Annotated in this window: 71 protein-coding genes and 1 other annotated feature (1 of these 72 cut by a window edge); of the genes, 6 read left to right on the plus strand and 65 right to left on the minus strand. The window is 47.2% G+C overall.

The genetic code is table 11. The annotated features are described in order from the left end of the window. Positions 1 to 284 precede the first annotated feature (284 nt). Together CHX35_RS11885 and CHX35_RS11890 are read right to left on the minus strand one after the other, a co-directional pair. Entirely contained in the window at positions 285 to 701 is a 417-nt protein-coding gene (locus CHX35_RS11885) for an OsmC family protein (RefSeq protein WP_091837742.1), read from the minus strand. 23 nt (positions 702 to 724) lie between these two features. Then, positions 725 to 1,336: a stage II sporulation protein M gene (locus CHX35_RS11890; protein WP_176392057.1), complete on the minus strand. Its 612-nt coding sequence runs from the start codon at positions 1,334 to 1,336 to the stop codon at positions 725 to 727. 107 nt (positions 1,337 to 1,443) lie between these two features. On the opposite strand from CHX35_RS11890, the gene pdaB reads away from it, so the two are divergent. Then, on the plus strand, positions 1,444 to 2,208 hold the full coding sequence (gene pdaB, locus CHX35_RS11895) for a polysaccharide deacetylase family sporulation protein PdaB (RefSeq protein ID WP_091837745.1): 765 nt from the start codon (positions 1,444 to 1,446) through the stop codon (positions 2,206 to 2,208). An 11-nt stretch (positions 2,209 to 2,219) separates the two neighbouring features. Here the strand turns inward: pdaB and CHX35_RS11900 are convergent, their stop codons facing one another. Further along, entirely contained in the window at positions 2,220 to 2,852 is a 633-nt protein-coding gene (locus CHX35_RS11900) for a KinB-signaling pathway activation protein (protein ID WP_091837747.1), read from the minus strand. A 217-nt stretch (positions 2,853 to 3,069) separates the two neighbouring features. Here CHX35_RS11900 and gerD point away from each other — a divergent pair, with 217 nt between their 5' ends. Next, positions 3,070 to 3,699 (plus strand): spore germination lipoprotein GerD, encoded by a 630-nt coding sequence (gene gerD / locus CHX35_RS11905; protein ID WP_140413613.1) that lies wholly within the window; start codon positions 3,070 to 3,072, stop codon positions 3,697 to 3,699. 66 nt (positions 3,700 to 3,765) lie between these two features. On the opposite strand, the gene CHX35_RS11910 is transcribed toward gerD, so the two are convergent. The 43 genes from CHX35_RS11910 to CHX35_RS12120 form a co-directional block, all read right to left on the minus strand. Continuing rightward, positions 3,766 to 4,527, minus strand: a complete 762-nt coding sequence (locus CHX35_RS11910) for an ABC transporter permease (protein ID WP_091837750.1) — start codon at positions 4,525 to 4,527, stop codon at positions 3,766 to 3,768. Further along, complete coding sequence (locus CHX35_RS11915) at positions 4,524 to 5,363, minus strand: ABC transporter ATP-binding protein (protein WP_176392058.1); 840 nt, start codon at positions 5,361 to 5,363, stop codon at positions 4,524 to 4,526. The genes CHX35_RS11910 and CHX35_RS11915 overlap by 4 nt, the downstream gene beginning before the upstream one ends. Positions 5,364 to 5,435: 72 nt before the next feature. Further along, complete coding sequence (locus CHX35_RS11920) at positions 5,436 to 6,554, minus strand: Mrp/NBP35 family ATP-binding protein (protein WP_091837753.1); 1,119 nt, start codon at positions 6,552 to 6,554, stop codon at positions 5,436 to 5,438. A 52-nt stretch (positions 6,555 to 6,606) separates the two neighbouring features. Beyond that, positions 6,607 to 7,344, minus strand: a complete 738-nt coding sequence (gene cwlD, locus CHX35_RS11925; RefSeq protein WP_091837754.1) for an N-acetylmuramoyl-L-alanine amidase CwlD — start codon at positions 7,342 to 7,344, stop codon at positions 6,607 to 6,609. 65 nt (positions 7,345 to 7,409) lie between these two features. Then, a complete protein-coding gene (locus CHX35_RS11930; RefSeq protein ID WP_091837756.1) occupies positions 7,410 to 7,874 on the minus strand; it encodes a hypothetical protein in 465 nt (154 codons plus the stop codon). 108 nt (positions 7,875 to 7,982) lie between these two features. Then, positions 7,983 to 8,375 (minus strand): 30S ribosomal protein S9, encoded by a 393-nt coding sequence (gene rpsI, locus CHX35_RS11935; protein WP_091837757.1) that lies wholly within the window; start codon positions 8,373 to 8,375, stop codon positions 7,983 to 7,985. 28 nt (positions 8,376 to 8,403) lie between these two features. Next, positions 8,404 to 8,841, minus strand: coding sequence for a 50S ribosomal protein L13 (gene rplM, locus CHX35_RS11940; RefSeq protein ID WP_091837759.1), 438 nt, complete (start codon positions 8,839 to 8,841; stop codon positions 8,404 to 8,406). Positions 8,842 to 8,989: 148 nt separating this feature from the next. After that, positions 8,990 to 9,751, minus strand: a complete 762-nt coding sequence (truA, locus tag CHX35_RS11945) for a tRNA pseudouridine(38-40) synthase TruA (protein WP_091837761.1) — start codon at positions 9,749 to 9,751, stop codon at positions 8,990 to 8,992. A 16-nt stretch (positions 9,752 to 9,767) separates the two neighbouring features. After that, positions 9,768 to 10,574 (minus strand): energy-coupling factor transporter transmembrane component T family protein, encoded by an 807-nt coding sequence (locus CHX35_RS11950; RefSeq protein ID WP_091837762.1) that lies wholly within the window; start codon positions 10,572 to 10,574, stop codon positions 9,768 to 9,770. Further along, positions 10,571 to 11,434, minus strand: a complete 864-nt coding sequence (locus CHX35_RS11955; RefSeq protein ID WP_091837764.1) for an energy-coupling factor transporter ATPase — start codon at positions 11,432 to 11,434, stop codon at positions 10,571 to 10,573. The genes CHX35_RS11950 and CHX35_RS11955 overlap by 4 nt, the downstream gene beginning before the upstream one ends. Next, positions 11,410 to 12,252: an energy-coupling factor transporter ATPase gene (locus tag CHX35_RS11960; RefSeq protein WP_245838786.1), complete on the minus strand. Its 843-nt coding sequence runs from the start codon at positions 12,250 to 12,252 to the stop codon at positions 11,410 to 11,412. The genes CHX35_RS11955 and CHX35_RS11960 overlap by 25 nt, the downstream gene beginning before the upstream one ends. Positions 12,253 to 12,357: 105 nt before the next feature. Next, positions 12,358 to 12,744, minus strand: coding sequence for a 50S ribosomal protein L17 (gene rplQ / locus CHX35_RS11965; protein WP_091837765.1), 387 nt, complete (start codon positions 12,742 to 12,744; stop codon positions 12,358 to 12,360). A gap of 32 nt (positions 12,745 to 12,776) precedes the next feature. Continuing rightward, entirely contained in the window at positions 12,777 to 13,721 is a 945-nt protein-coding gene (locus tag CHX35_RS11970; protein WP_091837767.1) for a DNA-directed RNA polymerase subunit alpha, read from the minus strand. Between the two features lie 192 nt (positions 13,722 to 13,913). Then, the gene (rpsK, locus tag CHX35_RS11975) at positions 13,914 to 14,315 is read right to left on the minus strand and encodes a 30S ribosomal protein S11 (RefSeq protein ID WP_091837768.1); all 402 of its coding nucleotides are present in this window, start codon (positions 14,313 to 14,315) and stop codon (positions 13,914 to 13,916) included. Between the two features lie 19 nt (positions 14,316 to 14,334). Then, positions 14,335 to 14,703 (minus strand): 30S ribosomal protein S13, encoded by a 369-nt coding sequence (gene rpsM / locus CHX35_RS11980; protein ID WP_091837770.1) that lies wholly within the window; start codon positions 14,701 to 14,703, stop codon positions 14,335 to 14,337. Positions 14,704 to 14,721: 18 nt separating this feature from the next. After that, positions 14,722 to 14,835, minus strand: a complete 114-nt coding sequence (gene rpmJ / locus CHX35_RS11985; RefSeq protein WP_003322638.1) for a 50S ribosomal protein L36 — start codon at positions 14,833 to 14,835, stop codon at positions 14,722 to 14,724. A 140-nt stretch (positions 14,836 to 14,975) separates the two neighbouring features. Then, the gene (gene infA / locus CHX35_RS11990; protein WP_091837772.1) at positions 14,976 to 15,194 is read right to left on the minus strand and encodes a translation initiation factor IF-1; all 219 of its coding nucleotides are present in this window, start codon (positions 15,192 to 15,194) and stop codon (positions 14,976 to 14,978) included. A 4-nt stretch (positions 15,195 to 15,198) separates the two neighbouring features. Then, positions 15,199 to 15,507: a KOW domain-containing RNA-binding protein gene (locus CHX35_RS11995; protein WP_091837773.1), complete on the minus strand. Its 309-nt coding sequence runs from the start codon at positions 15,505 to 15,507 to the stop codon at positions 15,199 to 15,201. 11 nt (positions 15,508 to 15,518) lie between these two features. After that, a complete protein-coding gene (gene map, locus CHX35_RS12000) occupies positions 15,519 to 16,265 on the minus strand; it encodes a type I methionyl aminopeptidase (RefSeq protein WP_091837775.1) in 747 nt (248 codons plus the stop codon). After that, positions 16,262 to 16,915: an adenylate kinase gene (locus CHX35_RS12005; protein WP_091837776.1), complete on the minus strand. Its 654-nt coding sequence runs from the start codon at positions 16,913 to 16,915 to the stop codon at positions 16,262 to 16,264. The genes map and CHX35_RS12005 overlap by 4 nt, the downstream gene beginning before the upstream one ends. Positions 16,916 to 17,063: 148 nt before the next feature. Then, positions 17,064 to 18,359, minus strand: coding sequence for a preprotein translocase subunit SecY (gene secY / locus CHX35_RS12010; protein WP_091837778.1), 1,296 nt, complete (start codon positions 18,357 to 18,359; stop codon positions 17,064 to 17,066). Next, positions 18,359 to 18,799: a 50S ribosomal protein L15 gene (gene rplO, locus CHX35_RS12015; protein ID WP_091837780.1), complete on the minus strand. Its 441-nt coding sequence runs from the start codon at positions 18,797 to 18,799 to the stop codon at positions 18,359 to 18,361. The genes secY and rplO overlap by 1 nt, the downstream gene beginning before the upstream one ends. A gap of 42 nt (positions 18,800 to 18,841) precedes the next feature. After that, positions 18,842 to 19,030 (minus strand): 50S ribosomal protein L30, encoded by a 189-nt coding sequence (gene rpmD, locus CHX35_RS12020; RefSeq protein WP_091739371.1) that lies wholly within the window; start codon positions 19,028 to 19,030, stop codon positions 18,842 to 18,844. A gap of 13 nt (positions 19,031 to 19,043) precedes the next feature. Further along, a complete protein-coding gene (gene rpsE, locus CHX35_RS12025; protein ID WP_091837782.1) occupies positions 19,044 to 19,541 on the minus strand; it encodes a 30S ribosomal protein S5 in 498 nt (165 codons plus the stop codon). A gap of 17 nt (positions 19,542 to 19,558) precedes the next feature. Then, complete coding sequence (rplR, locus tag CHX35_RS12030; protein ID WP_091837783.1) at positions 19,559 to 19,927, minus strand: 50S ribosomal protein L18; 369 nt, start codon at positions 19,925 to 19,927, stop codon at positions 19,559 to 19,561. Between the two features lie 27 nt (positions 19,928 to 19,954). Then, positions 19,955 to 20,491, minus strand: a complete 537-nt coding sequence (gene rplF, locus CHX35_RS12035; protein WP_091837785.1) for a 50S ribosomal protein L6 — start codon at positions 20,489 to 20,491, stop codon at positions 19,955 to 19,957. A gap of 30 nt (positions 20,492 to 20,521) precedes the next feature. After that, the gene (rpsH, locus tag CHX35_RS12040) at positions 20,522 to 20,920 is read right to left on the minus strand and encodes a 30S ribosomal protein S8 (protein WP_091837786.1); all 399 of its coding nucleotides are present in this window, start codon (positions 20,918 to 20,920) and stop codon (positions 20,522 to 20,524) included. A 27-nt stretch (positions 20,921 to 20,947) separates the two neighbouring features. Further along, the gene (locus CHX35_RS12045; RefSeq protein WP_091837788.1) at positions 20,948 to 21,133 is read right to left on the minus strand and encodes a type Z 30S ribosomal protein S14; all 186 of its coding nucleotides are present in this window, start codon (positions 21,131 to 21,133) and stop codon (positions 20,948 to 20,950) included. Between the two features lie 76 nt (positions 21,134 to 21,209). After that, positions 21,210 to 21,764, minus strand: coding sequence for a 50S ribosomal protein L5 (gene rplE, locus CHX35_RS12050; protein WP_176392059.1), 555 nt, complete (start codon positions 21,762 to 21,764; stop codon positions 21,210 to 21,212). A 21-nt stretch (positions 21,765 to 21,785) separates the two neighbouring features. Next, positions 21,786 to 22,139, minus strand: coding sequence for a 50S ribosomal protein L24 (gene rplX, locus CHX35_RS12055; protein WP_091838008.1), 354 nt, complete (start codon positions 22,137 to 22,139; stop codon positions 21,786 to 21,788). A gap of 71 nt (positions 22,140 to 22,210) precedes the next feature. Beyond that, a complete protein-coding gene (rplN, locus tag CHX35_RS12060) occupies positions 22,211 to 22,579 on the minus strand; it encodes a 50S ribosomal protein L14 (RefSeq protein ID WP_091837791.1) in 369 nt (122 codons plus the stop codon). 31 nt (positions 22,580 to 22,610) lie between these two features. After that, complete coding sequence (gene rpsQ / locus CHX35_RS12065) at positions 22,611 to 22,874, minus strand: 30S ribosomal protein S17 (protein ID WP_091837793.1); 264 nt, start codon at positions 22,872 to 22,874, stop codon at positions 22,611 to 22,613. After that, entirely contained in the window at positions 22,871 to 23,083 is a 213-nt protein-coding gene (rpmC, locus tag CHX35_RS12070; protein ID WP_091739347.1) for a 50S ribosomal protein L29, read from the minus strand. Before rpmC ends, rpsQ begins: the two co-directional genes overlap by 4 nt. Then, positions 23,073 to 23,507, minus strand: coding sequence for a 50S ribosomal protein L16 (gene rplP / locus CHX35_RS12075; RefSeq protein ID WP_091837794.1), 435 nt, complete (start codon positions 23,505 to 23,507; stop codon positions 23,073 to 23,075). The genes rpmC and rplP overlap by 11 nt, the downstream gene beginning before the upstream one ends. A gap of 2 nt (positions 23,508 to 23,509) precedes the next feature. Then, a complete protein-coding gene (gene rpsC / locus CHX35_RS12080; RefSeq protein WP_091837796.1) occupies positions 23,510 to 24,169 on the minus strand; it encodes a 30S ribosomal protein S3 in 660 nt (219 codons plus the stop codon). A gap of 13 nt (positions 24,170 to 24,182) precedes the next feature. Next, entirely contained in the window at positions 24,183 to 24,527 is a 345-nt protein-coding gene (gene rplV / locus CHX35_RS12085; RefSeq protein ID WP_425435356.1) for a 50S ribosomal protein L22, read from the minus strand. A gap of 30 nt (positions 24,528 to 24,557) precedes the next feature. Next, entirely contained in the window at positions 24,558 to 24,839 is a 282-nt protein-coding gene (gene rpsS, locus CHX35_RS12090) for a 30S ribosomal protein S19 (protein WP_091837799.1), read from the minus strand. A gap of 45 nt (positions 24,840 to 24,884) precedes the next feature. After that, positions 24,885 to 25,715: a 50S ribosomal protein L2 gene (gene rplB, locus CHX35_RS12095; RefSeq protein WP_091837800.1), complete on the minus strand. Its 831-nt coding sequence runs from the start codon at positions 25,713 to 25,715 to the stop codon at positions 24,885 to 24,887. Between the two features lie 26 nt (positions 25,716 to 25,741). Continuing rightward, the gene (rplW, locus tag CHX35_RS12100) at positions 25,742 to 26,032 is read right to left on the minus strand and encodes a 50S ribosomal protein L23 (protein ID WP_091837802.1); all 291 of its coding nucleotides are present in this window, start codon (positions 26,030 to 26,032) and stop codon (positions 25,742 to 25,744) included. After that, positions 26,029 to 26,655, minus strand: coding sequence for a 50S ribosomal protein L4 (gene rplD / locus CHX35_RS12105; protein WP_091837804.1), 627 nt, complete (start codon positions 26,653 to 26,655; stop codon positions 26,029 to 26,031). Before rplD ends, rplW begins: the two co-directional genes overlap by 4 nt. A 25-nt stretch (positions 26,656 to 26,680) precedes the next feature. Continuing rightward, positions 26,681 to 27,304: a 50S ribosomal protein L3 gene (rplC, locus tag CHX35_RS12110; RefSeq protein ID WP_176392060.1), complete on the minus strand. Its 624-nt coding sequence runs from the start codon at positions 27,302 to 27,304 to the stop codon at positions 26,681 to 26,683. Positions 27,305 to 27,340: 36 nt separating this feature from the next. Continuing rightward, positions 27,341 to 27,649, minus strand: coding sequence for a 30S ribosomal protein S10 (rpsJ, locus tag CHX35_RS12115; protein WP_091837807.1), 309 nt, complete (start codon positions 27,647 to 27,649; stop codon positions 27,341 to 27,343). 533 nt (positions 27,650 to 28,182) lie between these two features. Next, the gene (locus CHX35_RS12120) at positions 28,183 to 29,043 is read right to left on the minus strand and encodes a DUF6612 family protein (protein ID WP_091837808.1); all 861 of its coding nucleotides are present in this window, start codon (positions 29,041 to 29,043) and stop codon (positions 28,183 to 28,185) included. 506 nt (positions 29,044 to 29,549) lie between these two features. Between CHX35_RS12120 and CHX35_RS12125 the strand changes: the two genes are divergently transcribed. From CHX35_RS12125 to CHX35_RS12135, 3 genes are all read left to right on the plus strand, one after another. Further along, positions 29,550 to 30,512 carry an alpha/beta hydrolase gene (locus CHX35_RS12125; RefSeq protein WP_091837810.1) on the plus strand — a complete coding sequence of 321 codons (963 nt, stop codon included), beginning with the start codon at positions 29,550 to 29,552 and terminating at the stop codon, positions 30,510 to 30,512. A gap of 176 nt (positions 30,513 to 30,688) precedes the next feature. Continuing rightward, complete coding sequence (locus CHX35_RS12130) at positions 30,689 to 31,198, plus strand: GNAT family N-acetyltransferase (RefSeq protein WP_091837812.1); 510 nt, start codon at positions 30,689 to 30,691, stop codon at positions 31,196 to 31,198. A gap of 323 nt (positions 31,199 to 31,521) precedes the next feature. Next, complete coding sequence (locus CHX35_RS12135) at positions 31,522 to 31,896, plus strand: hypothetical protein (RefSeq protein WP_091837814.1); 375 nt, start codon at positions 31,522 to 31,524, stop codon at positions 31,894 to 31,896. Between the two features lie 76 nt (positions 31,897 to 31,972). Here the strand turns inward: CHX35_RS12135 and CHX35_RS12140 are convergent, their stop codons facing one another. Beyond that, complete coding sequence (locus CHX35_RS12140; protein ID WP_140413615.1) at positions 31,973 to 33,928, minus strand: alkaline phosphatase D family protein; 1,956 nt, start codon at positions 33,926 to 33,928, stop codon at positions 31,973 to 31,975. Positions 33,929 to 34,249: 321 nt separating this feature from the next. Here CHX35_RS12140 and CHX35_RS12145 point away from each other — a divergent pair, with 321 nt between their 5' ends. Continuing rightward, positions 34,250 to 35,155 (plus strand): glycerophosphodiester phosphodiesterase, encoded by a 906-nt coding sequence (locus CHX35_RS12145; RefSeq protein ID WP_091837817.1) that lies wholly within the window; start codon positions 34,250 to 34,252, stop codon positions 35,153 to 35,155. 61 nt (positions 35,156 to 35,216) lie between these two features. Here the strand turns inward: CHX35_RS12145 and CHX35_RS12150 are convergent, their stop codons facing one another. The 18 genes from CHX35_RS12150 to sigH all read right to left on the minus strand — a co-directional run. After that, on the minus strand, positions 35,217 to 36,248 hold the full coding sequence (locus tag CHX35_RS12150) for a beta-propeller fold lactonase family protein (RefSeq protein WP_176392061.1): 1,032 nt from the start codon (positions 36,246 to 36,248) through the stop codon (positions 35,217 to 35,219). Between the two features lie 230 nt (positions 36,249 to 36,478). Next, positions 36,479 to 38,494 carry a glycerophosphodiester phosphodiesterase family protein gene (locus tag CHX35_RS12155; RefSeq protein ID WP_091837820.1) on the minus strand — a complete coding sequence of 672 codons (2,016 nt, stop codon included), beginning with the start codon at positions 38,492 to 38,494 and terminating at the stop codon, positions 36,479 to 36,481. Between the two features lie 436 nt (positions 38,495 to 38,930). After that, positions 38,931 to 40,118, minus strand: coding sequence for an elongation factor Tu (gene tuf, locus CHX35_RS12160; protein WP_091837821.1), 1,188 nt, complete (start codon positions 40,116 to 40,118; stop codon positions 38,931 to 38,933). A gap of 113 nt (positions 40,119 to 40,231) precedes the next feature. Further along, positions 40,232 to 42,307 (minus strand): elongation factor G, encoded by a 2,076-nt coding sequence (gene fusA / locus CHX35_RS12165; RefSeq protein WP_091837822.1) that lies wholly within the window; start codon positions 42,305 to 42,307, stop codon positions 40,232 to 40,234. A 45-nt stretch (positions 42,308 to 42,352) separates the two neighbouring features. After that, a complete protein-coding gene (rpsG, locus tag CHX35_RS12170; protein WP_091837824.1) occupies positions 42,353 to 42,823 on the minus strand; it encodes a 30S ribosomal protein S7 in 471 nt (156 codons plus the stop codon). Between the two features lie 40 nt (positions 42,824 to 42,863). Beyond that, positions 42,864 to 43,277 (minus strand): 30S ribosomal protein S12, encoded by a 414-nt coding sequence (rpsL, locus tag CHX35_RS12175; RefSeq protein WP_091837825.1) that lies wholly within the window; start codon positions 43,275 to 43,277, stop codon positions 42,864 to 42,866. Positions 43,278 to 43,428: 151 nt separating this feature from the next. After that, a complete protein-coding gene (locus CHX35_RS12180; RefSeq protein WP_091837827.1) occupies positions 43,429 to 43,677 on the minus strand; it encodes a 50S ribosomal protein L7ae-like protein in 249 nt (82 codons plus the stop codon). Positions 43,678 to 43,768: 91 nt separating this feature from the next. Next, entirely contained in the window at positions 43,769 to 47,389 is a 3,621-nt protein-coding gene (rpoC, locus tag CHX35_RS12185) for a DNA-directed RNA polymerase subunit beta' (protein WP_091837828.1), read from the minus strand. Between the two features lie 95 nt (positions 47,390 to 47,484). Continuing rightward, positions 47,485 to 51,027 (minus strand): DNA-directed RNA polymerase subunit beta, encoded by a 3,543-nt coding sequence (gene rpoB, locus CHX35_RS12190; RefSeq protein WP_091837830.1) that lies wholly within the window; start codon positions 51,025 to 51,027, stop codon positions 47,485 to 47,487. A 668-nt stretch (positions 51,028 to 51,695) separates the two neighbouring features. After that, the gene (locus tag CHX35_RS12195; RefSeq protein ID WP_091837831.1) at positions 51,696 to 52,307 is read right to left on the minus strand and encodes a class I SAM-dependent methyltransferase; all 612 of its coding nucleotides are present in this window, start codon (positions 52,305 to 52,307) and stop codon (positions 51,696 to 51,698) included. A 77-nt stretch (positions 52,308 to 52,384) separates the two neighbouring features. Further along, on the minus strand, positions 52,385 to 52,747 hold the full coding sequence (gene rplL / locus CHX35_RS12200) for a 50S ribosomal protein L7/L12 (RefSeq protein ID WP_091837833.1): 363 nt from the start codon (positions 52,745 to 52,747) through the stop codon (positions 52,385 to 52,387). Between the two features lie 69 nt (positions 52,748 to 52,816). Next, complete coding sequence (gene rplJ, locus CHX35_RS12205; RefSeq protein WP_091837834.1) at positions 52,817 to 53,329, minus strand: 50S ribosomal protein L10; 513 nt, start codon at positions 53,327 to 53,329, stop codon at positions 52,817 to 52,819. A 32-nt stretch (positions 53,330 to 53,361) separates the two neighbouring features. Then, positions 53,362 to 53,526, minus strand: a sequence feature (ribosomal protein L10 leader region). Positions 53,527 to 53,564: 38 nt separating this feature from the next. Beyond that, positions 53,565 to 54,263 carry a 50S ribosomal protein L1 gene (rplA, locus tag CHX35_RS12210; protein WP_091837836.1) on the minus strand — a complete coding sequence of 233 codons (699 nt, stop codon included), beginning with the start codon at positions 54,261 to 54,263 and terminating at the stop codon, positions 53,565 to 53,567. 86 nt (positions 54,264 to 54,349) lie between these two features. Further along, on the minus strand, positions 54,350 to 54,775 hold the full coding sequence (gene rplK / locus CHX35_RS12215) for a 50S ribosomal protein L11 (RefSeq protein WP_091838010.1): 426 nt from the start codon (positions 54,773 to 54,775) through the stop codon (positions 54,350 to 54,352). A 152-nt stretch (positions 54,776 to 54,927) separates the two neighbouring features. Beyond that, positions 54,928 to 55,461 carry a transcription termination/antitermination protein NusG gene (gene nusG / locus CHX35_RS12220; RefSeq protein WP_091739249.1) on the minus strand — a complete coding sequence of 178 codons (534 nt, stop codon included), beginning with the start codon at positions 55,459 to 55,461 and terminating at the stop codon, positions 54,928 to 54,930. A gap of 56 nt (positions 55,462 to 55,517) precedes the next feature. Next, positions 55,518 to 55,745, minus strand: a complete 228-nt coding sequence (gene secE, locus CHX35_RS12225; RefSeq protein ID WP_091837837.1) for a preprotein translocase subunit SecE — start codon at positions 55,743 to 55,745, stop codon at positions 55,518 to 55,520. A 34-nt stretch (positions 55,746 to 55,779) separates the two neighbouring features. Beyond that, positions 55,780 to 55,929 (minus strand): 50S ribosomal protein L33, encoded by a 150-nt coding sequence (gene rpmG, locus CHX35_RS12230; protein WP_091837839.1) that lies wholly within the window; start codon positions 55,927 to 55,929, stop codon positions 55,780 to 55,782. 349 nt (positions 55,930 to 56,278) lie between these two features. Beyond that, on the minus strand, positions 56,279 to 56,749 hold the 3' portion of the coding sequence (sigH, locus tag CHX35_RS12235; RefSeq protein ID WP_176392062.1) for an RNA polymerase sporulation sigma factor SigH. It continues 186 nt past the right edge of the window; only the last 471 of its 657 coding nucleotides appear in the window; its start codon lies beyond the right edge, outside the window; it ends in the stop codon at positions 56,279 to 56,281.

A 56,749-nucleotide genomic window follows, 5' to 3' on the forward strand; every position in this document is an offset into this window, starting at 1 on the left:
AACTTTTTTCATTCTTTTTTCGAAGCCCTTTCGGCTTCTGTCTCTTGCGTGGCCCGGCTTTCCGCCGCGCCGCCGCAGCGACAAGTAATAATTTAGCATGGATCTTGTCCTAGGTCAATACTTTTTTTCGAGTTTTTTCGTGTTTTTATAAAGCCTTCATCCACTACACCCTATTTTTATCATCGAACCTTTTTTGTCAGTGCGAAATTCCACTTCTGATTCCTTACATCTAAGGCCATTTTCGTCATACGACACTCCTCCATTCTTTATTAGAATGGGAAAGGTCATTCATGCCTTTCCCCATTAATTGAAAAGCTCGTCGTAATTTCAGCATTTAATGACTGGGAAACGGAACAATAGGTATCCCGTGATAAGGTAACTGCACGCCGCACTTTTTCTACGGGTAAGTCCCCTGTCAGGCGATAATGGATATGTACATGGGTGAACCGCCTTGGATGATCTTCTGCCCGGCTCCCTGAAACCTCCATGTCAAAGGACTCCACATGAAGACGCATCTTCTTTAAAATGTCGACGATATCAATACCTGAACAGGCTCCTACTGCTGATAAGAGTACCTCTGTCGGTCGTGGACCTTGATTCTCTCCCCCTACTTCTTCAGCAGCATCCATGGTCATTTGATGACCTGAAGGTGTGGCTGCTTGAAACTGCATGTTCCCATTCCATGTTAGGTTCGTCTGCATACGGATTTCCCCTCCCTTATAGGTTACGATTTGAGATAAACGATCAAACCCGATTCAATGACCGCTGCCACCAATATCAGAACAAATACCCCTCCGACAATATACGGAATTTGACGAAAGAAATGTTGCCAAGCCAGTTGATTTCGTTCCCGAAATACAGGAGAGACCCAGCTAATCATCCATTGTAAAACCAACAAACCTAAGCGAATACCAAAGGCTGATGCAATAATCAATGCGGGTAACTCTAAAATTCCATGGGGAAGGATTTTTGTTACAAACACCCAGAGGGGGTTATTCCCCATCGCACTTACCTGCCCCAGTACTACACCAAGGATTACCCCATTGGTAAGTAAGGCAAACAAGGGAAATACCCCAAAAAACACCCCCATGCCAATCATCGTCGCAGCCGCTTTCATATTATTTAACCAAATGACGGTAAACGCATCGAAAAAACCAGGGTGTTTACCCATCTTGGAGACCGTTTCTTGAAGTTGTTCCCAAACAGCGGATGATTTTAATACACCCGTAATTGAATCGGCAAACAGATAACCAAGAAGCGCACCTCCTACCAAAAGAACCGTGGCCAGACGAATGAGTCGCCGTTCTTCTCGTAGAGCGATAACAAATTGGTTCATCCGATCTCCTCCTTTCAATGAAACAATCATAACCCTCGTCCCATGGAATACATTTAGTATGGGACAGGTGTGAGGCCTTCCATACCGAAGCCATCGGAGGTGGTGGGATGAAATTTATATGGGTCATGTCAGCTAAACGGATCAAACAAGGAATGTTTGGTGTCATCGCGTTCATCTTCGCCCTCGGCATCTATTATGCCGAGAAGGAGAACATCCAGGTATTCATGCCCTTTGATAATGGACCGGATGCCATCTACAGTGTAGACACCAAGAAGAAACAGCTCGCATTAACCTTTGATATTAGTTGGGGCGAGGAACGTGCAGGACCAATTCTTGACATTCTAGAACGAAAAGGAGTCAAAAAAGCAACCTTTTTTCTTTCTTCACCTTGGGTAGAAACCCACCCAGACATCGTGAAAAGGATCTCGGATATGGGTTATGAGATTGGTAGTCATGGTCATCGTCATGTGAATTACAGTACCCTCAGTGAAGAGGAGATCAAAACACAAATTAGTAAAGCCCATCAAATTCTCTCTAAAGCAACAAAGAAAGAACCTAATCTTATCCGATTCCCAAATGGAGACTTTGACAAACGCGTGCTTAAAGTCGCTCGGGATTTGGGGTATACCTCAATCCAGTGGGATACGGATTCGTTAGATTGGCTCAATCCAGGTAAAGACAAAATTATTAGTCGCGTAACTGGCAAAGCCCACCCTGGAGACATTATTCTCATGCATGCCAGCGATTCAAGCAAGCAGTTACACGAGGCACTGCCTGTGATTATTGATGACCTCCATAAGAAAGGATACCGATTTGTTAGCGTATCCGAACTTATCGCAGGATCGAAGGTGGATTTAAATCCAGTCGATTAACAGCTCTAACCTTAGAGCTGTTTTTTTTGTTTATTTTTCTTTTTCACCGACGGTTGATGGGACCGTACCGATGGCTGAGAGGTCGCCTCTTGTGAGCCGACGGGATCCAAAAGACGGTGTAGCTGCATGATTTGCCATGCGTTACAAATGAGCAAGGAGATTACCATCAGTAAAATCAATGGAATCGATTGTTCTAAGGAAGGGATCGCCTCTAAGCTGGTAGCCGCAGTCATAAAGAAAACCGTAGGAATAAAGCTCATCGAATTTGTCGCCTTCACTTTAAATCTTCCCACAATCAATCCAGCCAATAAAATCGTGGCGGGTACAATGAGCCTCTCCAAGAGGCTGTGTTCCTTTTGAATGACAACCAGGCTACTAAGCACCAACACCGTCACCATTAACTGAAGAAATTGATAAACGCGTTGGTCACGGATAAAGCCAACAAACACCATATTAAAAACCATATACGCAAAAAAGCCCATTTGAGCCATGGCTCCAAACATAACTCCTGCCCACAATTGCGACACAATTTGGAGTTCTCCACCGACACCGCTTACCTTGAGAAGGAAACCGATGACAGGTGCTGTCACTGTACCAATCGCACAAGTGGTCCAAAATAGAAAGAACAATTTACGTAGCGTCACAGTTCGTCTCTCCTTCAATACACCTCTGACTTACCTTACCTATTATAACGATCCTTTCAAGGGAATTGAATGCTACAAGGCATAATCCGCCAAAACACCGCTCATATTATAAGCAGGTAATGATTTCAGATCGTTCTCATGTTTCTTCCACGGAGGCCTACAAAAACCCTAACAAGAACTTACCTTACTTTTATATCAGTGAAAGGGCGACGCACCTATGAACAAACGTATGCCACTATCGGCACTGATCTTGTCCATTTTGATCATCACTCCCCTTACCGCATGTGGCTCATCGGATAAATCTCAATCAAAAACAGGAGATTATACCGGCATGAAACAGATGGTAACGGATGTGCTTCACACCCAGGACGGGAAAAAATCGGTTCAAGAGATGATGAAGGATCCTGAATTTCGCAGTCAAGTCATCATTACGGATCAGCAAATTGAAAAAACAATCAGTGACACACTAACCAACCCCAAAATGCAACCCCAATTAGAAAAGTTGTTAGCAAAACCGAAAGTCGCCGCCAATTTTGCGAAGGCAACGCAAGAAGAACACAAAAAATTGATTAAGCAACTTATGAAAGATCCCGACTACCAAAAGATGATGCTGGACATATTGAAAGATCCGGAGTTTACCAAACAACTGTTGCAATTGATGAAGAGCAAAGAATCCCGTCAGCAAATCATGAAGGTCATGGAAGAAGCTTTACAAAACCCTGCTTTCAAAGAAAAATATATGAAGTTGATGAAAGAGGCCGGTACGAAACAAGGAAACCCTTCAGGTGGCTCATCATCCAAAGGGCAGTCCGGTCAATCTCAAAATGGTGGAGGCTCTTCCTCTTAACCCTTGATCCACGACCGCAACATTTTTGAGCTGGAACCAAAACGCTTCCAGCTCTTTTTATTGCGCTTAATTTTTCTTTCCCCAGCCGACAAATTGATGAGCGGCATTAAATAGTGTGGGAATCACCATCGTTCCTAAGAGGATACTTACTAAAGCGGAGGAAGCAGTGAAGGAGAACATCACCAATAATTGATAGCGAACTGCTGCCACAGGATCCGTACCTGCAATAATTAAACCTGTCATCATCCCAGGTAATTGGACAAGCCCAACGGTTTTAGTCGAATCGATGATTGGAATCATTCCCCCTCGTATCGCAGAGGTCAGCATTCGTTTACTCGCCTGTACACGCGTCGCTCCAAGGGAAAGTGCCACCAAGATCTCGTCACGCATCGACTCTGCATTATCTTTTAAGCGGTTTAATAAAAGGGAAGAAACCACCATGGCGTTGCCAACAAGCATCCCACTGATTGGAATAACGGTCTTCGCTTCCGGTTTCACCATATCCAAAAGAAGCATCATACTCAGGGTGAATCCCACCACCGACCCAATCGTGACAAATACCTTTAGGCGAATGCTCGGAATGCCTTCGCCTCGTTTTCCAGCATTTTGAGAAGCGACGAAGATGGAGATCCCAATAATTAAAAGGATAAATTCCCAACGGTCCGCTGTAAAGATATACCGCAAGACAAACCCAATCGCGGTTAGCTGAATGGTTGCGCGAAGGGTAGCAACAACCAGGTCCTTTTCTAACCCGAGCTTTTGCCACAAGGAAATCATCATCGCAATAAAAATAAACCCGACCGTAAAGAGCGTGGCTGTTGTACTCATGAGTTTTCACCATCCACCGTTAACGCACCAGCAGAAAGACGCCAATGAATATCGGCCAGGCGTTGTACTTGTTGTTGAAAATGGCTAATCATCAACACCGTTCCTCCTTGATCTCGAAAACGTCGAATTTCTTCCTCCACCACCTGAATGGAGGCATCATCTAACGAAGAAGTGGGTTCATCCAGTAATAACACCGGGGGGTTTAATGTCAATGAGCGCGCCAAACTAACCCGTTGTCGTTCACCGCCAGAAAGATCCTCCACTTTACGACGAAGCATCGACTTATCTAATCCCACTCTTGCCAGGGTATTTTCCATCTCGGATTGACTCATCTCTTTTCCTTGTAACGATAGGGGGTAGGCCAAGTTCGTATTTACAGTACCCGGAAAAAGAATGGGCTGCTGTACAACATAGTGAACCTCCCGGCGTAACTGAACAGGATTCCATTCTGTGATGTTTCGTCCGCGATATAAGATCCTGCCCTGATCTGGGTCCTCAAGGCGATTTAGGAGGCGAAATAACGTACTCTTGCCAGTTCCAGAGGGCCCTGTCACCACAACACAACTCCCCTTTGGCACCACCGCACTCACCCCATTAAGAGGAGTAATCGGCCCATCATCTCCTACATAACTTTTTCGCACCTGTTCTAATTGAATAATTGATTTCTCCATGATTCCACCCACCTTCTTTCTTAAGTCTTCCCCTCGCGAAAAAAAAGCACCGGATAAACAACCGGTGCTTTTTTCGATATAACCTACCCATTTTATATCCAACCGACCCGACGTGTTGATTAAACCGGTTTTTAGAGTAAAGGAGGCAGTTCCTTGTGCCCCCATGTACCCTCGCTCCATCTTTTCATAACCAACACACCTGACAACCGATTTCGACCTTAAAGGAGCAATCCCCTTTTAAAGGGTACGCTTCATTACTTCGCGCGCTAAATCCCGATACCTTTGTCCTGTCGATGTATCTGCTGCATAGACAGAGGGTGAATATCCTGGATCACCAGGATCTCCATTATCAGGTGCACCTAGAGGAATCTGTGCAAGAAGTTCGGTATCTAACTCCTGCGCAAGCTTTTCCCCGCCGCCACGTCCAAAGATATAATCCTTCTTCTCACAAGAAGAACATTCGTACCAGGACATATTTTCTACAACGCCAAGAATCTCATGATCGGTATGTAGCGCCATCGCTCCTGCCCGCGCCGCAACAAAGGCAGCCGTGGCATGGGGAGTGGTTACAAGTAGTTCCTTCGACTGGGGAAGCATTTGATGAACATCTAATGCGACATCACCGGTTCCAGGTGGAAGATCGAGTACCATATAGTCTAGGGTACCCCACTCGACTTCTTGGAAGAAATTGCGGAGCATCTTGCCTAGCATCGGACCCCGCCAAATTACCGGAGCGTTCTCTTCCACGAAAAATCCCATCGAAATCATCTTCACGCCAAAACGATCCACGGGATAGATGGTCTTATCCACCACGCGGGGTCGTTCTTCTACCCCCATCATATCCGGCACGCTAAATCCATAGATATCGGCATCAATTACACCCACTTTTGCCCCTTCACGCGCAAGAGCAATCGCTAGATTCACCGTGACCGTCGATTTACCAACTCCCCCTTTACCACTGGCAACTGAAATAAAACGGGTGTTGGATTCTTTGGATAAAAGCGGCGGAGCATTTTCTTCTGAGGAGAGTGCCGCACGCCCTTCCGATCGCTTCGTACGAATTTTTTCTTGATGTTCTTTACGAATGCGCTCACTTAACGCGGTTTGCTCCCGTGAACTTAACACATCCGTCTCAATCTCTACTGTAGCGGCCCCAATCCCTTTGAGCGCTGTTTCCACTTCCTTCAACATGCGATCCTGATGGGGAGCGTCCTCGGATAGGAACATTAAAGTGAGGACAATTTTATCATCAAAAATCCGTATGTTTCGGGCCAAATTTAATGTGACGAGGTTGTTTTTTAACTCCGGCTCATTTACTTGCCGAAGGGCTTCCAAGATTTGTTCAACCGTAAGCAAGATTAACACCCCAATTGACGAGTTCGTTTTTCATCTTTAATTATAGCATAGGCTACTTGGAACCTTTAGCGCTCTCTTCTTGGCGAGTATAGTACAAGATAATGCCATTGTATATGGATGCGGCTAGTTTTTGCTGATAGGTAGGATCCGCAAGCTTTTTTGCCTCACCTGGGTTGGACAAAAATCCCACTTCAACAAGCGCCGAAGGAACTGGGGATGTTTTTAATATATAGACATTGCCACTGTGACGCGCTAAACGCTTGGTGTTATCCAAGTGTCGTATGAGTTCCGATTGAATCGCCATCGCTAATTGTTGATTGGCCTCCAAGGTGGGGTAATAAAAGGTTTGTGCCCCACTCCATCGCGTGGAGGGAGTCGAATTAAGATGAATGCTAATAAATGCGTCCGGCGACGTTTCTTTGACCAATTCAGCGCGGCGAATCAAGTCCTGGGATTTGCGACGTTTCGCATCTTCATCCGCAAGATCACGATCCGTCTCCCTTGTCAGGAGAACGAGCGCACCGGCTTCCTGTAAATAATCCCGCACTCTCAAGGTAATATCTAACGCGATTTTCTTTTCGATAACACCTGAAGCACTAACTGCCCCACCATCAATCCCCCCATGTCCAGCATCCAAGACGAAGGTTTTCCCTGCTAAAGGCACACTCCATACAGCACGGCTCCACTGAAAAGGGGAATAACCATATAAAAGGAGAGCGAACAGCAAGCTGACAGTGATCGTCCACCAGAAGGCCTTCTTTTTAACCCATTTCCCTACTGCATCCTTCATCCTCCGACCTCCCCAACAAGTCCCAATCGATGATTCATGTATATGGGACAAGGCGGGACGATATGTTACAGAAGTCGCCTTTTTCGCAGACGAATTCCATAATCGATGCCATGTAAAAACCACCGTAGCGCAACTTCATCGAAAAAAACAAGAACGGATTGGCTTGTCCATTCATCCAAGTGATGAAATAAATCCATCTCACGTGCTACCCGACTAACTAGTTCATCCCCCTCTTGGCCAAAGACATCATTGCACCACCTTCTCCGCTCGTTCTCTGTCCGTTCCGGTGGACATTCTGCTTCTCCTTTACGGCTGGACTCAATTCCACACACATATGCCTCAAAGGCCAAGCGATAAACGGCCTCATCCACACTAAAACGCTTTCGAGGAGAAAGAAACGAGAGACTCGGCTCCAGTACCTCCTCTAAAAAACGCGATAGCTTGCTCCATGGAAAACCATGCAAAGCTTCTTCGCGAAGCTTCTCCATACGATGGCAACGCCATGCCTCTAACCAGACAACCTTTCCCACCGGTATCCCTCCTCAAGTAACCATAGTGTTACCGGTCGGCGCAGTCGTATCCTACCTAATAAACAGAAAAACCCGTTTCCATATTGGAAACGGGTACCATGCCACGCATCAGCGCTTGGAGAACTGAGGAGCACGACGAGCTTTTTTGAGACCATATTTTTTCCGTTCTTTCATCCGTGGGTCCCGAGTCAAGAAGCCTGCTTTCTTCAGGGACGGACGCAGTTCCGGATCGACTTTCAGAAGTGCACGAGCAACACCGTGACGGATCGCACCGGCTTGACCGGTAAAACCACCACCATCGACATTGACGAGCACATCATAACGGTTCAAGGTTTCTGTGAGAACCAGCGGTTGTTTTACAATCGCTTTTAGGGTTTCGAGACCAAAATATTGATCCATGTCACGACCGTTGATGACGATACGACCATCACCAGGAATCAGACGAACGCGAGCCACGGATTCCTTACGGCGACCTGTGCCGTAGAATTGGACTTGTGCCAAGGTTGGTTTCCCTCCTTAGAATGTTGTATTAACCGCGGAATTCCCAGTTAGCAGGTTGTTGTGCCTGATGAGGATGTTCCGTACCGGCGTATACCTTCAGCTTTTTCAACTGAGCACGACCCAGTTTGTTCTTAGGTAGCATCCCGCGAACAGCTAGTTCGATCATCAGTTGAGGTTTTTTCTCACGAAGGTCGCCAGCTGAGATGGATTTGAGTCCACCTGGGTAACCTGTGTGACGGTGATAAATTTTATCTGCTGGTTTTTTACCAGTTAGATGAACTTGAGACGCGTTGATAACGATAACAAAGTCACCGGTATCCACGTGGGGTGTAAATTGGGGCTTGTGTTTCCCGCGTAGCAATGTAGCTACTTCGGTAGCAACACGCCCTAGCGGTTTATCCGCGGCATCGACCACATACCATTTCCGATCGATTTCGTTCGGTTTGGCCATAAAAGTGGTTCGCATCGTGTTCCCTCCTCATGAAAAGACCATTGGATAGATAGTTAGGTATAATCCAAAAGTGGTCAGGATTTTGCTTAGTGCGCCGAACTTGGTTCCACCGGGGCAAGTGGAAAATTACCAACGATCATACTACACCAAATGGCATTCGGTGTCAAGGATGGAGAGATTTTTCCCAAGGTTGATAGGAGACTTCCATTAGAGTAAGCCCTTCAGGAGGAAGCGTTTTACCAATCCTTCCTCGATCCCGAGATGCAATAATTTCCGGTACTTGCTCGGGCAAAAGGCTTCCCTTCCCCACCTGAACAAGTAATCCCGCGATAATTCGTACCATATTGTAGAGAAATCCATTGCCTGCGGTGGTGATAGAAATCCCCGCTGTCATGCTTTCGACGTCACACTGATACAGTGTTCGTACCCGATTTTTGATCGCAGACTTCGCTGAGGAAAGTGCCGTAAAATCATGCGTTCCCAACAAGTGTTGAGCAGCTTCTCTCATGACAAGTTGATTCAATTCCCCTTTGATTCTCGTCCGATATCGACCGGTAAAGACATCGGGGATTGCGTGTGTATCAATCTCATAACGATATCGTTTCCAACAGGCATCATACCGCGCATGAAAACCATCGGATACTTCTTCTGCATGAATGACAGCCAGGTCTCTTGGCAACATATGATTGAACACCCAGACCCATTTTTCAGTAGGAATTCGAGTGTTCGTTGTTAAATGGACCACTTGACCCCTTGCATGGACACCCGCATCGGTTCGACCTGCACCATAAACGATAATGGTTTCTCCAGTCACCTTTTTCAAAGCTTTCTCCAGCTCGCCTTGAATGGTGCGCTGGTTTTGTTGACTCTGGAAGCCTGCGAAATCAGCGCCGTCATAGGCGATGGTCAACTTCAGTCTCCGCATGACATCATCGCCTCCTTCACTGGCTTCGAAGCCCGATAAGACCGATCACGAGCAAGAATAAAAGAATAAAAGCGATGCTATCATTCCCTGTGAAGGTGAGTTTTCGAAGTCGTGTCCGACCTTGGCCGCCTCGATAACCTCGGGCCTCCATTGCTAACGCGAGTTCCTCTGCCCGTCGAAATGCTGAGACAAAGAGGGGAATTAGCACAGGGATAAAACTTTTTAACCGTTTAAAAATACTGCCGCTTTCAAAATCGGCTCCACGTGCCTGTTGCGCCTTCATGATCTTATTGGTCTCTTCCCATAAAGTAGGAATGAACCGCAGGGAGATCGACATCATTAATGCCAGTTCATGGGCAGGCACACCGACTCGACGCAAGGGGGTTAATAACCTCTCCATTCCATCAGTAAGATCGATAGAAGAGGTCGTCAGGGTTAATAGCATCCCGGTCACCACGAGTAACATAAAGCGAAGAGAGATCCATCCTGCTTGCATAACCCCTTTTTCCTCAATGGTGATCGGACCCATGGAAAATAGCACTTCGCCGCCCTTGGTAAAGAAAAGATGAAGACAAGCCGTAAAGGCGATGAGAATAAATACCGGCTTTAACCCCCGTAGGATCATCAAAATCGGCACTCCGGAAAGAAAGACCCCTACACTCGTCGTCACGATTAATAGACCATAGGTGATGCCGTTATTGGCAAGAAAAACAATCAGCATATACACAAAGATAACGACGATCTTGGTTCGAGGGTCTAAGCGATGGAGAATGGAGTCGCCTGGAACGTATTGCCCCAGCACCGGGGCAGAGAGAGGACTCATGGTGATTTCCTCCCCTGCCAGCGATCCGAAAGATATTCTGCCAACGCTTCCACTGTCAAAAGATCCTCTGGAACGGAGGGACCCATACGCTCGCGCAGAGAGTGACACAATGCCGCCGCAGGAGGTGGCTCCAGGCCCCACTGTTCTAGCGCTTCTCGCTGGGAGAACACTTCTCCAGGCGTCCCGGACAATACTCGCCGACCCTTATGCATCACATGGATCTTGTCAGCATAACGGGCCGCCTCTGCCATGCTATGAGAAACCAAGAGAACAGTCATCCCACGTTCATGATGAAGCGCATTTATCTGTTCTAGAAGCTCTCGTTGTCCTCTGGGATCCAGTCCTGCCGTCGGCTCATCCAGAATTAAGACACGCGGCTCCATCGCAAGCACGCCGGCAATGGCTACCCGACGCATCTGTCCCCCAGAAAGCTGAAAGGGAGAACGATCCGCCAATGTCTCTGGAAGCCCTGCCCACTCCATACTTTGACGCACACGTGTTGTGAGTGCCTCACCATCTATCCCCTGGTTACTCGGCCCATAGGCAATATCCTTCGCAACCGTTTCTTCAAACAACTGATGTTCTGGATACTGGAAGGCAACACCCACATGGCGACGCAATGGTGCCAGTTTTTTTGTGGTTCCATCCACTACCGTGTCAAAAACACGCACACTTCCCGTCGTAGGCCGCAAAAGGCCCGCAATATGTTGAATCAGTGTGGATTTACCTGAACCGGTTGCACCGAGTATCGCAACAAAGGATCCCGTTTCCACCTTAAGATCGACATCGCTTAATGCTTTTTTTTCAAAAGGGGTGCCTGCCATATATACATGACTTAACCCTTGGACAACAATCCCCATAATTCCTCCACCAGCTCCTCCGAGTTGGCACTGTCTCGAGAAAGGGCCATCCCTTGCCTTCGCAACCGTTCTCTAAGATCAATAAACATCGGTACTTCAAGGAATAACTCTTCAAGTTCCTCCGGATGGGAAAAGATATGGAGTGGTTTTCCTTCACGCACCACTTGCCCTTTATCCATCACCAATAGGCGTTCGGCTTGTAGCGCTTCATCGGCGGAGTGGGTAATATGAATTACCGTTGTTCCTTCCTGATGAAGGGATTGCATCGCTGCAAGCACTTCCTTACGCCCTAGAGGGTCCAACATTGAAGTTGCTTCATCAAAGATGATCACAGAAGGACGCATCGCTAAGACTCCCGCAATTGCCAACCGTTGCTTTTGTCCACCAGAAAGGTGATGAGGAGCTGCCTTTTCTAAGCTAGTCAATCCAACACGAGCCATGGCATCCTGAATACGTTTTACCATCTCGTCCCGTGGGACACCTCGATTCTCCAACCCAAAGGCGATATCATCGATGACGGTTGTGGCAACGATTTGGTTATCAGGATTCTGAAAAACCATCCCTACCCGGCGCCGGATTTCCCACACGGCTTCAGTATCATGGGGATCTAAACCATCGACGGTTAACACCCCTTCTGTGGGAAGAAGTAACCCATTAAAAAGGCGAGCCATTGTCGATTTCCCTGAGCCATTTGGCCCCATTACGGCAAGGTATTCTCCTCGATGAATGGTTACATCTAGATTGGAAAGTACCCACTCTCCTGCGCCGGACTCTGCTACGGACGGATATCGGAAACCCACTCCTTGAAGATGGATCACCCTTATCACCGCTCTTTCCATAGAAATCCGGATAAAAAGAAAAAAGGGTAGATTCCAGGACCGGATCGATCCTGCCCTCTCCCTTTGATCACACAAAAGCGGTAATTACACCAGTTCCAGAAAGACCATTTCCGTCGCATCTCCGCGGCGAGGTCCGATCTTGATGATGCGGGTGTAGCCACCGTTTCGTTCTTCATAACGGGGGCCAACTTCATCAAACAGCTTCTTGACGGCGTCCACCTGTGAATGGGTAACTTCTTCACCGTCTTTTTCCGTACGAGAACGCTGTTGACGAACGTAGGCGGCCGCCTGACGACGTGCATGAAGATCATTACGTTTCGCCAGGGTGATCATTTTATCAGCGATGGAACGAACTTCCTTTGCTCTGGTAGCAGTCGTTTCGATCCGTTCGTGGATGATCAGGTCGGTCACCAGGTCCCGAAGCAAAGCTTTTCGCGCACCGGAATTACGACCCAGTTTGGAATGTGCCATGTGTTTCCCCTCCCTCGTCTCAGAATGGGTGTTTAGTCGTCGTTGCGCAGGGAGAGTCCTAGCTCAGACAATTTTTCCTGCACTTCTTCGAGCGACTTACGTCCCAAGTTGCGTACTTTCATCATGTCCTCTTCTGACTTTTGGGTCAGCTCTTGGACAGTATTGATGCCAGCGCGCTTTAGGCAGTTATAGGAACGAACGGAGAGATCCAACTCTTCAATGGTCATTTCCATGACCTTCTCTTTCTTGTCCTCTTCCTTTTCGACCATAATCTCAGCATCTTGGGCTTCTTCGGTCAAACCGACAAAAAGCATCAAGTGCTCAGTCAAGATCTTCGCACCTAAACTCACCGACTCGTCTGGTCGTAAGCTTCCATCCGTCCATACTTCCAATGTCAGCTTATCGTAGTTCGTCACTTGACCAACACGAGTATTTTCTACTTTGTAGTTGACGCGCTCAATCGGTGTATAGATGGAGTCAATCGGAATTACTCCGATGGACTGCTCTTCCGTTTTATTGCCGTCAGCAGGTACATAACCCCGGCCACGATTTGCTGTCAGACGAATGTGCAAACGACCATCTGCAGCTAACGTCGCGATATGAAGATCGGTATTAAGGATCTCCACATCCGAATCAGCACGGATGTCACCAGCTTTAACTTCCCCGCCGCCTTCCACATCAATCTCGAGCACTTTCTCCTCATCCGAGTGGACTTTCAAAGAAAGTTGTTTCAGGTTGAGAATGATCTCAGTTACATCCTCAACCACTCCAGGGATCGTGGAAAACTCATGTAACACCCCATCAATTTGAATGGATGTTACTGCCGCACCTGGAAGGGACGACAGTAGGATGCGACGCAAGGAATTACCTAAAGTGGTACCATAACCGCGTTCCAAGGGTTCCACGACAAACTTTCCGTATCGACTGTCGTCGCTGATCTCTACGGTTTCAATCTTTGGTTTCTCGATCTCAATCATACGGTCGAACCCCTCCTTCTAAACGTCGCATTCCGGGTGGATCGGTCTTTTTGCGCATCTCTTAGTGGTGTCATCGACGACTCGTCCCGGCAAACGACCGCTGGGCATACGTATAGCCATGATTTGTCCACTACCAGTATACACAAGCCATTGGTAATGTAAACCAATCAATTTCCCGGAAATCAAATTCCTTTACACTCGGCGACGCTTCGGCGGGCGGCACCCGTTATGAGGAATCGGAGTGACATCTTTGATCAGGTTTACTTCCAGACCAGCAGCCTGGAGTGCACGGATAGCCGCTTCCCGACCAGCTCCGGGGCCTTTCACCGTCACTTCGACCGTTTTCAAACCGTGTTCCATACCCTGCTTGGCAGCGGCTTCTGCAGCCATTTGAGCAGCAAAAGGTGTGCTCTTACGAGACCCTTTGAAGCCCATTGCACCCGAGCTGGACCAGGCGATAACATTTCCCCGTCTGTCAGTGATCGTCACGATCGAGTTGTTAAAGGTTGAACGAATGTGCACAATCCCTGACTCAATATTCTTACGGGCTTTCTTTTTAACGCGCTGGTTGGAAGTACGTTTTTTTACAGCCATGGTTTTCCCTCCTTATCCGTTACTTCTTCTTGTTCGCCATCGTGCGACGTGGACCTTTACGTGTACGAGCATTGTTTTTGCTGTTTTGTCCACGTACCGGTAGGCCGCGGCGATGCCGCAATCCACGGTAAGATCCGATTTCAATCAAACGTTTAATGTTAAGAGCTATATCCCGACGTAGATCCCCTTCAACGATCAAACTCTTATCGATCGCGGTACGAAGTTTACCCACTTCGTCTTCGGTCAGATCGCGAACACGTGTATTCACATCGATACCCGTTTCAGCGAGGATCCGATTCGATTGTGAGCGACCAATGCCATAGATATACGTCAGTGCGATTTCCACGCGCTTCTCGCGGGGAAGGTCAACACTAGCAATACGTGCCAAAATGACCCACCTCCTATCTTATCCTTGTTTTTGCTTATGTTTCGGATTTTCGCAAATAACCATGACAGTCCCTTTGCGACGAATCACCTTACATTTTTCACAAATCGGCTTTACACTCGGCCGTACTTTCATGTGTCTTTCCCTCCTGTCTTCTCCACGGGATTCCTAACAATGGGCCTGGTACCCAGGAGCCCGTGGAGCCTCGGTGTCATATCTTGCTGGCTACACGGCCCGCAGCGACATCCGAGCATGGGGCTAAAGGTACCTTCTCGTTATTTATAACGATAGGTAATCCGGCCCTTAGTCAGGTCATAGGGGGAGAGCTGGACTGTCACTTTGTCCCCAGGCAAGATCCGAATAAAGTGCATACGGATTTTGCCAGACACATGGGCCAAAACCTTGTGACCGTTCTCCAACTCTACCCGGAACATTGCATTGGGTAGAGGCTCGATGACCTTACCTTCCACCTCGATTACATCTTCCTTGGCCATTGACTCACTCTCCTTTTCCTTCTCCGATATGAAGAAGATATTGGTTCAAGGCGTAGCGCAACTTCGCGTTAGTAACCCTGCCGTCAGCATGAATCGATGCCGCAACATCACGGTCAATATGATTGGTGGGTTGGATATGCTTCAGGTTCTTTTTCTTCGCCTGACCAAACTTTCGTTTGTCACCATCCACCAACCAAACAAAGTGGGGTTTTTCAAACCCGATTACCACCGCATATCTCCCTGCCTCACGACCCCGGATTACCCTGACGATCTGTCCTGGCAAGGGCCGATATTCGGCCTCCGTCACATCCATCACCCTTCACCTTACACTGTGGTCAATACTTCGTGGCCGTCTTCTGTAATCGCGATGGTATGCTCGAAATGGGCGCACAGGGAACCATCCTGTGTAACGACGGTCCAGTTGTCAGCCAACGTTCGCACGTATCGCGTTCCCACATTCACCATCGGCTCGACGGCCAACGTCATCCCCGGTTTTAAACGAGGGCCTTTGCCCGGCAGCCCGTAATTAGGAATGCTAGGCTCTTCATGCAGCTCCTGACCAATCCCATGTCCTACATACTCTCGAACAATGGAAAATCCGGCATTTTCAGCGAGAAGCTGAACAGCATGAGAGATATCCCCAATCCGATTACCCGGTTTCGCTTCAGCCAAACCTTTGTAAAGGGACTCCTCCGTCACTTCGAGCAACCGCGACGCCGTTTCTGAAACTTGCCCAACCGGGTACGTCCATGCAGAATCGCCATGATACCCATTTAAGCAAGCTCCGATATCGATGCTGATGATGTCGCCATCATTCAGCCGTCGATCACCAGGGATGCCGTGAACCAGCTCCTCGTTCACCGAGGTACAGACACTCCCTTTAAACCCGTTGTAACCTTTGAAGGAGGGAATTGCTTTGTTCTTCACAATGAAGTTTTCCGCAATTCTATCCAATTCTTTGGTGGTTATACCAGGCCGGATCGCGTCTTTCAAGAGTTCATGCGTTTGAGCGACAATTCGTCCCGCAGCACGCATATGCTCAAGTTCTTGGTTCGATTTTAGTACAATCATCGGGCAGTACTCCCTAGAAGTCCTAAAATGGAATCCGTGACATTACCAATTGGCTGCTCTCCGTCAATGGTCCGAAGATTGCCTTGCTTCTCGTAATACCCAACGAGAGTCCGGGTCTTCTCCAGGTTGACTGCAAGCCGCTTGGCAACAGTCTCTTCCGTGTCGTCTTCTCGCTGATACAATTGACCGCCACACCGATCACAGATCCCATCTTTCTTCGGTGGGTTAAACACGACGTGGTACGTAGCGCCACAGTCTTGGCAAATTCGCCGACCAGTCAATCGTTTCAAGAGTTCTCCCTCAGCCACTTCAATGTAAATGACGTGGTCGAGTTCCTTCCCCATCTCCTTCAGCATCTCATCCAACGCTTCCGCCTGGGGCACCGTTCTTGGAAACCCGTCTAACATGAAGCCCTTGGCACAATCATCCTTGGCCAGACGATCCTGGACAATTCCGATTGTGACTCGATCAGGAACCAATTGACCTTCATCAAGGTACGACTTCGCTTCGCGACCGAGTGGTGTTTCTTCCTTCACTGCTTGGCGGAACATGTCGCCGGTAGAGATGTGAGGGATGTGAACTGCCTCAGTGATTCGATCCGCTTGAGTACCTTTTCCAGCACCCGGCAGTCCCATCAGCACAATATTCAAGCCTCATCCCTCCCGCTGCAGGGCGATTACCCACGATAACACTCGTAAGTGCATCTTCGACAATCCCGATGTCGGAGGCTTTCGTCCTGCCTTCGCAGCTGGTAAGCTCCGATTTATGCATGATCCCCGGAAGGGATCCGGGGTAGCATTATTTGTTGTTGATAAACCCTTTATAGTGACGCTTAATCAGCTGGCTCTCAATGGTTTTCATCGTCTCCAATGCCACACCGATAACGATGAGGATCGACGTCCCACCAATACGAACCGAGTCAGGCAAGCCCGCCAAGGTACTAAAGAACACCGGTAGAACAGCGATTGCCGCCAAAAAGAGTGCTCCGGCAAGGGTAATTCGGTTCATGATCCGAGTCAGGTACACGGTGGTGTTTTTACCAGGGCGAATCCCTGGAATGTAGCCGCCGTTTTTCTTCATCTGATCAGCCAACTGAACCGGGTTAATCTGCACAAACGTGTAGAAATACGTAAACCCGATAATCAGAAACACATACAAGACCGTACCCAGCGGTGCTCCAAGAGTGAAGTTTGCCGAGATCCAATCCGCAAAGGCATTACCCTTCCAGAACTGAGCGATGGTGTACGGAAAAAGCAACAAGGACATCGCAAAGATGACAGGAATTACCCCAGCGGCATTCACTTTCATCGGAATGTGGGTGGACTGTCCACCATACATTTTCCGACCTACCACGCGCTTTGCATACTGCACGGGAATTTTACGAATACCCTGTTGGATAAAGATCACACCGGCAATCAAGGCGACTACGACAACCAAAATTAGAACGGCTTCCACGATCCCTAGAAAAACCTGATCTTCCTTCTTCTCAAATAAGGTCGTGTAGATCTGCCCCATACTCGAAGGAATCCCAGCGATGATCCCGCCGAAAATGATGATGGAAATCCCATTACCAATTCCCTTTTCCGTGATTTGCTCCCCCAACCACATCAGGAATGCTGTCCCCGTGGTTAGTGTGAGGGCAATCAACGCATAGGTAGAAACGTCCGTTGACTTGAGAAGCTGAAATTGGTTCCCAAAACCGATCGTCAATCCAATGGACTGAATTAACCCTAAGACAATGGTTCCATAACGCGTTACTTGCCCTAATTTACGACGGCCGACTTCCCCTTCCTTCGCCCATCTTGCAAAGGCAGGAATCACATCCATCGTTAACAGCTGCACGATAATCGACGCTGTAATATACGGCATGATCCCCATTGCAAAGATCGAGAAGTTAGCGAGCGCGCCCCCTGAGAAGGTGTTGATCAATCCAAATGCACCGGATTGCTCAGACATCTGTTGCAACGCAGTACTGTCTGTGCCCGGTACTGGAATAAAAGCACCGATCCGAAAAACAATCAACATTGCAAGTGTGAAGAGTATCCGACGACGGAGATCCTCCACCCTCCAAATATTACTTACGGTTTGAAGCATCAGAGCACCTCCGACGTACCTCCGGCTTTTGCAATCTGTTCAAGAGCCGCTTGCGAGAACTTGTGCGCTTTAACAGTCAGCTTCACTTTCAGTTCTCCGCTTGCGAGCACTTTCAAACCGTCCTTCATGTTCTTTACAACCCCTTGTTCCTTAAGAAGCTCAGGAGTTACTTCTGTACCTTCCTCGAAACGGTTTAAGTCATCAAGGTTGATCACTGCGTACTCCTTACGGTTCACATTGGTGAAACCGCGCTTCGGCAACCGGCGGTATAGGGGATTCTGACCACCTTCAAAGCCAGGGCGTACACCACCACCGGAACGAGCTTTTTGTCCTTTGTGCCCTTTACCGGAAGTTTTACCTTGGCCAGCGGAGATCCCACGACCCAAACGCTTACGATTTTTACGAGCACCAGTAGCAGGTTTTAGCTCATGGAGATTCATTTCCTTGCACCTCCTCTATCGATCTCTCTTCGCAAAGAAGAATTATTGTTGAACTTCTTTTACTTCGAGCAAGTGAGAGACTTTCTTGATCATCCCGCGGATAGCGGGGCTGTCATTCTGGATCACAGTCTGTTCCCGTTTCGTCAGCCCGAGAGTACGAACGGTTACCCGCTGGGTTTCCGGACGGCCGATCAGGCTGCGTTTGAGGGTGATAGCCAGTTTGTTTGCCACGGTCAATCCCTCCTTATCCCAGCAGTTCCTCGACGGATTTTCCGCGCATTTTGGCTACATCTTCTGGCCGCTTCATGCTTTGGATACCTTGTAGGGTAGCACGAACCATGTTAATTGGGTTGTTCGAACCCAACGACTTGGTCAAGATGTCACCTACACCAGCAACCGTCAGAACGTCGCGGACAGCACCGCCAGCGATAACCCCAGTACCTTTGGAAGCGGGTTTCAACAATACGCGGCCAGCGCCAAAGCGTCCGATCGTATCATGAGGAATCGTTGTTCCTTGAAGAGGAACAGTGATCATGCTGCGTTTTGCTTCTTCTACGCCTTTACGAATCGCTTCGGGTACTTCAGTTGCTTTTCCGTAACCTACGCCCACTTTACCTTTCCCATCGCCAACTACGACTAGAGCGGTAAAGCTGAAGCGACGGCCGCCTTTAACAACTTTCGATACGCGGTTAATTGAGACGACCTTTTCAACCAAGTCATCCTTGGCCTGATCGTTGCGCATGCTTCTACCTCCTTTGCTCAAAACTTGAGACCTCCTTCACGGGCACCTTCAGCCACTGCTTTAATCCGGCCATGGTAGATGTAGCCCCCACGGTCAAAAACCACAGTGTCGACCCCTTTTTCGATAGCACGCTTCGCGAGAAGTTCGCCCACTTTCCGGGCAGCTTCTACGTTGCCACCGTAAATTCCGCTCTCCTTCAACTCAGCATCCTGGGTAGAGGCTGCTGCTAAAGTAACGCCTTTGGTATCATCAATCACTTGCAGATAGATATTACGAGCTGAACGAAATACGTTCAAGCGTGGACGTACGCTCGTGCCCGTCACTTTCTTACGTACCCGCAGATGACGACGTTTCCGGCTTTTGCTCCGATCGAGCTTGCGAATCATGCCGCATTCACTCCTTTCCTATCCATCTTACTTACCGGTCTTCCCTTCCTTACGACGCACATGTTCGTTAGCGTAACGAATCCCTTTACCTTTGTAAGGTTCAGGTTCGCGAACCGAACGGATTTTAGCAGCTTGAGCGCCTACTTTTTCCTTATCGATTCCCTTTACGATCACTTGCGTTTGGCTCGGAACATCCAGCTCGATCCCTTCCTGCGGATCGATTTCGACTGGGTGTGAGTAACCTACGTTCAGAACAATCTTGTTGCCCTTTTTCGTAGCCCGGTAACCGACACCCACGAGCTCCAAGGATTTCTGGTAACCGTTGGTTACACCTTCGATCATGTTGGCAACGAGGCTACGGATTGTACCATGTAGAGCACGATGTTTACGATGCTCACTTGGCCGTTCCACAAGCACTTCGTTCTCTTCCACCTTGATCGTGATTTCTGGATGCAATGTACGGGTGAGGGAACCTTTCGGTCCTTTCACGCTGACAGTCGATCCATCCAGCTTCACTTCCACTCCAGCAGGAATGGAAATCGGTTTTCTACCGATACGGGACATCTGCGTTCACCTCCATCCTTTCCGGCGACTTTACCAGATATAAGCTAATACTTCGCCGCCCACTTTAGCACTACGGGCTTCTTTATCCGTCATAACCCCTTTAGAGGTTGATACAACGGCGATCCCGAGGCCACGCAAAACGCGGGGGATCTCATCATATTTCGCGTAAACGCGAAGTCCAGGTTTACTGATCCGTTTTAGTCCAGTAATCACCCGGGAGTTATCTGCTCCGTATTTCAAGAAAATACGGATGATCCCTTGTTTGCCATCTTCGACATACTCCGCATCGCGAATAAAGCCTTCACGCTTTAAAATTTCAGCTAGGTCCCGCTTCAACTTGGAAGCCGGCACCTCCAGGCTTTCATGCCGAACCAAGTTAGCATTGCGAATACGAGTTAGCATATCAGCAATCGGGTCAGTCATCACCATGCCGGGTTCCCTCCTTCCACTTCTAAATTACCAGCTCGCTTTTTTGACACCGGGAATCTGACCTTTATAGGCCAACTCACGGAAACAAATCCGGCAGAGACGAAACTTACGAATGACGGAGTGAGGACGTCCACACCGTTCACAGCGAGTGTAGCCTTGCACTGCAAACTTCGGTTTGCGATTCGCCTTCACAACCATTGATTTCTTGGCCAACGGATTCCCTCCTTATTAAGAGAAGTTGGCGGCGTTGCCGCTCTATAATACAGATCTGGTTTTAACCAGGTAATGTTTATTGCTTACGGAAAGGCATTCCCATTTGGGTGAGAAGCTCGCGCCCTTCCTCATCGTTGGTCGCGGTGGTTACAATTACAATGTCCATCCCGCGAACTTTGTCCACTTGATCGTACTCGATCTCAGGGAAAACCAACTGCTCCTTCAGGCCTAGGGTGTAGTTCCCACGACCATCGAAGGCTTTCGGAGAAATCCCACGGAAATCACGTACACGAGGTAGAGCAATGTTGATCAACCGATCCAAAAAGTCATACATCCGTTGTCCACGTAGGGTTACTTTCGCTCCAATTGGCATCCCTTCACGTAGCTTAAAGCCAGCAATGGACTTTTTAGCACGGGTGATGACGGGTTTTTGACCCGAGATCGTCGTCAAGTCTTCCACTGCTCCGTCAAGCACCTTCGGATTGACAACCGCTTCTCCGATCCCCATGTTGATAACCACTTTTTCGATCTTCGGCACCTGCATGGAAGATTTATATTCAAACTTCTTCATTAGCGAGGGCGAGATCTCTGCCTCATAGCGTTCTTTGAGACGTTGTGCCAAGGTCTCCATCCTCCTTTCCGGTCAACGCGATTACTTATCCAGTACTTCGCCAGATTTTTTTGCGTAACGGACTTTTTTCTGACCGTTTTTGCCATCGATCATTTTATAACCAATCCGAGTCGGGACTTTCTTCTTCGGATCTTCAATCATCAAGTTGGAAATGTGAATGGCTGCTTCCTGTTCGATGATGCCACCTTGTGGGTTGATTTGGGAAGGGCGGGTGTGGCGTTTTACCATGTTCACACCTTCTACCAAGGCACGACCTTCGTTCGGGAATACTTTTAGGACACGGCCTTTGGTGTAAACCGTCTTTCCATCCTTATCCCGGGTCGGCGCTTCTTTCCCACGCATCACGATCACAGTGTCGCCTTTTTTAATGTGCAACTTGTTCGGGCGCTTGGCCTCCATGCTCGGCACCTCCTCTTCCGGGAGTTCACGTTTCTAGCAACCAAAACTTAGATTACTTCCGGTGCTAGTGAAACGATTTTCATAAATTCATGTTCGCGTAGTTCCCGGGCGACCGGTCCGAAGATCCGGGTGCCACGAGGGCTTTTATCATCCTTGATGACAACCGCAGCGTTTTCGTCAAAACGAATGTAAGAACCATCCTGACGGCGAGAAGAACGCTTCGTACGTACAATTACGCACTTCACGACTTCCCCCTTCTTGACAACGCCCCCGGGTGTAGCTTGTTTTACCGTAGCGACGATGATGTCACCGATCCCGGCGTACTTACGCTTGGATCCACCCAGTACTTTAATGCACATGAGTTCCTTTGCGCCAGAGTTATCAGCAGCGCGCAGGCGGGTTTGCGCTTGAATCATCGGTCTCCCTCCTTCCGCCAGTCAGTTGAACTTAAACGATTACGGATTCTTCCACGATCTCAACGAGACGCCAGCGTTTGTCTTTTGACAGCGGCCGCGTTTCCATAATGCGAACAACATCGCCCAACTTCGCTTTGTTCTCCTCATCATGTGCTTTAAACTTCTTGCTATATTTCACACGTTTGCCGTACAGACGATCTTTTTTATAGGTTTCCACCGCTACGACGATCGTTTTGTCCATCTTGTCGCTGACGACTTTACCTAGACGCACCTTACGGTTATTGCGCTCGGTCATGCCTGTTTCCTCCTTTCGATCCCTAGCTCGCGCTCCCGCACCACGGTTTTGGCACGGGCGATATCTTTGCGCACTTGACGGATCCGGGCCGGATTGTCCAACTGGCCGGTCGCAGCTTGGAACCGGAGGTTGAACAGCTCTTCTTTCAAAGAGGTCAGCTTCTGTTCGATCTCTGCGGTGGTCATATCAAAGAGCTCTTTAGCCTTCATTGCTTCCACCACCCGCTTCGTCACGTATTACAAATTTCGTTTTCACTGGCAGTTTCATCGCTGCTAAGCGTAACGCTTCACGAGCGACTTCCTGAGGAACACCCGCCAGTTCAAACATGATTTTACCAGGCTTTACAACGGCTACCCATTTTTCAGGGGACCCTTTACCGGAACCCATCCGTACTTCGAGAGGCTTTGCAGTGACCGGTTTGTCTGGAAATATTTTGATCCAGACTTTACCGCCCCGTTTAATATAACGAGTCATCGCAATACGCGCCGCCTCGATCTGACGGTTAGTGATCCAGGATGCCTCAAGAGCCTGCAAGCCGTATTCACCGAAGGCTACTTCCGTACCGCCTTTTGCTTTCCCTTTCATGCGGCCACGGTGTTCTTTCCGATACTTCGTCCTTTTAGGCACCAGCATGGTCACTTACCTCCTTCCGCATCTCCCTTTTTCTTCGTCGGGAGTACTTCACCACGGTAAATCCACACCTTCACGCCGATACGACCGTATGTGGTGTGAGCTTCCGCAGTACCGTAATCAATATCCGCGCGTAGCGTATGAAGTGGTACAGTTCCTTCACTATACCCTTCAGAACGTGCAATGTCAGCGCCACCGAGGCGACCAGACACTTGGGTACGAACCCCTTTAGCACCAGAGCGGAGTGTGCGTGTGATGGTTTGTTTCATCGCACGACGGAAAGAAATCCGACGCTCCAGTTGTTGAGCGATGTTCTCTGCCACAAGGCGAGCATCCAACTCAGGGTTTTTAATTTCGTTAATGTTAATGTGAATCTTCTTCTCCGTCAGCTTGTTCAGCTGCTGGCGCAAGGTTTCCACCTCAGAACCGCCCTTCCCGATCACCATGCCGGGCTTGGCAGTGTGGATGGTCAAGTTAACGCGGTTTGCAGCGCGCTCGATCTCCACAGTGGAGACAGCCGCGTCTTTAAGCCGCTTCGCCAGGTATTCACGGATTTGAATATCTTCGTGCAACATGTTTGCGTAATCCTTGCCGCCAAACCACTTGGATTCCCAATCGCGGATAACGCCAACACGCAAACCTACCGGGTTGACCTTCTGACCCACGTGCTATCCCTCCTTATTTTTCAGATACAACCACTGTAATGTGGCTGGTCCGCTTGTTAATTCTGCTTGCCCGACCTTGCGCCCGGGGGCGGAACCGTTTCATGGTTGGTCCTTCATCAACCATCGCCGTCTCTACCACGAGATTGTCGGGATTCAGGCTGTAGTTGTGCTCCGCATTTGCGATTGCCGATTTCAAAACCTTTTCGATAATCGGGGACGCTGCGCGGGGTGTGAATTTTAAAATGGCCAAGGCCTCACCCACGGACTTACCGCGGATCAGGTCGATGACCAGACGCGCCTTGCGAGGTGCGATCCGCACTTGGCGAGCCATCGCCTTAGCTTGAGTCGCTTCCATCATCTGACCTCCTCTCTATCAGCCGAGCTTGGGTTAGCGTTTACGCGTTTTCTTGTCGTCCCCAGCGTGGCCTTTGAAAGTCCGAGTGGTGACGAATTCTCCCAGCTTATGGCCTACCATGTCTTCCGTTACGTATACAGGTACGTGTTTGCGACCATCATAAACAGCGATCGTGTGGCCGACAAAATCCGGGAAGATCGTAGAACGACGAGACCAAGTTTTAATCACTTTCTTCTCATCATTCTCGTTCAGCTGCGCCACTTTTTTCAACAAATGATCGTCTGCAAAAGGCCCTTTTTTCAGGCTGCGACCCATGCATTCAACCCCCTTTCCAACATTGCGCGCGTACGAGCGCGAAAATTACTTCTTACGACGACGCACAATATATTTGTCGGACGGCTTGTTCTTTTTACGGGTCTTATAACCAAGAGTCGGTTTACCCCAAGGAGTAACTGGAGATTTACGACCGATTGGCGCACGACCTTCACCACCACCGTGGGGATGATCGCTCGGGTTCATTACAGAACCACGGACGGTCGGGCGAATACCCTTCCAGCGAGAACGACCCGCTTTACCGATGTTAATCAGTTCGTGGTCTTGGTTCCCTACTTGACCGAGAGTTGCGCGGCATTGACGTTGTACCATGCGGGTTTCCCCGGAGGTCAAACGTAGGATGGCATATTTACCATCTTTACCAAGCAACTGTGCAGAAGTACCTGCAGCACGTGCCATTTGGCCACCTGCACCTGGCTTCAGCTCGATGTTGTGAATTGTGGAACCAACTGGGATGTTTTCGAGTGGCAATGCGTTTCCTACTTTGATGTCTGATTCAGGACCCGACACGATGGTGTCGCCCACTTTCAATCCTTGCGGATGAAGAATGTAGCGCTTTTCACCGTCCACATAGTGGATCAAAGCAATGTTCGCAGACCGGTTTGGATCGTACTCGATCGTAGCAACCTTGCCGGGAATGCCGTCTTTGTTCCGTTTAAAATCGATAATCCGATACTTACGCTTATGTCCGCCACCTTGATGACGCATCGTCAGCCGACCTTGGTTATTGCGGCCAGCTTTTTTCGTCAGCGGAGCAAGCAAGGTTTTCTCTGGAGTCGAAGTCGTGATCTCTTCAAAGGTAGAGACCGTCATTTGACGTCGACCAGGAGAAGTCGGTTTAAAATGCTTGATTCCCATGGGTGTTTTCCTCCTTTACCCTAAGATTAGCCTTCGAAGATCTCGATGCCTTTGCTGTCTTCAGTCAGCTTGACAATCGCTTTTTTGCGATCGGAGCTCCGGCCAGTGTGACGACCAAAACGCTTCGGCTTCCCTTTGACACGCATCGTGCTGACCTGATCCACTTTCACACCGAAGATCGATTCGATTGCTCGTTTGATTTCGGATTTGTTCGCTTTCAGGTCTACTTCAAACGCATATTTGTTTTGTTCCATGAGGTCAGTGGTCTTCTCCGTCACAATCGGACGACGGATGATATCGCGAGGATCTCTACTCACTGTCCCAGCACCTCCTCTACGCGAGACACCGCATCCTGAGTGATGATAAGCTTATCGTAGTTCAATACGTCTAGGACGTTTAGCCCTTCCGCATCGATAAACTTCACACCAGGGATGTTCCGCGCGGACAACACCACGTTCTCATCAAATTCGCGTCCTACGACCAAAGCTTTGCGATCAGCCTTCAAATTAGTAAGGACCTTTGTCATTTCCTTGGTCTTAGGAGCGTCAAAGCTCAATTGATTGAGAACCACTACCCCGTCGTTCTTCACTTTTGAAGAAAGCGCGGAACGGATCGCTAAGCGGCGCACTTTTTTCGGCATTTTAAAGCCATAGGAGCGCGGGGTTGGACCAAATGCCACACCACCACCCACCCAGATCGGGGAACGGATGCTACCGTGACGGGCACGCCCGGTTCCTTTTTGTTTCCACGGCTTGCGGCCACCACCGCGTACAGCGGAACGGTTTTTGACAGCATGGGTACCGCGACGCAAAGAAGCTTGTTGCATCACGACAGCTTCATGAAGTACAGCTTCATTGGGCTTAATCCCGAAGACAGAAGCGGATAATTCCAATTCGCCTACTTGGCTGCCGTTCATGTCGAGTACGTTTACTTTAGGCATGACGTCTCCTCCCTTCTCGGTGAAATTACTTGCCTTTCACCGCAGATTTAATCATTACGTAGCTGTTTTTCGGGCCCGGGACTGAACCTTTTACAAGGATCAAATCTTTATCGGTATCCACCCGAACGATCTCCAGGTTTTGGATGGTTACGCGGTCCGTACCCATCCGACCTGCCATCTTGTGACCCTTGAATACGCGCATCGGATCGACTGCGCCCAAGGAACCAGGACGGCGATGGAAACGAGAACCGTGAGACATCGGTCCACGGGAGAAATTATGCCGTTTGATCGTACCAGCAAAACCTTTCCCTTTAGACGTGGCGGTGATATCTACTTTCTCGCCTGCTTCGAACAAGTCTGCTTTTAGCTCTTGGCCAAGTTCAAAGTCGCCTTCCATACCGCGAATTTCGCGAACGAATTTCTTAGCGGTAGCGCCAGCTTTTTTCACATGACCTGCTTCTGGCTTGCTTGCTCGGTGTTCTTTTTTATCAGCAAAACCGATCTGAATAGCTTCATAGCCATCGATGCTCGCTTCTTTTTTCTGAAGCACAGCACAAGGACCGGCGTTGATAACTGTCACAGGGATCGAGGTGCCATCTTCGGCGAATACCTGCGTCATCCCCAATTTTTTACCGAGAATTCCTTTCACGTCGTACACCTCCTGTCGGCAGTTTCAATGGAACAATTAGAGTTTGATTTCAATGTCGACGCCGGACGGCAAGTCGAGGCGCATTAGCGCGTCCACAGTTTGCGGAGTCGGGTTGACGATGTCGATCAGCCGCTTATGGGTGCGCATCTCGAACTGCTCACGCGAGTCCTTATATTTGTGAACCGCACGTAGGACCGTGTACACTGCACGCTCTGTAGGGAGCGGAATGGGTCCAGATACATCCGCCCCCGTCCGATTGGCCGTATCGACAATCTTCTCTGCCGACTGGTCCAATGCGCGGTGGTCATACGCTTTAAGGCGAATGCGAATCTTTTGCTTTGCCATGTATGCCCCTCCTTTTCGCTCATTTTCTCGGAAACGAACTTGCTCCACGGAAATTAGCCCGACAACCACCCATGGCAAAGGGGCCGGGTGTGTCGGCAACCTTCCGCATCATCGCCGTCCATGACCAACATTCCTCATTATACGGGAATTGCCTGGTCATTGCAAGAAAAAACACGCCTATAACATCGGATTTACGAGAGTGTCGTACCTCTGTCACAGACTGGCGCCTTTTCATTGCTAGTGGACAACCCTATGTATCCTATCATGGTAGGTAGGGTCGTTGCAAATCTTTGGGAGTGTAAAGGTTTGGAAGGAAGCCCGTTCGCTATATGAAGGACCCTGACACCCTTTTTATGGATAGGATCTCTTCATTAATTAGGTATGCTCGTTTATAATGCGTCTCCCCAAAATGACCTTGTGTGTATCTAATAACCGTTCCTTCCTACTCAGCAGCCTAAGGAAATTACCCGTTGTATGATCGCTTATCGCCTAGCAACAAAAATAGCCCCCGTAAGGGCTACTTTCGAAACCTCCTATTGACGCGAGGGGTTAACGAGAGGGGCTTTTTTCGCTTTATCAGGAATGACAATGTTGTGAGCCTCCCCTTCTAGATTCGAATGGGAAGTTTGTTTCACATGCAGGGTTTCTTTATCCGATAAGGACATACTAAAATTCAGGTTTTGATCCAGATCGGTTAAGCGTTTTGTTTTTTTATTAACAGTAAACTTCATCTCTAAATCAGTTAGCGCAACTTTTCCTTTAAGTCCACTTGACTCCAATTTTTTAATATTATTTTCAGCATATTTCATAAAAGGCTTAATGTTCTCTTCCCCTTTTAATTTAATCCCCACTTGATAGGAGCTTCCTGTTTCCTTTACGGTCACCCCTTTTTTCTGTTCAGATGCAACTGTGAGAATTTCCTTAGGATCTAAGTAATCGTCCTGCATACCGAATTCCTGAGCCATCTTTTTATCCAAATTAGTCCGTATCCAACCATTGGTCATCTCTGAGAAAACATACATTTTGTTATCCTTAAGAATCACTTTGGTATCCATTTTTTTCTTTTTACCATCCATGTTCATGTTGATTGCCATATCAGCATAGTATAGGGTGTCCGTGACGTAATCCATGGTACCTGTTACCTCAGTCGTCATCGAACCATCTTGACCAGGAGCCGTCATCTTCTGATTGGCATCCATTTTCCAGCGATAACTCTTCATTTCTTTCATCGCTTTTTTAGATTCTGTCAAAATAGATTGCGCTGACTTTTCTTTATTCTCCGTAACTTTCTGATCATTGTGCTTAACCTTTTCTCCTGAGGATGGTGTAGTACATCCTGCCAAAAGTAAAAGCCCCGACAATAGTAAGACACTTGCACGATTCAAGCTCTTCATCCACGATCTACTCCATTTCCGATTCAGATATTAGTAAATCCCCCATAAGCCAACTTATCTAGTATCCCAAAAAATCGCCATAAAAAGAAGGCATTATACAAAAATTAGTAGAACCAACTTTAGCTAATCGAGACTGTTAACATCATGCATTTATGAATGCTAGTTTGTTGTCATAACAAGCATGCAAATTCGCCCCCAACCACCATCCTATAAAAAAACGGTGGGCACAGTAAACAAAGGCAGCCAGGATTTAGCGGTTGCCACTGAATGCGTACCATAACGACTCGACTTATAAAAGGTGCGGTATGTTTCTATTGCCTCAATTGCTCGTTATATCAGTATAGGTTGCTTGCCTTTTCAATCCAAACCTGGAACCCTCCTCTGAGGGGGATATCCCATACATACTTCACATCCCAAAATCACACCAATTTTAAATCCAATATGATATAATGAGAATCAATCTCAATTAGACGAAAATACCAATTTTGAAAGAGTGGTTTCGGACCATGGTAGATAAAGATATCCAAGATCTATTGAAGGAAATAGGAATCGAGATGAAACAACTAAATCACCCCAGTTTAACCGATCTTACACCCGAGCAATGCAGGCATTTCTATTTAGAAGGATTAAAGTTTTTCAAAACGGAAAAAATCAAAATTGCTCATGTGATCAATCGAACCATCGAGCACGACGGTTATGCGATACCCATTCGTATCTATGCTCCGGAAACGGAAGGTGAGAAACTGCCTATCCTCACATATTTTCATGGGGGTGGATGGTTATTTGGGGACCTTGAAAAAGATGATAATCTCTGTCGGATGTTTGTTAAGGAGTGCAATGTTATTGTTGTATCCATTGATTATCGCCTCTCCCCAGAGTGGAAATATCCAACACCCTTAAAGGATGCCATAACATCCGTGAAGTGGATATTTGAAAACGCAATCGCATTGGGAGGAAACCCTGATCGCATATTCTTATGTGGGGAAAGTTCAGGGGGCAACCTTGCAGCAGCCACGTGCCTAAAGCTTCGAGATGAAGGACACAAGTTGCCTATGGGTCAGCTACTTATCTGCCCTGCACTCAACTGTAACTTTGAGACAGCATCCTATAACGCGGGCTATGCGTATAATTTAACGAAGGAAAAAATGCAGTGGTTTTGGAATCATTATCTTGAAAGCCCTGATCATGGGTACGATCCTTACGCATCCCCTTTGCTCGTCGATGATGCAAAGGGACTTCCACAGACTATGATCGTTACAGCCGAGCTCGATCCCTTACGAGATGAAGGGGCTGCTTATGCTCAGAAGCTCAAAGGCTCCAATGTACCTGTCACCTACCTATGTTTTAAAACCATGGTCCATAGCTTTCTCCATATGCATGCGCGATCACCAAAAGCAAAGGAAGGATTGAATACAATCCTTCATCACCTTCGAATCATGATCGACGCAAAACCATTACCTGTTAGATAAACCATGTGGTATTAAGGAAGGGACGACTCTTAGTCGTCCCTTCCTTAATATATGCAAGAATACTCCAATTCACCTATCCATTTTTATTTTCAATAAAGTATAATTATATTTTATTTTACGTTATTTATAATATATAATATCTTTATGTTTCTTCAAACAAAAAGGAGGTCACTTTTATGTTTATTCGTAAGGCAACCATCGACGATGCACCCAAAATTGCAAATGTTCAAGTAGAAAGCTGGAAAAGTACCTATGCTGGAATCATCCCCCAGGACTACCTTATCGCTTTATCCTTTGCCGAGAAGGAGTTACTCTGGCGTAAAGTAATCACAGCGGGGAAAAGTAGCACCTGGGTTGTGGAAACTCCCTCCCAAGAGGTTATTGGATTTATCAATGGAGGCCCTGAGAAAACCGGGGAATTTTCCTATCCGCACGAATTATATGCCATCTATATTCTGAAAGAACACCAGCAAAAAGGGTTGGGGGTTCAACTAGTGAATCAATTGTCGACTGAAGGCATTCACTCCTTTGTCGTATGGGTATTAGCAAAAAATCCTTCTTGCAAATTTTACGAGAAGTTAGGGGGTACGAAAATAAAAACTGAGTTCGTCACGATTGGCGGAAAAGATCTGGAAGAAGTCGCCTATGGCATTACCCTTCCTAAATCCATCGATTACAGATGCTAACTCTATATTGGATTTTTGTAAAGATAATGGATAAGTAATGCATAAATTATCGTATAAATTTATTGGTTAGGGAACTCACTAACGATTTTTTCTTTATCAAATGGCTATAGAACCATACTTAGAGCAAATTAATAAACACCCCCCTGATAACTTGGTTTTATCTTCTGTTTTGGCTATTTATTAGCTCAATATTATATAAATTAAATTACAAACTTTTGAAATTGATGTACTTTGTTAAATCGATTGAATCATCCTTACGGTGCTGATAGAATCAATTTCGTAGCACCGAATTAGAAAAATTAGGTTATGGAGGAGATTCTACGATGAAGAAGAAACTTTTTCTGTCTCTAGCTGCAAGTGTTGCTCTATTTACGGGTGTAACGAATGCCTATGCTGCTACAAGTGCTGTCGACATTTCCCCTGGTCAAACGTTAGTGGATGGACCTGTTTCCTACTTAGACGGAAATATTGCTATTTCTTCAAATAACCGCGGTGATGAAGATGTCATCCTACGCGTGCGGGAAGACATATGGGGTTACGATCGTGTCGTCTCCGAAATGCGTGTGAGTGCCCATAGCTATAAGAAAATTTACAAAAAAATGACGGGTCATTATTATGTGGAATTAGAATGTGCTTCTGGTGACGATTGCTTTGCATGGGGAAGTATGACGGATAATGAAATTCGTACGGGTGAATAATAGTTATGATGTTATAAAAAAGGATCAAGGCATGGTACTCATGCCTTGATCCTTCATTATATCTAGGGGATACAACTTACCCTTTTAAGATACGAAGTTCTGCCCGATCACGGGGAACCTCACATTGGAACAACAAGCTCTTCCCACTCGGTGTTTTGGATTTTATATCCTTTACACTGTAGGCAGACCAGGTTGCTTTATTGTGAGACAACTCCATAATCGCGTACCCATAGTCAATACTGTTGAAAAGCTTTAACCAGGGATTCTCCAAATGAATCAGCTTCGATAGCTTCTCAATCATTCCATCGATTAGATGATCCGCTAACTTCCCTGCCTGTTCTCTATTTTGCAGGCTTTTTTTCCTTGTTTTATCAACGTGATCTTCTTCATCTAACTTTTTGAAGAGTTCTTCAAAACGGTCTTTAGGAATCGGATACGAATTGGAGGACTTGACGCTTTTTTTCTTAGCAAAGGGCAGGACATCGTTTACTTTATCCTTGACCATATCGGCAAAATTTCCTGAGCTGATCGCTCCCACCATGAATTCTACACCTAACGCATCCTTGTCATGGTCTTTTTTATAGTTATCCTTAATCAGAGCAGCTTCATAGCTATGCAAATCCCCAGTGAGTGTAATCCAATTGGATACCCCCGCCTTTTTTAGTTCAGAGGTAATCATTGCCCGTTCGCCACTATACCCATCCCAGGCATCGAGATTCATATACCGCCCAAGGATTTTCATCGGGGTAAACTGAACCCCATTTGCCCATATTTTCCAAACATTCTTAGAATTTCTCATTTGATTAAGCATCCAATCCCGCTGATTGCTAATGGAATTTCCTAGCATGGATTGTTTGGGGTCAAACATCTTCTTGCATCCCTTAGCAAAGAACTTGTCCGAGGTATCACTACCACAAGGAGGCGCTGACCGATAGAGACGCTCATCCGTTAGGATAATTTCTGCAAGATTTCCCAAGGAAAAGGAACGATAAATTCGAAAGTCCGTAAAACTCTTATTCTTATCAAACTTCACCCTTGCCGGCGTATATTCAAACCATACTTGGTTCGCAATAAACCGTCTAGTTGGGTTGGATTCATGGGTATCATCTGGCGCCATCGCAGGGAAGTAGGAGTCATTGGCAAATTCATGATCATCCCATATCGCAATCATGGCGTGATTTTGATGAAGGAGCTGCATGCTCTCGTCTGCTTTTGCTAATTGGTAAAGCAAACGGTAGTCCTCAATGGTTTTCGCATGCTTGCCTCCACTGGGAAGTTGAATCCTTCGATCGGACACATTCCCATACTCAACCTCAGCATAGATGTAATCCCCTAAGTGGACAAAGAAGTCAAGCTCTTCTTCAGCGATAAAGCGTGGTGCATGAAAATATCCATTCGTATAATCCTGACAAGTTACATAGGCAAATTTCGTTGAAGAAAGGTGTGCACCGACTGGCGGTAGCGTCTTAAACCGTCCCGTTTGGCTGACAAGCCCTGACTTGGTAATAAACCGATAAAAATAAGTCCGTTGTGGTTGCAATTGCCCATCCAAATCAATTTTTACGACATGGTCAAAGGCACTCCATATGGGAGTATAGCAGCGTAGGGCAAGGTTTTTAAATTGGGGGTCTTCCGATACTTCCACCATAATAAATTGGCCTGCTTCAATGGCCTTACGTACACCGTTATTTGGGGGCTTCGACCCATCATCAAGCCATTGAACCAATCCATTATTAAAATTAGAGTCCGTAACCCCTACTCCTTCGGTCCCTGGATCCACCCGCGTCCATAAAATTGCCCCAGTCGAAGTCGGATCTCCAGAAGCTACCGATTGGCGGAACCCCTTTCCGATCGCTTGCTTCGGTTGAAAGATGGGCAAATCAAAAGCTTGTAATGTCGGACCTTTTTTTTCATCTGCAAAAATCTTAGTAACCAATCCTCCGCTCAAGCTTTGCGCAACAACCATTGCTGACCCCGTCAACAACGACTTGAGAAATATTCGTCTACCCTTGTCGAAATCATTTGAATCCACGAGTAGTCCCCTCTCAGCTTATTGTGCTAGATTGTTTTTCAGATTGTAAACTGAAGTTACCCTTCCTATTGTAGGACAAGCGCTGAAAGGGGTTCAACTTTTATTTTTTTACAATTACATTTAATTATTGTGAAGACACCTCCTCAGTTTGGAAGAAAACGTAAGAGGTGTTGGTGTATACGAATAATTTAATATTTTATTTTATGTACAAAAACCCTTCATTTATTCGATTTCCACATGCATTTCTCATGCCCAGTCAGGTATGACCTTGCAAAAGTGGAGAAAACTAATACCCATTCTCAATCCATATGGAGGGTTCTCATGATAACGAACCAAAGAAAATCCAGCAGGTGGTTGGCGATCATTGGCACTTCTACCATCCTAATTTTTTTGAGTTCCTGCGCGCAACCAAATGCTTCATTAACCCCATCCAAAACGAAGACCGTCCTTACCATTGGCCACCGTGGTGCATCAGGCTATGCCCCTGAGCACACATTCTCCTCGTATGAGCTGGCTAAAAAAATGAAGGCAGACTACCTAGAAATTGATCTTCATCGCACGAAGGATGGAAAATTGGTAATCATTCATGATGATACCCTTGACCGTACCACCAATGGTACAGGACCTGTGAAAGATCACACCCTCGCTCAAATCAAAACCCTTGATGCAGGAAGTTGGTTTAATCAGGCCTACCCAAAGCTAGCCAATAAAGAATACGTAGGACAAAAGGTTCTCACGTTAGATGAAGTTCTCGATTACTTTGGTAATGGCGCGAAGTATTATATTGAAACCAAAGCACCTGAAGTCTATCCCGGCATGGAAAAAGAGTTATTAGCCACACTAAAAGCCCATCACCTTTTGGATCAATCCTCTCTAAAAAGCAAACAAGTCATTATTCAATCCTTCAGTGCAGACAGTCTTAAGAAAATCCATCAGATAAATGATCAGGTTCCCCTTGTTCAACTGCTATGGTATACAGAAAAAGGACTGGGTCAGATTAGTGAAAAAGAAATGAATATCTATGGTAATTATGCTTTTGCCGTGGGTCCTAACTTTGAGAAAATCGATAAAAAGTTTGTCGATAAGGTTCATCAACATGGATTTGCGATTCATCCCTATACCATTAATGAGAAAAAAGCAATGAAAAAAGCACTGGACTGGGGCGTCGATGGTATGTTTACCAACTATCCTGACCGTCTTCAAGATGCTCTTAAAAAACGCAAGTAAGCATCATAAAAAAACTGCCTCGAATTTGGGCAGTTTTTTTATGATGCTTTCGTGAATCCTTTTAGAACGGGTTGACTCGTATCAGCGATAAGGTATTTCCTCTTGCGTTGGAGACATATGCGCGAGTGCCATTCCGAAAGAATTTAAGATCGGATGGCCCTCTGCCAACCCGAATCCTTCTTGTTAGGATGTTGTCACGGGTTCGGATCACTGCTACCGTTCTGCCACCATAATTGAGAACATAGACAAGACCACCTTTTTCAGAGATCTCGAGGGATCTTGGTCCTCGTCCGACAATGATGTTCTTGATGACCCGATTGTCCAATGCACGAATGATCGACACCGTATTTTCCCCAGAGTTTGTAACATATACATATTGACTATTTGACGAAACGGCACTCGCATAAGGCTCCTTACCAACACGAATGGTATGGATCACGACATTATCGATGGTTCGGATAACCGATACGGTCCCTGCTGTACCATTCGTAACATAAGCGCGTAATCCATTCGGGGCAACAAACACATTCCCTGGACCTACGCCCACAGGAATTGTTTTAATTACCTGATCATCACGCGTGCGAATCACAGACACGGTATTGCTATCAAAATTAGGAACATAAAGACGTCGCTCCGTCGGATTGAATCCCATATTGATGGGTGTTTTACCCACTCGAATGTTTTTGATAACGGTATTATCCAATGTCCGAATGACGGATACCGTTCGCCCTCCTAAATTGCCAACATAGACTCTTCTTCCATTGCTAGCCACTTCAATATCCGCCGGACCTCTCCCTACCCGGAGTATTTTCACAACCTGATTATTACGAGTCTGTATCACGGATACCGTATTATCACCAAAATTCCCTACATAGAGAAATCTACCATCCACAGACAGTTCAGCATCCATCGGATTCTTTCCCACCGGAATGGTTTCAATGACGACGGAGTCACGAATGCGAATCACCGATACCGTGTTACTCTCTTGATTGGCGACATAGGCACGACGCTTATCCTTTGAAATCGCAATTTCTCTTGGCCCTTTTCCCACTTTAATAAATTTAATTGCATTCACATTCACAAGGGATGACATTGATTCACTCTCCATATTATAGTATTTATCTATTATATGGATTCTCATTTATGTTGGAACTGGTAGAAGACTAACGTTGACTCACTCGATACGATTACCCATGATCACTTTCTTAGAGTAACAAATTAACCCTATTTGCCAACATTCATGCCTTTCCTTACGTTACAAGTGGAATAATTAAAAAGCCAAGCTTTATTTTGCTTGGCTTTTTACGAACTACATTTGTTCGTTTAATGTTCAGCAAACCACTTTACTGCACCCCCTGGATTGTCTGTAAATATTCCGTCTACCCCCAACTTCTTCGCTTGATCCCAATCCGCTGACTGATTTAACGTAAATGTAAAGAAGGGGATTCCAACCTTATGAAGTTTGCTAATATACCCTTTTTTATCAGCAATTGAGGCAAATGTATTTTTATAATCATCGTTGTTTTTATATCTCAGTTGGAAAGATGCTAGTCCCAATCGTTTACTGATATTAATAGGATCATTAGGATCATTGGTATCCTTAATATCCTGGGTTGCCCAGTATAACATGGTACGTGGAATTTCAGGTGCAATGGTTTGTGCAGATTGCAAAATCAATTCATCAGAACACTCAACAATCACTTGATCTTCCATTTCACGACTCGAAATCTTATCAAGTATTGCCTTAATACCCTCTTCTGAAACGGGTTTTTTAATTTCCAAAAGTAATATGGTTTTATTCTTGGAGCTCTTTATTAGGTCCAAAGTTTCTGCTAATGAAGGAACCTTTTCTACTTTTTCTTTATCGCCAGCATTTAATGATCGAATCTCTTCATAAGTGTAATCAGATACTTTTCCCTTATGATCGGTTGTACGATCAACCGTCGGATCATGCATAATGACTGGGACTCCATCAGATGTTAAGCGCGTGTCCGTTTCAATGAATGGAGCCTTTACACTTATTGCGCTCTTAAATGCGGCAATCGTATTTTCTGGAGCCGATACAGCATTTCCCCGATGGGCTACGACCAATGGATCAGCTGAGTGCATGAGTGATGGATACTCTTTGATTTTGCTAACTTTTACGTTGTCAAAGGATACCGTTGCTCCATTTACAATCAATCCGAGTACCCCTGTAGATGGACGCGGGATTTGTATCTCTTCGTAAACAAATTGGTCATTTAGATACCATCGTGCTCGCTTTCCCTGAACTTCAACAGCCACATGAACCGTTTTATTCACCCCAGCATCAATGGGAGCTGCTGTATTGGAGATTGGCCCCCATCGATTATCCTCATTATCATATCGTTTTGAAAAGCCGATTCCATTGGAAGCAGTACTTCCACTACGAAGGGTTGCTTGATACCAAGGCGCTTCACCTGATGCTGGAATATCCAAGGCAAGCCCCGTCCACCGAGTTGACTCTAACACAGACTCAAATTGTAGATCGGCCTCGAATCGGTAGTTTTCCATCGGAGAACCAAACGTGATCCGAGAAATTTCTTCTTGGCTTTTGGATGTACCTACTAATTTACCATCCTCTACTTGCCAATCACCTTCAATGGCTTTCCACCCCGATGGCAGTTGATTATCATTAAAGTCTTCGTTCATTACGTAATTAATGACTTTATTAATTTTACTCACTTTTACATTGTCAAAGGATACCGTTGCCCCATTTACAATCAATCCAAGTACCCCTGTAGATGGACGCGGGATTTGGGTTTCTTCTAACACAAATTGATCATTGAGATACCATCGTGCCTTCTGCCCTTTTACTTCAACAGCGACATGAACCGTCTTCTTCACCCCAGCATCAATGGGAGCTGCAGTATTGGAGATTGGCCCCCATCGATTATCCTCATTATCATATCGTTTTGAAAAGCCGATTCCATTGGAAGCAGTACTTCCACTACGAAGGGTTGCTTGATACCAAGGCGCTTCACCTGATGCTGGAATATCCAAGGCAAGCCCCGTCCACCGAGTTGACTCTAACACAGACTCAAATTGTAGATCGGCCTCGAATCGGTAGTTTTCCATCGGAGAGCCAAAGGTGATCCGAGAAATTTCTTCTTGGTTTTTGGATGTACCTACTAATTTACCATCCTCTACTTGCCAGTCACCTTCAATGGCTTTCCACCCCGATGGCAGTTGATTATCATTAAAGTCCTCACTAATGACGTATGAAGGATCAGCAGGATCAGCACTCGCTATATGTTTAGATGAATCCCACCATGATAACGAAATAAAAAGTGCCAACAATATTACTGAAAGCTTTTTCAAAATAACCCCACCTATTTGTTTTAATTACTATCAACAAACTAACAAAGATTAAGTTAGCTTTCTTAGTATAGGGTAATCAAGTTATTTAGTCAATTAATATTTTATTAAAACAGTTTAAATATAAAAATAATACTATATTTAAGTGCGCTATTGAAACATAATTTCTTTTTTTATAATATTAATCAATAATTTTTTACCTATATAATTGTAGCAACCTGGTTATTATTATCCATAGATTGGACCAGTGGAGAGTGTATCCACTTTTAACTATTACCAAGATAGTGTACTGTATCGTCCGCCCCTAAGGTAAGAATTTTCATTATTTGTCTCCTTTCTCTTGTCAACAACTCGTCTACTTTCATCGACTAACTGATATCTCCTCTATGAATCCATACAAAAAAACCTCTCCGTATTAGGAGAGGTTTTTTCAGTGGCATTACTCAGAGATGGTGGTTACTGCACCAGCACCTACGGTACGGCCACCTTCACGAACAACGAAACGAGTTCCGTTTTCAACAGCGATTGGAGCAATCAATTCTACGTCCATTTCGATGTTGTCGCCAGGCATAACCATTTCGGTACCTTCTGGCAATTGGATGACGCCCGTTACGTCCGTTGTACGGAAGTAGAACTGAGGACGGTAACCGTTGAAGAAAGGAGTGTGACGGCCACCCTCGTCTTTGGAGAGGATGTAAACTTGCGCTTTGAACTTGGTGTGAGGTTTTACGCTACCCGGTTTAGCCAATACTTGACCACGTTGGATATCTTCACGGTTCACACCACGGAGAAGAGCACCGATGTTGTCCCCAGCTTCAGCTTGATCCATCAACTTACGGAACATCTCAACACCGGTACAAACCGTTTTACGGGTGTCTACCATACCGATGATTTCGATCTCGTCAGATACTTTGATAACGCCTTGCTCTACACGGCCAGTAGCAACCGTACCACGACCGGTAATGGTGAATACGTCCTCAACAGGCATCAAGAATGGTTTGTCGATGTCACGTGCAGTGGTAGGTACGTACTCATCCACAGCAGTCATGAGGTCAAGAATTTTTTGTGCCCATTCGCTGTTAGGATCTTCAAGTGCTTTCAAAGCGGAACCAGCAATCACAGGAATATCGTCGCCAGGGAAATCGTACTCAGAAAGAAGTTCACGAACTTCCATTTCAACGAGTTCCAAAAGCTCTTCATCGTCAACCATGTCCACTTTGTTCAAGAAAACAACGATGTGCTCAACGCCAACCTGGCTGGAAAGCAGAATGTGTTCACGCGTTTGTGGCATTGGGCCATCAGCAGCGGATACAACGAGGATTGCACCGTCCATTTGAGCAGCACCAGTGATCATGTTTTTAACGTAGTCAGCGTGACCTGGGCAGTCAACGTGTGCATAGTGACGAGTTTCCGTTTCATACTCAACGTGAGCAGTAGAGATCGTGATCCCACGCTCGCGCTCTTCAGGAGCTTTATCAATCGAGTCATAAGCCATAGCGGTAGCGCCGCCAGTTTTAGACAAGATCGTCGTGATTGCAGCAGTCAATGTGGTTTTACCATGGTCAACGTGACCAATCGTACCCACGTTAACATGGGGTTTCGTACGTTCGAACTTAGCTTTTGCCATGTCGTTACATCCTCCCTTAAACCTTCATCAATTTTTTAGATGTATGAGGGAGAAAGCCTTTGGACGGCATGAACCGCCCATCACTTTCTTCACCTTTCATGCAAGCCTTCCAATCATTGACCAGAAGTTTTGGCAACAATTTCTTCCGAAATGTTTTTCGGTACGTCTTCATAGTGATCGAGGTGCATGGAGTAAACACCACGACCTTGGGTACGGGAACGTAGGTTCGTTGCATAGCCAAACATCTCAGCCAGCGGAATCATTGCACGGATAACCTGACCGCCACCACGTGCTTCCATACCTTCCACGCGACCGCGACGAGAGCTTACATCCCCCATCACGTCACCCATGTACTCCTCAGGAACAGTCACTTCCACTTTCATGACGGGCTCAAGCAATACAGGGTTACATTTTCCTTTGGCTGCTTTAAGCGCCATTGAACCAGCAATCTTAAAGGCCATTTCCGAAGAGTCAACATCATGGTAAGAACCATCAACGACGGTTGCTTTAAGGTCTACCAGCGGATAACCGGCAATTACCCCATTCTGCATCGATTCTTCGATCCCTGCTTGAACAGCCGGAATGTATTCACGAGGAACCACACCACCGACAATTTTATTAACAAACTCAAAGCCACTGCCTGGCTCCAGCGGTTCAAACTCGACCCAAACATGACCATATTGACCACGACCACCGGACTGGCGGACAAACTTCCCTTCCACCTTCGCTCCTGAACGGAAGGTTTCGCGGTAGGCTACCTGGGGTTGACCCACGTTTGCATCGACTTTGAATTCCCGCTTCAAGCGATCAACGATGATATCCAAGTGCAGTTCGCCCATCCCTTTGATGATCGTCTGACCAGAATCCTCATCGGTTTCGGTACGGAAAGTCGGATCTTCTTCAGCCAATTTGGCAAGAGCAATCCCCATTTTATCTTGGTCACTCTTAGTCTTCGGTTCGATGGCAACGTTAATTACCGGATCAGGGAAGACCATGGATTCCAAGACAATCGGGTTTTTCTCTTCACACAAAGTATCGCCGGTACCGGTGTCTTTCAGACCCACAGCAGCTGCAATATCCCCTGCGTAAACGGTTTTGATCTCTTCACGAGAGTTCGCATGCATCTGGAGAATCCGACCCACACGCTCCCGCTTTTCCTTCGTGGAGTTCAGGACATAGGATCCCGAATCCAGCGTACCGGAATATACGCGGAAGAAGGTCAATTTACCCACGTAAGGGTCCGTCATAATTTTGAACGCAAGAGCTGCAAAAGGTTGGCTATCGTCGGACTCACGAGAGACTTCGCTACCATCAGCTAGTTCACCTTTGATAGCAGGCACGTCTAGCGGAGACGGCATAAAGTCAACCACTGCGTCCAAGACCAACTGTACTCCCTTGTTCTTATAGGAAGAGCCGCAGAACACAGGGATGATCTCCACATTACATACGCCTTTGCGTAGTGCTGCTTTTAACTCATCTTCTGTGATCTCTTCACCCTCAAGATACTTTTCCATAAGCGCTTCATCAAGTTCTGCGATGGATTCGATCATTTGGGTACGGTATTCTTCCGCTTGTTCTTTGTACTCCTCGGGAATTTCACGGGCTTCAGAACGAGTCCCGAGATCATCCACATAGAAGAACGCAACATTTTTGATCAGGTCGATGATTCCTTCAAAGGTATCTTCTTTCCCGATCGGAAGTTGGACGGGAACTGCATTCGCATTGAGACGATCGCGCATTTGATCAACCGCACCAAGGAAGTCAGCACCAATAATGTCCATTTTGTTTACATAAGCGATTCGGGGAACATGGTATGTGTCCGCCTGACGCCATACGGTTTCGGATTGGGGTTCTACGCCACCTTTTGCGCAGAATACACCAACCGCTCCATCGAGCACGCGGAGGGATCGCTCAACTTCAACAGTGAAATCCACGTGACCTGGTGTATCAATAATATTGATACGATGATCGTTCCACTGAGCGGTCGTAGCAGCGGAGGTAATGGTGATCCCCCGCTCTTGTTCTTGCTCCATCCAGTCCATTGTGGCAGCACCTTCGTGCACTTCACCAATCTTATGAACACGACCAGAGTAGAACAAAATCCGTTCAGTTGTCGTGGTTTTCCCAGCGTCGATGTGAGCCATGATCCCGATATTGCGCGTGTCTTTTAAGGAGAACTCACGTGCCATCGAAATCTGTCTCCTTTCGTGTTGGAAAAAAGCTTAGGACGAATCTTACCAGCGGTAGTGAGCAAACGCACGGTTTGCTTCTGCCATACGGTGAATGTCCTCTTTCTTCTTAACTGCTGCACCTGTGTTGTTCGCTGCATCCAACAATTCGTTAGCCAAACGCTCCTGCATGGTTTTTTCACCGCGCAGACGTGCGTAGTTAACGATCCAGCGAAGCGCTAGGCTCGTGCGGCGTTCTGGTTTAACTTCAATCGGTACCTGGTAGTTCGCACCACCTACACGGCGTGCTTTTACTTCCAGAACCGGCATTACATTCTTCAATGATTGTTCGAAAACTTCCATCGGGTCCTTGCCAGCTTTATCACGTACGATGTCAAATGCATCATACAGGATTTTTTGGGCTTTCCCCTTCTTACCGTCATACATCAAGCGGTTGATCAAACGAGTAACCAATTTGCTGCTGTATAGCGGATCAGGTAGTACTTCCCGACGTTCAACAGGTCCTTTACGAGGCATGGTTTCCCCTCCTTTGCTGTTTTATATCTTGATGGAATACTTATTTTTTCGGACGTTTCGTTCCGTATTTAGAACGACCTTGCATCCGGTTTTGTACGCCAGCAGTATCGAGCGCGCCGCGTACGATATGATAACGTACACCCGGCAAGTCTTTTACACGACCACCGCGCACCAATACCACGGAGTGCTCTTGAAGGTTGTGCCCAATCCCTGGGATATAGGCGGTTACCTCGATGTTGTTCGATAGACGTACACGAGCGTACTTCCGCATCGCGGAGTTCGGCTTTTTCGGTGTCATCGTACCTACACGGGTACACACTCCACGTTTTTGCGGAGAGCTTTGGTCCGTAGCCTTCTTTTTGTAGCTGTTATATCCGATTTGCAAGGCGGGTGCAGTGGATTTTTCCACTTTACTTTTCCGACCGTGGCGGATCAGCTGATTAATTGTTGGCATGGTGTCACCTCCCTCATTCATTTAAGTCCACAGAGCCAGGCGGTTCATTTTGAGGCATAAAATTGGAACCCACCCCAAACCGAACCGGGTCCTCTTCCGCAGAACGCGGTTCGGTTTGGGTATATAGCGGGCTTCCAATGGTTTTTTGCTCTCATTTTAAAACTGCAGCCGTCGCAGCACCTACGTCGATTCCACAGGCTCTGCCTAAGTCTTTCATAGAGTCGACATAGACGACGGCGATTCCACGGTTCCGGCAGAGATGAGTGAGGGCCTTCGTCACCCGCTCATCCGCATCCTGAGCAATCAGGACTTCTTCAGCCTTTCCCTGTTCAATCGCCTTCTTTGTCTGCTTGGCTCCGATTACTATCGTTCGCGCCTCTTTCACTTTATCATAAGACAAGGAACTCGCCCTCCAAAGTGAATTTGACCCAAGCACACGAAGACATCTTACCATCTAGCATTCTTGTTGTCAACAAGTGGATAACGATCGCTTAATCAACCAGCACCGTTTCCTCTGAGCTCTCACTTTCAGCCTGGGAAGACCGCTCGCCATCTTTATTGCCCATATGACGATAACGGGACATCCCTGTACCTGCCGGTACTAGCTTCCCGATGATTACGTTCTCTTTCAAACCAAGGAGACGATCCACTTTTCCTTTGATGGCTGCATCGGTAAGCACCCGTGTGGTCTCTTGGAACGAGGCTGCTGATAGATAGGATTCGGTCTCGAGGGATGCCTTGGTAATCCCCAGCAGGATCGGTCGAGCCACCGCAGGCTCTCCCTCTTTAGCCAACGTTACTTGGTTTGCATTTTCGTAATCATGGATCTCCACGAAGGATCCTGGTAGCAACTGGGTATCTCCAGCGTCCGTGATCCGCACTTTACGCATCATCTGCCGGATCATCACCTCAACGTGCTTATCGTTAATTTCCACACCTTGCAGGCGGTATACCTTCTGTACTTCTTGCAGAATGTATTCCTGGACACCCCGTACCCCTTTGACCTGAAGCAGTTCTTTCGGGTCAACAGAACCTTCGGTGAGCTCATCACCCATTTCGACGACGTCACCAAGCTGAGCCTTAATCCGAGAACCGTAAGGGATGGTATAGGTCTTGGTTTCGACTTCTCCCTCGATCTCCACTTCACGGCGATCCTTCACTTCACGGATGTCAACCACTTTCCCACCAATTTCAGTGATGGTTGCTTGACCCTTCGGATTACGAGCTTCGAAGAGCTCCTGAATCCGCGGCAAACCTTGGGTGATATCGTCCCCTGCCACACCACCGGTATGGAAAGTACGCATGGTCAACTGGGTACCCGGTTCACCAATGGATTGCGCCGCGATAATACCAACCGCTTCACCAATCTCCACGCGAGTTCCCAAGGCCAAGTTGCGTCCATAACACCGACGGCAAACACCATGGTGTGTACGGCAGGAGAGAACCGAGCGAATCTGTACTTCTTTAACACCTGATTCCACGATTTCGCTAGCCAGTTCTTCATCGATCAACTGGTTGCGCTGAACGAGAACATCGCCTGTCTCTGGATGACGAACCGTTTTAAAGGCGAGACGACCGACAATGCGATCGTAGAGTTCCTCAATCACTTCGCCACCATCGGTAATATCGGAAACAGGGAGCCCTTTATCTGTTCCACAGTCATCTTCCCGTACGATAACGTCTTGGGCCACATCAACCAAGCGTCGGGTGAGGTAACCGGAGTCAGCCGTACGAAGAGCGGTATCTGCCAACCCTTTCCGCGCACCGTGCGTCGAGATGAAGTATTCCAACACCGTAAGGCCTTCACGGAAGTTGGATTTAATCGGCAACTCAATGATCCGACCGGATGGGTTAGCCATCAGACCACGCATCCCAGCAAGCTGGGTAATCTGTGACACGTTCCCCCGTGCACCGGAGTTTGCCATCATATAGATGGGGTTAAATTTACCCATCTGCTTCATCAATACCTCAGTAATATCATCCTTCGCTTGACTCCAGATCGCGATCACGCGTTCATACCGCTCTTCATCGGTAATCAAACCACGACGATACTGTTTCAAGACGGTTTCTACCTTCTGTTGTGCCTCTTCGAGGATGCCCACTTTCTCTTTGGGTACCACAACATCAGAGACCGACATGGTAATTCCTGCCTTGGTCGAATAGGAATACCCCAGCGCTTTAATGTTGTCGAGAAGAACCGAGGTTTCCTTCGTTCCAAAGCGACGGAAACATTCGGAGATAATCGCACCGAGGAATCCTTTTTTCAAGGCGCCAGCATCGGGTAATGCTTGGATTCGCTTGCGAATGTCTTCCCCTTTGTCATAGATGAAATATTTCTCCGGAGTTCCCTTCGTCAAATTCTCTTTAGAAGGTTCATTGATATACGGGAACTGATCAGGGAAGATTTCATTAAAGATCAATTTCCCTACGGTGGTGATTAGCAAAGCATCTCTTTGCTTCTCCGTAAAGTTCGGTTTATCAATGCTCTTCACAGGAATTGCAATCCGAGTATGCAAGCTCACATATCCCTGGGAATATGCGTTAATCCCTTCCCCTACCGTTGAGAAGACACGACCTTCTCCTTCTGCGCCTTCCCGTTCCATGGTGAGGTAGTAGGAACCAAGCACCATGTCCTGGGAAGGCGTTACAACCGGTTTACCATCTTTTGGGTTAAGGATATTTTGCGCAGCCAACATTAACAAACGGGCTTCTGCTTGAGCTTCCGCTGACAAAGGCACGTGAACCGCCATTTGGTCCCCATCAAAGTCCGCATTGTACGCTGTACATACCAATGGATGGAGGCGAATGGCACGACCCTCAACGAGAATCGGTTCAAAAGCCTGAATTCCTAAGCGGTGGAGGGTAGGTGCCCGGTTCAACAGTACAGGGTGTTCTTTAATCACTTCTTCAAGTACATCCCACACTTCGGGGTGAACCCGCTCCACTTTCCGCTTTGCACTTTTAATGTTGTGTGCCAACCCTTTAGCGACGAGTTCCTTCATCACAAAGGGTTTAAAGAGCTCCAGTGCCATCTCTTTTGGCAGACCACACTGATACATCTTCAAGTACGGTCCTACAACAATTACAGAACGCCCAGAGTAGTCCACCCGTTTACCCAGCAAGTTTTGCCGGAAACGTCCCTGTTTCCCTTTCAACATATGGGAGAGGGATTTAAGTGGACGGTTACCAGGTCCGGTTACCGGACGGCCACGACGACCGTTATCAATCAACGCATCGACAGCCTCCTGTAACATCCGCTTCTCATTTTGCACAATAATATCTGGCGCACCGAGATCAAGAAGGCGCTTCAGACGGTTATTTCGGTTAATCACACGCCGATATAGGTCATTCAGGTCGGAGGTTGCAAACCGTCCCCCATCCAATTGCACCATCGGACGCAGTTCCGGTGGGATGACAGGCAAAACATCCAGCACCATCCAATCAGGGTCATTCCCAGAAGCGCGGAACGCTTCCAGTACTTCCAGGCGCTTAATCGCCCGGTTACGGCGTTGACCCTGTGCCGTATTCATTTCTTCTTTTAAGTTCTGTACATCCTTATCCAAATCGATATCTGCCAAGAGACGCTTGATCGCTTCCGCACCCATCATCGCGCTAAAGGCATTCCCGTATTTCTCCCGATAGTTGCGGAATTCCTTTTCGGAAAGAAGCTGCTTCTTCTCCAGCGGTGTAGCACCAGGATCGACTACCACATAGGAGGCAAAGTAGATCACTTCTTCAAGGGAACGGGGAGACATATCGAGCACCAAGCCCATTCGGCTTGGAATCCCTTTGAAATACCAAATGTGGGATACAGGAGCTGCTAGTTCAATGTGGCCCATCCGTTCCCGTCGGACTTTGGAGCGAGTTACTTCGACGCCGCATCGATCACATACGACACCTTTATAGCGAACCCGTTTATACTTCCCACAATGACATTCCCAGTCCTTCGTCGGTCCAAAGATCTTTTCACAGAAGAGACCTTCTTTTTCCGGCTTCAACGTCCGATAGTTGATGGTCTCCGGTTTTTTCACTTCACCCCGGGACCAGGAACGAATTTTATTGGGGGAGGCGAGTCCGATTTTCATAAACTCAAAGTTATTGACGTCCAGCACTGGTCATTCCTCCTCAGGATCATCCTTATCCAACACGCGAGCTGCCCCTGATCCGTTGTAGGCAACATGCCTCAGGGATCGAGTTTCCACGTCGGTCAGGATGATCGGTCGACTTCCGTCTCCATCTCCAAACCGATTTTCTCAGAAGTCGGCTCATCTTCATCATCGAGTTCCCGCATCTCAATCTCTTCTTCATCCCCAGAAAGGATCTTGACATCCAATCCAAGACTTTGCAGTTCTTTGATCAAGACCTTGAAGGACTCAGGCACTCCAGGTTCAGGGACATTCTCCCCTTTTACAATCGCCTCATAGGTTTTTACGCGGCCCACGACATCATCCGATTTCACAGTGAGGATTTCTTGCAGGGTATAGGCAGCTCCGTATGCTTCCAGTGCCCATACCTCCATCTCCCCAAACCGCTGTCCACCAAATTGCGCTTTACCACCCAGAGGCTGTTGTGTAACGAGGGAATATGGACCCGTCGACCGAGCATGGATTTTATCATCAACCATGTGAGCCAGTTTAATCATGTACATCACACCGACAGTCACACGATTTTCAAAGGGATCACCCGTGCGGCCATCGAATAGCAACGTTTTCCCGTCTGCATCGAGACCGGCTTCCTCCAATGCACTAAATACATCCTGCTCAGTCGCACCGTCAAAGACCGGTGTTGCCATATGAAGACCCATCTGACGAGCTGCCATCCCTAAATGAACTTCTAGCACCTGACCGATGTTCATCCGTGAAGGCACACCCAGAGGATTCAAGACGACTTGAACCGGTGTACCATCCGGTAAGAAAGGCATATCTTCTTCAGGAAGTACCCGTGCGATAACCCCTTTGTTTCCGTGACGCCCAGCCATTTTATCCCCTTCGGAGATTTTTCGCTTCTGAGCAATGTATACACGGACCAATTGGTTTACGCCTGGTGGTAATTCGTCGCCGTTTTCCCGTTCAAAAACCTTCACATCCACTACGATGCCATCGGTACCATGGGGCACGCGAAGTGATGTGTCACGTACTTCCCGCGCCTTCTCCCCAAAAATCGCGTGGAGCAAGCGTTCCTCTGCAGTCAGTTCTGTAACCCCCTTCGGAGTTACCTTCCCAACGAGGATGTCACCCGATTTGATCTCCGCACCGATACGGATAATCCCACGCTCATCCAGGTTCTTCAGCGCATCTTCACCCACGTTAGGAATATCCCGAGTGATCTCCTCTGCTCCCAATTTGGTATCTCGAGCTTCGGACTCATATTCCTCAATATGAACAGAAGTGTAGACGTCTTCTTTTACGAGCTTCTCGGAAAGAAGAATCGCATCTTCGTAGTTGTACCCTTCCCATGTCATGAAGGCAACGACTACATTACGACCTAGCGCCATCTCACCCTGGTCTGTGGAGGGTCCATCTGCTAGCGTATCGCCAACAGCAACCTTTTCGCCCGCACTCACAATCGGACGCTGGTTGATACTGGTCCCTTGGTTGGAGCGAATATATTTATGCATCTTATAGCGATCAAGATCGCCTTTGACCAGTCGTCCATCGACTTCTTCCTCATGACGCACCCAGACCTCTTCTGCACTAACCCGCTCAATCGTACCTGGGCGCTTGGCTAGCACCATCACTCCAGAGTCACGGGCGGATACATACTCCATCCCGGTACCAACAAAGGGAGCTTCAGGTTTTAGAAGCGGTACCGCTTGCCGTTGCATGTTAGAACCCATCAACGCACGGTTAGAGTCATCATTCTCAAGGAACGGAATGCACGCGGTCGCAACAGAAACGACCTGTTTCGGCGATACATCCATAAAGTCCACCCGTTCACGGGGAACTGGCATCGTCTCTTCTTTGTAACGAACAATTACTTGTTCATTCACAAAGCCAAAGTTCTCATCCAATGGAGCATTTGCCTGAGCGACATAGTAGTTGTCCTCTTCATCCGCAGTCAAATAGACGATCTCTTGCGTTACATGATTGGTCTCGGGGTCTACTTTACGATAGGGCGTCTCGATAAACCCATAATCGTTGATGCGTGCATAGGATGACAAAGAGTTAATCAACCCAATGTTCGGACCCTCCGGCGTTTCAATCGGACACATCCGGCCATAGTGAGAATGGTGAACGTCCCGTACTTCAAAGCCCGCTCGCTCACGAGTAAGTCCACCAGGTCCTAGGGCGGAAAGGCGCCGTTTATGCGTCAGCTCAGCAAGTGGGTTCGTCTGATCCATAAATTGCGAAAGCTGAGAGCTACCGAAGAACTCCTTAATCGACGCAATAACCGGGCGAATATTGATTAACGCTTGGGGAGTGATCGCGTTCGCATCTTGAATGGACATCCGCTCACGAACAACCCGTTCCATCCGGGATAAACCAATCCGGAATTGGTTTTGCAATAGCTCACCCACCGAACGAAGACGGCGATTTCCAAGGTGGTCAATATCATCCGTGTTCCCTACGCCATGCAACAAATTGATAAAGTAGTTAATCGAAGCAATAATATCCTCAGGGGTAATGTTTTTCACAGACTGATCCACATTCCCATTGGACATGACTTGAATCACTTTACCTTCTTCAACCGGAGAGAAGATCTTCACAGACTGTAGCTTAATTGTGCCGTCCTCTGGAACACCACCGCGTACGGAATGTTCCACCCAGCCAAAGCTATCCTGTTTTTCTAGCACAGGCATCAAACGGTGAATGACGCGCCGGTCGATGGTTTGCCCTGCCTCTGCAATGATTTCTCCTGTTTCAGGGTCAACCACACTTTCAGCCAGGCGCTGGTTCAAGAGCCGGTTTTTAATATGAAGCTTCTTATTCATTTTATAACGACCCACATTGGCCTGATCGTAGCGCTTTGGATCGAAGAATCGTGAGAATAATAGACTACGCGCGTTGTCAGCCGTTGGTGGTTCACCCGGACGTAAACGCTCATAGATTTCAATCAATGCCTTTTCCGTGTTCCCCGTATTGTCCTTATCCAAGGAATTACGAAGGTACTCATCATCGCCAAGTAGATCAAGGATCTCAGCGTCACTTGAAAAACCAAGAGCACGCAAAAGGACCGTCACCGGTATTTTCCGCGTACGATCAATACGCACGTAGATGATGTCTTTGGCGTCGGTTTCAAATTCTAGCCACGCCCCGCGATTCGGGATCACCGTAGCAGAGTATGTCAGTTTACCATTCTTATCAACTTTGCTGTTATAGTAAACGCTGGGTGAGCGTACAAGCTGACTAACAATAACACGCTCAGCACCATTGATGACGAAGGTGCCTGTGTCGGTCATCAAAGGGAAATCCCCCATGAAAACTTCTTGCTCCTTCACTTCACCCGTTTCTTTATTGATCAAACGTACTTTCACTCGCAACGGAGCAGCATAAGTAACATCACGTTCTTTGGATTCATCGACCCCATATTTCGGTTCTTCTAACGTATAGTCGATAAATTCCAAAACAAGGTTGCCTGTGAAGTCTTCAATCGGCGAGATATCTTGAAACATCTCCCGCAGCCCCTGATCCAAAAACCATTGGTAGGACCGTTGCTGAATTTCAATCAGGTTGGGCAGATCCAAGACCTCATTAATCCTTGCGTAACTGCGCCGCTTTCTCCGACCGTACTGGACTAGTTTACCTGCCAAACGAGCTCCCCCCTCAAACCCAATCGGGTGCGCACTCTCATATAGAGACTAGCGACACCTCAACGCATAGCGTCTTAGGGTTGCGTGCACCGCACTTTTCTTGGCGGTGGTACTTTCATTAATCACAAGCCCCCTACTAAAGACGAACACCATCATTAACCCACTCTACTACACTCTCAAAAAATTTCCGTCATACTCATGGGACCGTAACGCAAAAACCGCCCCACGTTCAGCCTGGCAAGCCGTAGTACCTCTAAAAATTTAAAAAGGGATGATGAAAGTCTTTTCTTCAAGCAGGAAAATCCGATGCACATGAAGAAAAAACTAAAGGAACAATACGTACATATGTGCTAAATCGTACATATGTACAACCACCTAATATACAACGAGAGCCATGGGTCAACCTCAAGCTAAACGATCCGCCTACGTAGGAAATCCCCCCTATATCACCGACAAACACCAATTGGATGTGACGGGTTATAAACAATCCCCTCAAACTGCCTCATTTTTCCAGTTGTAAGGGTCCATTTATACAGGGTTACCAAAAACAGGCTTGCTCATACACAACAAAAAACACCCGTACGCTGTTGGATTCCAATTTCAACAAGCAATGGGTTTAGCATTCTAAAACGATATCACAACACAAAACCCGTGTCAATCACTGTTTTTCAATTTATATCCTCTTTGATTGCCTTTACTATCCAAAAACCCTTTTTTTGCTCCACTCGTTCCACCACTGTAAAAAGTTCCTCTAGCCGTGCTTTCGCAGAAGGACCTCCATGTTGTTTTCGAATGACAATCCACAACACACCACCAGGTCGCAGATACGTGTAGGATTCAGCAAACAATCGGTGAACAGTCTCTTTCCCCGCCCGAATGGGTGGATTGGTCAGAATCGCATCAAATGATTGATCCGACAGCTCTTTTAAGCCATCACTTTCAATGACAGAGATACGATGCTCCACTCCATTTTGTTTTGCATTTCGTGAAGCAAGCTTTAAGGCGCGTTGGTTTACATCCACCATCGTCACCAAGCTTTCCTTTACGGTTCGAGCAATCGCGATCCCCACCGGTCCATATCCACACCCCAGATCGAGCACCCTTGCCCCCGATGGGATGCTTGCTGTTTCGATCAAGAGCTTTGTACCGAAATCGACGCTATCCTTCGCAAAAACGCCACGATCAGCTGTGAAAGTAAAATTTGCACCACGCATTTCGGCCTTAATTATGCGCTCCTGACTCTCTACTTCCGGTTGTGAACGATAGTAGTGGTCACTCATGCCCTACGCTCCTTAACCCAATCAAGATGATAGAAAAAAGGACCCGCCAATTCTGACCGGCGGGTCCAGCTAGGTGGTTACTTTACTTCCACCGTAGCGCCAGCTTCTTCCAACTGGGACTTAAGCTCTTCAGCTTCTTCTTTAGAAATGCCTTCTTTGACAGGTGTCGGAGCACCATCAACAAGTGCTTTTGCTTCTTTCAGGCCAAGACCGGTAGCACCACGTACTGCTTTGATCACGTTGATCTTGGAAGAACCAGCGCTAGCAAGGATTACATCAAACTCAGTTTGTTCAGCAGCAGCTTCACCAGCGCCACCACCAGCAACAGCTACTGGAGCAGCAGCAGTTACACCAAACTCTTCTTCGATTGCTTTTACAAGATCGTTCAATTCGAGAACGCTCATGCCTTTGATCGCTTCAATGATTTGTTCTTGACTCATGAGATAAACCTCCCAAAAATATTGTTATAGTGGTGCATCAAACCCTGTGCACCCTAGGCAAACCGAAAATTAAGCTTCTTGTGCTTCTTCTCCACCATCTTCTTTGTCTGCAACCGCTTTGACGGCCAGAGCAAAGTTGCGAACTGGAGCTTGTAGGACAGAAAGCAACATGGAGAGAAGACCTTCGCGGGAAGGAAGAGCAGCAAGTGCTTTCACTTCATCCACACTAATGATTCGACCTTCTACAACGCCACCTTTAATCTCCAGCGCATTATGATCCTTAGCAAATGTGTGCAAAACTTTAGCTGGAGCGACAACATCGTCATTGGAAAAAGCGACAGCTGTCGGTCCGACCAAGTGCTCATCTAGATCCGAAAGGTTCGACTCAGACGTTGCTCGACGAGTCATGGTGTTTTTCAAGACACGGTACTCAACACCCGCTGCACGCAGTTGCGAACGAAGTTCATTCATTTCAGCAACGGTCAACCCACGGTAATCAGTGATAATCGTCGATTTGCTATTTTGTAGCTTGTCAGCAATCTCTGCTACCACTTGTTTTTTCGTTTCAATTGCCTTGGACATGATCCACACACCTCCTTCAAGAAAATCAAACCGTAAGCAATGAAAAAAGCCTTCGCTGTTTGCAGACGAAGGCCGGGAACATACCGTGATGGGTTTTCCAAAGGAATACCCACAGATACTACAAATCCCTGTACCTCGGCCGGAATTATGCACACATCGTATGCACCGACTGTCTGCGGCTAGAGCTTTATTCAATTGTCACGGTACATTATATTTTAGCGACCTCTAAATGAGATTAGCGGCCAGTAAAACTCGAAGTGCTGACAGTAATACCAGGGCCCATGGTTGAGGAAACTGCGGCATTTTTTACATAAACGCCTTTTGCAGCAGCTGGTTTCACCTTAATCAAGGTTTCAATCAGCGTAGTAAAGTTTTCAACCAACTTTTCGTTGTCGAAGGATACTTTCCCGATTGGAGCGTGAATGTTACCGGATTTGTCAGCACGGTATTCAATCTTACCGGCTTTTACCTCTTCAACCGCCTTAGTCACTTCAAACGTAACCGTACCGGTTTTTGGGTTCGGCATCAAACCACGGGGACCAAGTACACGACCTAGCTTACCCACTTGCCCCATCATATCAGGTGTAGCAATGACAACATCAAAGTCGAGCCATCCTCCGGTCACTTTCGCTACGAGATCCTCTTCGCCTACGAAGTCAGCACCAGCGGCTTCTGCCTCTTTTGCTTTTTCTCCTTTAGCGAAAACGAGAACTCGTTGCGTTTTACCTGTACCGTGAGGAAGAACAACTGCTCCTCGTACTTGCTGATCAGCACGCTTGGTGTCAATGCCCAAACGGAAAGCTGCTTCAACTGTTTCGTCAAACTTAGCTGGAGCGACCTCTTTGACGAGACGAAGCGCTTCTGCCACTTCGTATGCTTGTTCCCGGTCGATCTTCTTCAGCGATTCTTGATACTTCTTGCCATGTTTAGCCACGGGTATTCCCCCCTTCGTGGTATTAACGGATATTCCTCCCACTCGTGTGACAGCCCGTGGCGGCCGCTCACACGTGTTCCTACTGATCAGTCTTCGACAATGATCCCCATGCTACGAGCAGTACCTTCAACCATCTTCATAGCACCTTCAACATCTGCCGCATTCAGATCAGGCATTTTCAGTTCTGCGATTTCGCGAACTTTATCACGCTTGATTGTTGCAACCTTGTTCTTATTCGGCTCGCCTGATCCTTTATCAAGACCCACGGCTTTTTTCAACAAGACTGCAGCTGGAGGTGTCTTCGTTTCAAAAGTAAACGAACGATCTTCAAAAACCGTGATCACTACAGGAATGATCATCCCCGCTTGATCTGCAGTGCGGGCGTTGAATTCCTTACAGAAACCCGGAATGTTAACACCAGCTTGCCCCAGTGCCGGACCAACAGGCGGCGCCGGGTTGGCCTTGCCGGCAGGGATTTGCAACTTCACAAGTTTGATGACTTTCTTGGCCAAACCATCCAACTCCCTTCTAAGTGTGGTTGTCTCGGGTTATACCCTCCCACGGTCGAGCAACCAAAACGCAATTTACCGTAAGCGTTTTGGCTAATCAATCCAAACATGCATACTGTAGCATACTTTTTTCCAAAACGGAAGAAAAAAGCCGATTAAAGTTTTTCCACCTGGTAAAAATCGAGTTCCACCGGGGTTTCCCGACCGAACATGTTCACCAGCACCTTCAGCTTTTGCCGGTTGATATCCACCTCTTCAATCGAGCCTACAAAGTTAGCAAAGGGACCTTCCTTCACTTTTACACTCTCAGAGATTTCAAAATCAACCTTCGCCCGAGCTTCCTCCATCCCCATTTGGTTGAGGATGGTGTGCGCTTCTTCCGGCAGAAGGGGGGTCGGTTTAGAGCCCGACCCAGTGGAGCCAACGAAACCCGTAACACCTGGTGTATTGCGAACCACATACCACGAGTCGTCAGTCATTACCATCTCGACCAGGACATACCCCGGGAAGACTTTTCTCTGGACGGATTTACGTTTCCCATCCTTATGTTCAATCTCTTCCTCGGTCGGAACGAGGACGCGGAAAATTTTATCCTCCATATCCATCGAATGGAGGCGTTTTTCCAAGTTGGTCTTTACTTTGTTCTCGTATCCTGAGTACGTGTGGACAACATACCAGTTCTTCTCCATGAAATCGGGGCCGGATCGCCCCGTCCCCCCTTATAACAAATTACTGCCGACGGTACTTACTTCGTTGAAATCAGATCACGCAAACTACCTAGCCCTACATCGATCACAAAAATGTATAGAGTCACTAATACCACTGTCACCATAACAACAGTCGTATAGTTCACCATCTCTTTGCGATTAGGCCAACGGACTTTCTTCAGTTCGGCTACACCGGACGAGAAGAAGCCAGCTGTCCCGGACACACTTTTTTTAATGTTGGTCCCCAGTCGGCCGAAAAAGCCCATGCCCCGATCCCCCCCTGCGGAAATTCCCAAATCATTACTTCGTTTCGCGGTGCGATTTGTGCCCGTTACAACGGGGGCAGAACTTACGGAACTCCATGCGATCAGGATGTTTCCGTTTATTTTTGGTGGTGGCATAATTGCGCTCTTTGCAATCGGTGCAAGCTAGCGTCACCAGTACCCGCATTTGACACACCTCCTTGACTCCGCATCAAAGCGGATCCTCACTCACGGGTCCTTATACAAAATACCCAAATTACATTATCATAGAGTCTCGTTCATGTCAATGAATGACAGTCGCCGGTGCAAAGGAGGAATCTCCCAATCTCTCACTTGTTTCTCTTCTTCCATAAGAGAAAACACTTCCTTGCTAGTATAGCCCCGCCATACTTTCCTTCAAACCTTTCAGCCACCGTGGATTTTCTTTAAGGAGACGAAAGGAATTTGACGATTGCTGTCGAACCTCATTAAACAAGGAAAAACAAAAAGAAAGAGGGGTTCCCCCTCTATCCCTCCAATTCATACCTGTATCATCATTAAGTGGTCACTTCACGAACCTCCAAGTAACGCTCTAGCTTTCGTTTAACCCGTTGCAGCGCATTGTCAATGGACTTTACGTGCCGCTTAAGATCCACTGCAATTTCCTGATAGGATCGACCATCTAAATAGAGCATCAACACTTGGCGTTCCAATTCACTTAAGATTTGCGACATCTTATCTTCTATATCATCAAACTCTTCTTGATTGATATAGAGCTCTTCCGGATCAGAAACACGCCCACCTGTCAGGACATCCATCAATGTACGATCAGAGTCTTCGTCATAGATAGGCTTGTCCAACGAGACATAGGAATTAAGGGGGATGTGTTTTTGACGTGTCGCGGTTTTGATCGCAGTGATGATTTGGCGGGTAATACATAATTCAGCAAAAGCTTTAAATGAAGCCAACTTATCTCCACGGAAATCTCGAATCGCCTTATAAAGGCCGATCATGCCCTCCTGGACGAT

This window comes from Marininema halotolerans (assembly GCF_900116235.1).
In the GTDB taxonomy this organism is placed as follows: Bacteria; Bacillota; Bacilli; order Thermoactinomycetales; family DSM-45169; genus Marininema; species Marininema halotolerans.

Coding starts and splice junctions, on each gene's coding strand:
- CHX35_RS11885 (WP_091837742.1), bottom strand. CDS start 701: ATGCAGACGAACCTAACATGGAATGGGAACATGCAGTTTCAAGCAGCC.
- CHX35_RS11890 (WP_176392057.1), bottom strand. CDS start 1,336: ATGAACCAATTTGTTATCGCTCTACGAGAAGAACGGCGACTCATTCGT.
- pdaB (WP_091837745.1), top strand. CDS start 1,444: ATGAAATTTATATGGGTCATGTCAGCTAAACGGATCAAACAAGGAATG.
- gerD (WP_140413613.1), top strand. CDS start 3,070: ATGAACAAACGTATGCCACTATCGGCACTGATCTTGTCCATTTTGATC.
- CHX35_RS11910 (WP_091837750.1), bottom strand. CDS start 4,527: ATGAGTACAACAGCCACGCTCTTTACGGTCGGGTTTATTTTTATTGCG.
- CHX35_RS11915 (WP_176392058.1), bottom strand. CDS start 5,363: ATGGGGGCACAAGGAACTGCCTCCTTTACTCTAAAAACCGGTTTAATC.
- cwlD (WP_091837754.1), bottom strand. CDS start 7,344: ATGAAGGATGCAGTAGGGAAATGGGTTAAAAAGAAGGCCTTCTGGTGG.
- rplM (WP_091837759.1), bottom strand. CDS start 8,841: ATGCGAACCACTTTTATGGCCAAACCGAACGAAATCGATCGGAAATGG.
- truA (WP_091837761.1), bottom strand. CDS start 9,751: ATGCGGAGACTGAAGTTGACCATCGCCTATGACGGCGCTGATTTCGCA.
- CHX35_RS11950 (WP_091837762.1), bottom strand. CDS start 10,574: ATGAGTCCTCTCTCTGCCCCGGTGCTGGGGCAATACGTTCCAGGCGAC.
- CHX35_RS11955 (WP_091837764.1), bottom strand. CDS start 11,434: ATGGGGATTGTTGTCCAAGGGTTAAGTCATGTATATATGGCAGGCACC.
- rplQ (WP_091837765.1), bottom strand. CDS start 12,744: ATGGCACATTCCAAACTGGGTCGTAATTCCGGTGCGCGAAAAGCTTTG.
- CHX35_RS11970 (WP_091837767.1), bottom strand. CDS start 13,721: ATGATTGAGATCGAGAAACCAAAGATTGAAACCGTAGAGATCAGCGAC.
- rpsK (WP_091837768.1), bottom strand. CDS start 14,315: ATGGCTGTAAAAAAACGTACTTCCAACCAGCGCGTTAAAAAGAAAGCC.
- rpmJ (WP_003322638.1), bottom strand. CDS start 14,835: ATGAAAGTACGGCCGAGTGTAAAGCCGATTTGTGAAAAATGTAAGGTG.
- infA (WP_091837772.1), bottom strand. CDS start 15,194: ATGGCCAAGGAAGATGTAATCGAGGTGGAAGGTAAGGTCATCGAGCCT.
- CHX35_RS11995 (WP_091837773.1), bottom strand. CDS start 15,507: ATGGATGTGACGGAGGCCGAATATCGGCCCTTGCCAGGACAGATCGTC.
- map (WP_091837775.1), bottom strand. CDS start 16,265: ATGATTGTACTAAAATCGAACCAAGAACTTGAGCATATGCGTGCTGCG.
- secY (WP_091837778.1), bottom strand. CDS start 18,359: ATGCTTCAAACCGTAAGTAATATTTGGAGGGTGGAGGATCTCCGTCGT.
- rplO (WP_091837780.1), bottom strand. CDS start 18,799: ATGAATCTCCATGAGCTAAAACCTGCTACTGGTGCTCGTAAAAATCGT.
- rpsE (WP_091837782.1), bottom strand. CDS start 19,541: ATGCGCAACGATCAGGCCAAGGATGACTTGGTTGAAAAGGTCGTCTCA.
- rplR (WP_091837783.1), bottom strand. CDS start 19,927: ATGATTCGCAAGCTCGATCGGAGCAAAAGCCGGAAACGTCGTCATCTG.
- rplF (WP_091837785.1), bottom strand. CDS start 20,491: ATGTCCCGTATCGGTAGAAAACCGATTTCCATTCCTGCTGGAGTGGAA.
- rpsH (WP_091837786.1), bottom strand. CDS start 20,920: ATGGTGATGACTGACCCGATTGCTGATATGCTAACTCGTATTCGCAAT.
- rplE (WP_176392059.1), bottom strand. CDS start 21,764: ATGGAGACCTTGGCACAACGTCTCAAAGAACGCTATGAGGCAGAGATC.
- rplN (WP_091837791.1), bottom strand. CDS start 22,579: ATGATTCAAGCGCAAACCCGCCTGCGCGCTGCTGATAACTCTGGCGCA.
- rpsQ (WP_091837793.1), bottom strand. CDS start 22,874: ATGACCGAGCGCAATAACCGTAAGGTGCGTCTAGGTAAAGTCGTCAGC.
- rpmC (WP_091739347.1), bottom strand. CDS start 23,083: ATGAAGGCTAAAGAGCTCTTTGATATGACCACCGCAGAGATCGAACAG.
- rplP (WP_091837794.1), bottom strand. CDS start 23,507: ATGCTGGTGCCTAAAAGGACGAAGTATCGGAAAGAACACCGTGGCCGC.
- rplV (WP_425435356.1), bottom strand. CDS start 24,527: ATGATGGAAGCGACTCAAGCTAAGGCGATGGCTCGCCAAGTGCGGATC.
- rpsS (WP_091837799.1), bottom strand. CDS start 24,839: ATGGGTCGCAGCCTGAAAAAAGGGCCTTTTGCAGACGATCATTTGTTG.
- rplB (WP_091837800.1), bottom strand. CDS start 25,715: ATGGGAATCAAGCATTTTAAACCGACTTCTCCTGGTCGACGTCAAATG.
- rplD (WP_091837804.1), bottom strand. CDS start 26,655: ATGCCTAAAGTAAACGTACTCGACATGAACGGCAGCCAAGTAGGCGAA.
- rpsJ (WP_091837807.1), bottom strand. CDS start 27,649: ATGGCAAAGCAAAAGATTCGCATTCGCCTTAAAGCGTATGACCACCGC.
- CHX35_RS12120 (WP_091837808.1), bottom strand. CDS start 29,043: ATGAAGAGCTTGAATCGTGCAAGTGTCTTACTATTGTCGGGGCTTTTA.
- CHX35_RS12125 (WP_091837810.1), top strand. CDS start 29,550: ATGGTAGATAAAGATATCCAAGATCTATTGAAGGAAATAGGAATCGAG.
- CHX35_RS12130 (WP_091837812.1), top strand. CDS start 30,689: ATGTTTATTCGTAAGGCAACCATCGACGATGCACCCAAAATTGCAAAT.
- CHX35_RS12135 (WP_091837814.1), top strand. CDS start 31,522: ATGAAGAAGAAACTTTTTCTGTCTCTAGCTGCAAGTGTTGCTCTATTT.
- CHX35_RS12145 (WP_091837817.1), top strand. CDS start 34,250: ATGATAACGAACCAAAGAAAATCCAGCAGGTGGTTGGCGATCATTGGC.
- CHX35_RS12150 (WP_176392061.1), bottom strand. CDS start 36,248: ATGTCATCCCTTGTGAATGTGAATGCAATTAAATTTATTAAAGTGGGA.
- tuf (WP_091837821.1), bottom strand. CDS start 40,118: ATGGCAAAAGCTAAGTTCGAACGTACGAAACCCCATGTTAACGTGGGT.
- fusA (WP_091837822.1), bottom strand. CDS start 42,307: ATGGCACGTGAGTTCTCCTTAAAAGACACGCGCAATATCGGGATCATG.
- rpsG (WP_091837824.1), bottom strand. CDS start 42,823: ATGCCTCGTAAAGGACCTGTTGAACGTCGGGAAGTACTACCTGATCCG.
- rpsL (WP_091837825.1), bottom strand. CDS start 43,277: ATGCCAACAATTAATCAGCTGATCCGCCACGGTCGGAAAAGTAAAGTG.
- CHX35_RS12195 (WP_091837831.1), bottom strand. CDS start 52,307: ATGAGTGACCACTACTATCGTTCACAACCGGAAGTAGAGAGTCAGGAG.
- rplL (WP_091837833.1), bottom strand. CDS start 52,747: ATGAGTCAAGAACAAATCATTGAAGCGATCAAAGGCATGAGCGTTCTC.
- rplJ (WP_091837834.1), bottom strand. CDS start 53,329: ATGTCCAAGGCAATTGAAACGAAAAAACAAGTGGTAGCAGAGATTGCT.
- nusG (WP_091739249.1), bottom strand. CDS start 55,461: ATGGAGAAGAACTGGTATGTTGTCCACACGTACTCAGGATACGAGAAC.
- secE (WP_091837837.1), bottom strand. CDS start 55,745: ATGGGCTTTTTCGGCCGACTGGGGACCAACATTAAAAAAAGTGTGTCC.
- rpmG (WP_091837839.1), bottom strand. CDS start 55,929: ATGCGGGTACTGGTGACGCTAGCTTGCACCGATTGCAAAGAGCGCAAT.